At 74.0% G+C, this 56,839-nt stretch carries 48 protein-coding genes (1 of these 48 only partly in view); 25 read left to right on the plus strand and 23 right to left on the minus strand.

From position 1 onward, the window contains the following. Positions 1–81 precede the first annotated feature (81 nt). The gene (locus tag ACFVNO_RS09245) at positions 82–621 is read left to right on the plus strand and encodes a DinB family protein (RefSeq protein ID WP_355258052.1); all 540 of its coding nucleotides are present in this window, start codon (positions 82–84) and stop codon (positions 619–621) included. Positions 622–660: 39 nt separating this feature from the next. Here ACFVNO_RS09245 and ACFVNO_RS09250 read toward each other — a convergent pair whose 3' ends face one another. From ACFVNO_RS09250 to ACFVNO_RS09265, 4 genes are all read right to left on the minus strand, one after another. Beyond that, positions 661–1,554, minus strand: coding sequence for a bile acid:sodium symporter family protein (locus tag ACFVNO_RS09250; RefSeq protein ID WP_378890992.1), 894 nt, complete (start codon positions 1,552–1,554; stop codon positions 661–663). A 220-nt stretch (positions 1,555–1,774) separates the two neighbouring features. Next, positions 1,775–2,308 carry an ATP-binding protein gene (locus ACFVNO_RS09255; protein WP_220563017.1) on the minus strand — a complete coding sequence of 178 codons (534 nt, stop codon included), beginning with the start codon at positions 2,306–2,308 and terminating at the stop codon, positions 1,775–1,777. Positions 2,309–2,552: 244 nt separating this feature from the next. Further along, positions 2,553–4,079: a glycerol-3-phosphate dehydrogenase/oxidase gene (locus tag ACFVNO_RS09260; protein ID WP_378890997.1), complete on the minus strand. Its 1,527-nt coding sequence runs from the start codon at positions 4,077–4,079 to the stop codon at positions 2,553–2,555. A 46-nt stretch (positions 4,080–4,125) separates the two neighbouring features. Continuing rightward, positions 4,126–4,713, minus strand: a complete 588-nt coding sequence (locus ACFVNO_RS09265) for a TetR/AcrR family transcriptional regulator (protein WP_220563019.1) — start codon at positions 4,711–4,713, stop codon at positions 4,126–4,128. A 17-nt stretch (positions 4,714–4,730) separates the two neighbouring features. Here ACFVNO_RS09265 and ACFVNO_RS09270 point away from each other — a divergent pair, with 17 nt between their 5' ends. Then, positions 4,731–6,347, plus strand: coding sequence for an FAD-binding oxidoreductase (locus ACFVNO_RS09270; protein WP_378891001.1), 1,617 nt, complete (start codon positions 4,731–4,733; stop codon positions 6,345–6,347). Between the two features lie 54 nt (positions 6,348–6,401). Here the strand turns inward: ACFVNO_RS09270 and ACFVNO_RS09275 are convergent, their stop codons facing one another. Continuing rightward, positions 6,402–7,028 carry a hypothetical protein gene (locus tag ACFVNO_RS09275; RefSeq protein WP_378891004.1) on the minus strand — a complete coding sequence of 209 codons (627 nt, stop codon included), beginning with the start codon at positions 7,026–7,028 and terminating at the stop codon, positions 6,402–6,404. 508 nt (positions 7,029–7,536) lie between these two features. Between ACFVNO_RS09275 and ACFVNO_RS09280 the strand changes: the two genes are divergently transcribed. Next, positions 7,537–10,161: an ATP-binding protein gene (locus ACFVNO_RS09280; RefSeq protein WP_378891007.1), complete on the plus strand. Its 2,625-nt coding sequence runs from the start codon at positions 7,537–7,539 to the stop codon at positions 10,159–10,161. Further along, on the plus strand, positions 10,142–10,819 hold the full coding sequence (locus tag ACFVNO_RS09285; protein WP_355258068.1) for a response regulator transcription factor: 678 nt from the start codon (positions 10,142–10,144) through the stop codon (positions 10,817–10,819). Before ACFVNO_RS09280 ends, ACFVNO_RS09285 begins: the two co-directional genes overlap by 20 nt. 33 nt (positions 10,820–10,852) lie before the next feature. Here ACFVNO_RS09285 and ACFVNO_RS09290 read toward each other — a convergent pair whose 3' ends face one another. Together ACFVNO_RS09290 and ACFVNO_RS09295 are read right to left on the minus strand one after the other, a co-directional pair. After that, the gene (locus ACFVNO_RS09290) at positions 10,853–11,785 is read right to left on the minus strand and encodes an aminoglycoside phosphotransferase family protein (protein ID WP_355258071.1); all 933 of its coding nucleotides are present in this window, start codon (positions 11,783–11,785) and stop codon (positions 10,853–10,855) included. Between the two features lie 354 nt (positions 11,786–12,139). After that, a complete protein-coding gene (locus ACFVNO_RS09295; protein WP_220563025.1) occupies positions 12,140–12,817 on the minus strand; it encodes a sirohydrochlorin chelatase in 678 nt (225 codons plus the stop codon). An 815-nt stretch (positions 12,818–13,632) separates the two neighbouring features. Here ACFVNO_RS09295 and ACFVNO_RS09300 point away from each other — a divergent pair. From ACFVNO_RS09300 to ACFVNO_RS09310, 3 genes are all read left to right on the plus strand, one after another. Then, positions 13,633–14,448 carry an aminoglycoside adenylyltransferase domain-containing protein gene (locus tag ACFVNO_RS09300; RefSeq protein ID WP_355258075.1) on the plus strand — a complete coding sequence of 272 codons (816 nt, stop codon included), beginning with the start codon at positions 13,633–13,635 and terminating at the stop codon, positions 14,446–14,448. A gap of 55 nt (positions 14,449–14,503) precedes the next feature. Beyond that, entirely contained in the window at positions 14,504–15,055 is a 552-nt protein-coding gene (gene def, locus ACFVNO_RS09305) for a peptide deformylase (protein WP_355258078.1), read from the plus strand. Positions 15,056–15,242: 187 nt separating this feature from the next. After that, complete coding sequence (locus ACFVNO_RS09310) at positions 15,243–16,217, plus strand: hypothetical protein (RefSeq protein WP_355258081.1); 975 nt, start codon at positions 15,243–15,245, stop codon at positions 16,215–16,217. Here the strand turns inward: ACFVNO_RS09310 and ACFVNO_RS09315 are convergent. The 3 genes from ACFVNO_RS09315 to ACFVNO_RS09325 form a co-directional block, all read right to left on the minus strand. Beyond that, complete coding sequence (locus ACFVNO_RS09315; protein ID WP_355258084.1) at positions 16,204–17,379, minus strand: MFS transporter; 1,176 nt, start codon at positions 17,377–17,379, stop codon at positions 16,204–16,206. The two genes, ACFVNO_RS09310 and ACFVNO_RS09315, sit on opposite strands and share 14 nt — an antisense overlap. 9 nt (positions 17,380–17,388) lie before the next feature. Further along, entirely contained in the window at positions 17,389–18,180 is a 792-nt protein-coding gene (locus ACFVNO_RS09320) for an alpha/beta hydrolase (protein WP_220563030.1), read from the minus strand. Positions 18,181–18,276: 96 nt separating this feature from the next. Continuing rightward, positions 18,277–20,325 carry a type II CAAX prenyl endopeptidase Rce1 family protein gene (locus ACFVNO_RS09325; protein WP_378891016.1) on the minus strand — a complete coding sequence of 683 codons (2,049 nt, stop codon included), beginning with the start codon at positions 20,323–20,325 and terminating at the stop codon, positions 18,277–18,279. Positions 20,326–20,487: 162 nt separating this feature from the next. Between ACFVNO_RS09325 and ACFVNO_RS09330 the strand changes: the two genes are divergently transcribed. Further along, the gene (locus ACFVNO_RS09330) at positions 20,488–22,638 is read left to right on the plus strand and encodes an elongation factor G-like protein EF-G2 (RefSeq protein ID WP_355258091.1); all 2,151 of its coding nucleotides are present in this window, start codon (positions 20,488–20,490) and stop codon (positions 22,636–22,638) included. A gap of 3 nt (positions 22,639–22,641) precedes the next feature. Here ACFVNO_RS09330 and ACFVNO_RS09335 read toward each other — a convergent pair whose 3' ends face one another. Further along, complete coding sequence (locus ACFVNO_RS09335; RefSeq protein ID WP_220565324.1) at positions 22,642–23,364, minus strand: M48 family metallopeptidase; 723 nt, start codon at positions 23,362–23,364, stop codon at positions 22,642–22,644. A gap of 87 nt (positions 23,365–23,451) precedes the next feature. Beyond that, entirely contained in the window at positions 23,452–25,194 is a 1,743-nt protein-coding gene (locus ACFVNO_RS09340) for an amidohydrolase (protein ID WP_355258094.1), read from the minus strand. Positions 25,195–25,744: 550 nt separating this feature from the next. Here ACFVNO_RS09340 and ACFVNO_RS09345 point away from each other — a divergent pair. Beyond that, complete coding sequence (locus ACFVNO_RS09345) at positions 25,745–26,917, plus strand: acyltransferase family protein (RefSeq protein WP_378891021.1); 1,173 nt, start codon at positions 25,745–25,747, stop codon at positions 26,915–26,917. 96 nt (positions 26,918–27,013) lie between these two features. Here the strand turns inward: ACFVNO_RS09345 and ACFVNO_RS09350 are convergent, their stop codons facing one another. Continuing rightward, entirely contained in the window at positions 27,014–27,964 is a 951-nt protein-coding gene (locus ACFVNO_RS09350; RefSeq protein ID WP_355258100.1) for a CDP-alcohol phosphatidyltransferase family protein, read from the minus strand. A gap of 229 nt (positions 27,965–28,193) precedes the next feature. On the opposite strand from ACFVNO_RS09350, the gene ACFVNO_RS09355 reads away from it, so the two are divergent. Further along, positions 28,194–29,633 carry a GuaB1 family IMP dehydrogenase-related protein gene (locus tag ACFVNO_RS09355; protein WP_355258103.1) on the plus strand — a complete coding sequence of 480 codons (1,440 nt, stop codon included), beginning with the start codon at positions 28,194–28,196 and terminating at the stop codon, positions 29,631–29,633. 77 nt (positions 29,634–29,710) lie between these two features. Here ACFVNO_RS09355 and ACFVNO_RS09360 read toward each other — a convergent pair whose 3' ends face one another. Then, a complete protein-coding gene (locus ACFVNO_RS09360) occupies positions 29,711–30,487 on the minus strand; it encodes an endonuclease V (protein ID WP_355258106.1) in 777 nt (258 codons plus the stop codon). Between the two features lie 244 nt (positions 30,488–30,731). Here ACFVNO_RS09360 and ACFVNO_RS09365 point away from each other — a divergent pair, with 244 nt between their 5' ends. The 4 genes from ACFVNO_RS09365 to ACFVNO_RS09380 all read left to right on the plus strand — a co-directional run bounded on the left by ACFVNO_RS09365 (position 30,732) and on the right by ACFVNO_RS09380 (position 34,757). Next, positions 30,732–31,520, plus strand: a complete 789-nt coding sequence (locus ACFVNO_RS09365) for an ATP-binding cassette domain-containing protein (protein ID WP_378891026.1) — start codon at positions 30,732–30,734, stop codon at positions 31,518–31,520. Further along, on the plus strand, positions 31,510–33,618 hold the full coding sequence (locus ACFVNO_RS09370; RefSeq protein WP_355258112.1) for a YhgE/Pip domain-containing protein: 2,109 nt from the start codon (positions 31,510–31,512) through the stop codon (positions 33,616–33,618). The genes ACFVNO_RS09365 and ACFVNO_RS09370 overlap by 11 nt, the downstream gene beginning before the upstream one ends. Before the next feature lie 73 nt (positions 33,619–33,691). After that, complete coding sequence (locus ACFVNO_RS09375) at positions 33,692–34,327, plus strand: TetR/AcrR family transcriptional regulator (RefSeq protein WP_370634594.1); 636 nt, start codon at positions 33,692–33,694, stop codon at positions 34,325–34,327. A gap of 13 nt (positions 34,328–34,340) precedes the next feature. Continuing rightward, on the plus strand, positions 34,341–34,757 hold the full coding sequence (locus ACFVNO_RS09380; protein ID WP_220563039.1) for a DUF3592 domain-containing protein: 417 nt from the start codon (positions 34,341–34,343) through the stop codon (positions 34,755–34,757). On the opposite strand, the gene ACFVNO_RS09385 is transcribed toward ACFVNO_RS09380, so the two are convergent. Continuing rightward, on the minus strand, positions 34,754–35,830 hold the full coding sequence (locus tag ACFVNO_RS09385; RefSeq protein WP_355258116.1) for an antibiotic resistance protein VanZ: 1,077 nt from the start codon (positions 35,828–35,830) through the stop codon (positions 34,754–34,756). The genes ACFVNO_RS09380 and ACFVNO_RS09385 overlap by 4 nt on opposite strands. A gap of 524 nt (positions 35,831–36,354) precedes the next feature. Here ACFVNO_RS09385 and ACFVNO_RS09390 point away from each other — a divergent pair. The 7 genes from ACFVNO_RS09390 to ACFVNO_RS09420 all read left to right on the plus strand — a co-directional run bounded on the left by ACFVNO_RS09390 (position 36,355) and on the right by ACFVNO_RS09420 (position 44,004). Continuing rightward, positions 36,355–38,886, plus strand: coding sequence for a nitrate- and nitrite sensing domain-containing protein (locus tag ACFVNO_RS09390; RefSeq protein WP_355258119.1), 2,532 nt, complete (start codon positions 36,355–36,357; stop codon positions 38,884–38,886). 2 nt (positions 38,887–38,888) lie between these two features. Beyond that, the gene (locus ACFVNO_RS09395) at positions 38,889–39,335 is read left to right on the plus strand and encodes a roadblock/LC7 domain-containing protein (RefSeq protein ID WP_220563042.1); all 447 of its coding nucleotides are present in this window, start codon (positions 38,889–38,891) and stop codon (positions 39,333–39,335) included. A 9-nt stretch (positions 39,336–39,344) separates the two neighbouring features. Then, entirely contained in the window at positions 39,345–39,794 is a 450-nt protein-coding gene (locus ACFVNO_RS09400) for a DUF742 domain-containing protein (RefSeq protein ID WP_220563043.1), read from the plus strand. Beyond that, entirely contained in the window at positions 39,775–40,356 is a 582-nt protein-coding gene (locus ACFVNO_RS09405; RefSeq protein ID WP_220563044.1) for an ATP/GTP-binding protein, read from the plus strand. The genes ACFVNO_RS09400 and ACFVNO_RS09405 overlap by 20 nt, the downstream gene beginning before the upstream one ends. Positions 40,357–40,610: 254 nt before the next feature. After that, a complete protein-coding gene (locus tag ACFVNO_RS09410) occupies positions 40,611–41,594 on the plus strand; it encodes an oxygenase MpaB family protein (protein WP_355258124.1) in 984 nt (327 codons plus the stop codon). Positions 41,595–41,650: 56 nt separating this feature from the next. Further along, positions 41,651–42,628, plus strand: a complete 978-nt coding sequence (locus tag ACFVNO_RS09415) for an oxygenase MpaB family protein (protein WP_355258127.1) — start codon at positions 41,651–41,653, stop codon at positions 42,626–42,628. Beyond that, complete coding sequence (locus ACFVNO_RS09420) at positions 42,625–44,004, plus strand: MFS transporter (protein WP_355258130.1); 1,380 nt, start codon at positions 42,625–42,627, stop codon at positions 44,002–44,004. Before ACFVNO_RS09415 ends, ACFVNO_RS09420 begins: the two co-directional genes overlap by 4 nt. Positions 44,005–44,046: 42 nt before the next feature. On the opposite strand, the gene ACFVNO_RS09425 is transcribed toward ACFVNO_RS09420, so the two are convergent. Further along, positions 44,047–44,958, minus strand: coding sequence for an NADP-dependent oxidoreductase (locus tag ACFVNO_RS09425; RefSeq protein WP_355258133.1), 912 nt, complete (start codon positions 44,956–44,958; stop codon positions 44,047–44,049). A gap of 15 nt (positions 44,959–44,973) precedes the next feature. Continuing rightward, entirely contained in the window at positions 44,974–46,374 is a 1,401-nt protein-coding gene (locus ACFVNO_RS09430; protein WP_378891040.1) for a DHA2 family efflux MFS transporter permease subunit, read from the minus strand. Positions 46,375–46,489: 115 nt separating this feature from the next. On the opposite strand from ACFVNO_RS09430, the gene ACFVNO_RS09435 reads away from it, so the two are divergent. Then, the gene (locus tag ACFVNO_RS09435; protein ID WP_378891043.1) at positions 46,490–47,146 is read left to right on the plus strand and encodes a TetR/AcrR family transcriptional regulator; all 657 of its coding nucleotides are present in this window, start codon (positions 46,490–46,492) and stop codon (positions 47,144–47,146) included. Here the strand turns inward: ACFVNO_RS09435 and ACFVNO_RS09440 are convergent. The 4 genes from ACFVNO_RS09440 to ACFVNO_RS09455 form a co-directional block, all read right to left on the minus strand. Beyond that, positions 47,143–47,895 (minus strand): SDR family NAD(P)-dependent oxidoreductase, encoded by a 753-nt coding sequence (locus ACFVNO_RS09440; protein WP_378891046.1) that lies wholly within the window; start codon positions 47,893–47,895, stop codon positions 47,143–47,145. The genes ACFVNO_RS09435 and ACFVNO_RS09440 overlap by 4 nt on opposite strands. A 37-nt stretch (positions 47,896–47,932) precedes the next feature. Continuing rightward, entirely contained in the window at positions 47,933–49,303 is a 1,371-nt protein-coding gene (locus ACFVNO_RS09445) for an FAD-binding oxidoreductase (protein ID WP_355258142.1), read from the minus strand. A 12-nt stretch (positions 49,304–49,315) separates the two neighbouring features. Further along, positions 49,316–50,254: a decaprenyl-phosphate phosphoribosyltransferase gene (locus tag ACFVNO_RS09450; RefSeq protein WP_378891050.1), complete on the minus strand. Its 939-nt coding sequence runs from the start codon at positions 50,252–50,254 to the stop codon at positions 49,316–49,318. A 72-nt stretch (positions 50,255–50,326) separates the two neighbouring features. Beyond that, the gene (locus tag ACFVNO_RS09455; protein WP_378891053.1) at positions 50,327–51,250 is read right to left on the minus strand and encodes a DUF3068 domain-containing protein; all 924 of its coding nucleotides are present in this window, start codon (positions 51,248–51,250) and stop codon (positions 50,327–50,329) included. Positions 51,251–51,421: 171 nt separating this feature from the next. On the opposite strand from ACFVNO_RS09455, the gene ACFVNO_RS09460 reads away from it, so the two are divergent. Beyond that, positions 51,422–52,747 carry an acyltransferase gene (locus tag ACFVNO_RS09460; RefSeq protein ID WP_355258151.1) on the plus strand — a complete coding sequence of 442 codons (1,326 nt, stop codon included), beginning with the start codon at positions 51,422–51,424 and terminating at the stop codon, positions 52,745–52,747. A 4-nt stretch (positions 52,748–52,751) separates the two neighbouring features. On the opposite strand, the gene ACFVNO_RS09465 is transcribed toward ACFVNO_RS09460, so the two are convergent. Further along, entirely contained in the window at positions 52,752–54,821 is a 2,070-nt protein-coding gene (locus ACFVNO_RS09465) for a hypothetical protein (RefSeq protein ID WP_378891056.1), read from the minus strand. A gap of 150 nt (positions 54,822–54,971) precedes the next feature. On the opposite strand from ACFVNO_RS09465, the gene ACFVNO_RS09470 reads away from it, so the two are divergent. Then, complete coding sequence (locus ACFVNO_RS09470) at positions 54,972–55,700, plus strand: methyltransferase domain-containing protein (protein ID WP_355258157.1); 729 nt, start codon at positions 54,972–54,974, stop codon at positions 55,698–55,700. Next, positions 55,697–56,455 (plus strand): class I SAM-dependent methyltransferase, encoded by a 759-nt coding sequence (locus ACFVNO_RS09475; RefSeq protein ID WP_355258160.1) that lies wholly within the window; start codon positions 55,697–55,699, stop codon positions 56,453–56,455. Before ACFVNO_RS09470 ends, ACFVNO_RS09475 begins: the two co-directional genes overlap by 4 nt. Here ACFVNO_RS09475 and ACFVNO_RS09480 read toward each other — a convergent pair. Beyond that, on the minus strand, positions 56,429–56,839 hold the end of the coding sequence (locus tag ACFVNO_RS09480) for a hemolysin family protein (protein WP_378891061.1). It continues 876 nt past the right edge of the window; 411 of the gene's 1,287 nt are visible here — the last part of the coding sequence; its start codon lies off the right edge, out of view; its stop codon occupies positions 56,429–56,431. The two genes, ACFVNO_RS09475 and ACFVNO_RS09480, sit on opposite strands and share 27 nt — an antisense overlap.

A 56,839-nucleotide genomic window follows, 5' to 3' on the forward strand; every position in this document is an offset into this window, starting at 1 on the left:
AGCGCACCGGACACTACAGCGTGCACCCGGAAACGGCCGTCGGCGGGCCGGAGTGTCCCCGTCCCGCGGGATGCTGGCGGCATGGAGCACATCCCGCCGGAGAACCTGTCACAGCCCATGTCCGCCGACCGCCCTCCCCTGCCCTCGGCCGGCGACGAGAGGGAGGTGCTCACCGCCCACCTGGACTGGCACCGCGCCACCTTCGAGGCCAAGTGCGCGGGGCTCACCGCCGGGCAGCTGTCGCTGCGGGCGGTCCCGCCCTCCACGCTGTCCCTGCACGGGCTGCTCCGCCATCTGGCGGGGGTGGAGCGGTGGTGGTTCCGGATCCGCTTCGCGGGCGAGGACCTGCCGCTGCTGTACTACTCCGACGACGACCCCGACCAGGACTTCGACGACCTGGCGGGCGACCCGGCACAGGCGCTGGCCCGGTGGCGGGAGGAGGTCGCGCACGCCCGGCGGATCACCGCGGGCTCCCCGCTGGACGCGCTGGGGGCCGACGCCGACCGGGGCGGCCCCACCCAGCTGCGGGTGGGCCTGGTCAAGCTGATCGCGGAGTACGCCCGCCACAACGGGCACGCCGACCTGCTGCGCGAGCGCATCGACGGGTCGACCGGGTACTGAGGGCCCTTCCGGGGGCGGCCGGGCCGCCCCCGGTCCGGGTCAGGCGGACTCCTGTTCCGCCGCGGCGTCCTCGCGGGCCGCGCGCCGGGCGAGCAGGGCCCCGGTGGCGGCGGCGGTGAAGAACATCAGCACGCCGTAGACCGCCGAGGGGACGGCGATCTCGCTGCTGTCGAGCAGCGCCGGGCTGAGCGCGATGGCCAGGGACAGCGTGGTGTTGTGCAGGCCGATCTCCATGCAGGAGGCGATGGACTCGGGGCGGCCGGTGCCGACCAGGCGCGGGGCCCAGTAGCCGATGGTGAGGCTGGCGATGTTGAACAGCAGCACCAGCAGGCCCACCGCCACGATGTAGTCGCCGATGTTCTCCCGCTCCTGGTAGATGGCCACCGCCACGACGCCCAGCAGCACGAACACCGAGGCGATCTTGACCGGCTTCTCCAGGCTCCGCGCGACCGGCTCCGCCTTGGCCCGGACGAGCATGCCGATGCCGACGGGGACGAGGATGATCGCGAAGACCTGGAGGATCTTGTCGAACTGCAGGCCCAGGGTGTCGCCGCCGCTCATGAAGTAGGCCAGCGACAGGTTGGTGATCAGGGGCAGCGTGAACAGCGCGGTGAGGGAGTTGAGCGCTGTCAGCGAGATGTTGAGCGCGACGTTGCCGCGGAACAGGTGGCTGAACAGGCTCGCGGTGGTGCCGCCGGGCGAGGCGGCCAGCAGCATCATGCCGACCGCGAGGGCGGGCGGCGGGCTGAAGAGCAGCACGAGGCCGAAGCAGACCAGCGGCAGCAGGACGATCTGGCAGCCGAGGATGAGGGCGACGGTGCCGGGGATGCGGGCCAGCCGGGTGAAGTCGGGGACCGTCAGGCTCAGTCCCAGGCCCAGCATGATGATGGCGAGCGCGGCGGGGAGCGCGATCGTGGCGATGGTGGAGTCCAAGGGGGCCGGCTCCTCGTGGTCGGGCCGCCGGGGGTGCGGCTCGGTGGACGGGGGTCGCGGACCGCGTTCGGTGACGGTGCGGCGCAGCACCGGACGGACACCCGGATTCGCGCCTTCCGGTGAGATGCGTCACATCCGACCTACTGGCCGGTATGCTCCCACGCCGCCCTCGGACATGACAAGACCCCGGTCGGGGCCGGGGTCGGGTGCGCGGGCGGGGTCAGGCGGCGGGCCAGGAGCTGCCGGTCATGTCGTAGGCGAGGTGGAACCAGACCTTGCGGATGCTGGGATGGCCGTTGTCGCCCCAGGTGGTGGCGAAGCTGTCGACCAGTGCCAGGCCGCGGCCGTTCTCGGCGGTGAGCCGGTCGGCGGTGGGGGCCACCGGGGCCAGCGGGCCGTCGTGCGGGGTGCCGTTGTCGCGGCAGACCAGGGTCAGCCCGGTGGGGGTGCGCGTCACCCGCAGCACGAAGGTCTGGCCCTCCTCCCCCGACCTGCTGTGCTTGATCGCGTTGGTCGCCAGCTCCGTGCCCAGGAGCGCGAACAGGTAGCGGAAGTCGCTGTCGCGGGCGGCCGCGCAGGTGTCCAGGAAGGCGCGCGCCAGCGGGATGTTCGCGGCGCGGCCCGGGAACTCCCAGTGCCGTTTGACGAAGGGCACCGGGCGGCCGTTGAAGTAGTGCCGGTACTCGTCCGGGACCCCCGCCAGGACGGTGTCCTCGGCCTCGGCCAGGGCGGGCACGGAAACGAGTGAGGGCATGGCTGACTCCTTGGGCGGGCGGCTCAGTGGGCAGGCGAACCGTGAGAGGGGGCGGCTGCGGGAGCGTCCGGGGCACCGCGGGGGACGGGCGGCGCGGGACCGGTATGACCATACGCGATCCGGCCCCTGTGGGACAGGGGATGTCGGTGTGGCGCGTTCCTCTGCCGCCCTCCCGTGCCGCCCCGCGGGAGGGTGCCGCGGCCGGCCCGGCGCCCTCGCCGCCGGACCGGCCGTTCCCCCGGCCTCAGGCCCCGGCCGCAAGCGCCTCCTCGGCCGCCGGCCGCGCGGCCGCGCGGTCGGCGTCGACCAGCGCGATCCGGGTGCGCCGTTCCAGCAGGTCGTCCGCGTCCAGCGCGCCCTCGTGGCGCACCCCGAACCGCAGTTCGGCCCCGGTGATCCCGGCGGCGACCGGCTCCAGCAGGGCGGGGTCGCCCCCGGCCTCGGCCAGCACCGCGGGCGCCTCGGTCCCGTAGCGGGCGACCAGGCGGCGCGGCGCCTCCACGGCGTCCAGCTCCTCCCGGGGGGCGGCGCCGACCAGCGGCAGGGTCCGGGTCCGGCAGGGACCGGCGGGCAGCCGGTGCCGGGACACCGCGGCGTCCACGGCCTCCTGCGCCATCGCCCGGTAGGTGGTGAGCTTGCCGCCGACCACCGTGACCGCGCCGTTGGGGGCGACCGTCACCGAGTGCTCGCGGGACAGGTCGGCGCTGTCGGCGTCGCCGTGCAGCAGCGGGCGCAGCCCGGCGAACGCCCCCAGCACGTCCGACCGGCGGATCGGCGTCCGCAGCGCCCGGTTGGCCTGGCGCAGCAGGAAGTCCACGTCCTCCTCGGGGACCTCGGGCACGTGCGGGGCGGGGCCGTCGACGGCCTCGTCGGTCAGGCCCAGGAGGATCCGCCCGTCCGGCTGGGGCAGGGCGAAGACGAACCGGCCCGGGGCCCCCTCCACCGGAACGGTGAGCGCCACCCTGGGGTGCCCCAGGACTGCGCCGTCCAGCACCAGGTGGCTGCCCCGGCTGGGGCTGAGCCGGATTCCCGGGTCGAGCAGGTCGGCGTGGACCCCGGTGGCGTTGATGACGGCGCGCGGGCGCACCGGCAGCGGGCGGCCGGTCTCCTCGTCGCGCAGTACCGCGCCGTCGACCGTGACGGTCTCGGCCGAGCAGCGCGTGATGATCCGTGCGCCCAGCCCGGCGGCGGTGCGGGCCAGGGCCAGCACCAGGCGGGCGTCGTCGACGAGCTGGCCGTCGAAGGTCAGGACTCCGCCGAGCAGCCCCTCGGCCTCCACCCCGGGCAGGAGCCTGCGGGTGCGGGCGGCGTCCAGCAGCCGGGGGCGGGGCAGCACCGAGGCGGGGGTCCCGGCCAGGCGGCGCAGCACGTCGCCCATGCCCATCCCGGCCCGGGCCAGCAGCCCGCCGGGCAGCCCGCCCAGGTCCCGGTGGACGGGGACGACCATGGGCAGCGGGCGCACCAGGTGGGGGGCGGTGGTCCGCATGAGGAGGTCGCGTTCGCGGGCGCTCTCGTAGGCGATGCCGACCCGCCCCTTGGCGAGGTAGCGCAGGCCGCCGTGGACCAGCTTGGAGCTCCACCGGCTGGTGCCGAAGGCCAGGTCCCGGCGTTCGACGAGCACGGTGGACAGTCCCCGGGAGGCGGCGTCCAGGGCGGCGCCCGCGCCGGTCACCCCGCCGCCGACGACGAGGACGTCGATCCCCGCCCCGGCCTCCAGGGCGGCGAGGTCGGCGGACCGGCGGGCGGCGTTCAGGGAGGTGCTGCTGCTCATGGGAGAGCGGTCCTTTCCGGGGGATGTGGAACGGCGTGCGCGGGGGTCAGGGCGCCAGGTAGCCGTCGACGAGGGTGGCCAGCTCGTCGACGAGCGCCTCCTCGTCGAGGAGGTCGGCGAACAGGTGGCGCGAGGTCACGGTGTTCTGTGCGGTGACCATGACCAGGCGGGCCAGCACCGCCGGGTCCCCGGCGCGGACCGACCCCTCGGCCTGCCCCTGGGCGATCACGGGTTCGAGGATCTCCAGGGCGGCCCGGTGGCTCGTGCCCAGGCGCTGGAACGTGTAGGTGGTCATGAGCTCGGGCTCGGTGTCGACGATGCGGGTGAACAGCGGGTGGCGCAGCATCGCCCGGGCCACCCCGGCCGCGTGCAGCACCAGCCGGACCCGGACGCTCTCCTCGGCGAGGTCGTGCTCGGCGGCCATCTCCTCCTCCAGGAGGATCCGCCGCAGCTCCCGGGTGAGCAGGTCCGCGACCAGCGCGGTGACGTCGGGCCAGCGGCGGTAGACGGTCGGCCGGCTGACCCCGGCGCGACGGGCGACGTCGGTCAGCGTGGTGCGGCGCACCCCGAAGTCCACGACACAGGCGCGGGCCGCGTCGAGAATGCTGTCTTCAACGTTACGTTTTGACGCCATATGTAAAACTGTAGAGCATGGCTGACGACACCACACCCCGCACCGCCCCCGAGATGAGCTGGTTCGCCTGGGGGGACCCCGCCAGGGCCCGGGAGCTGGACCCCGGACTGCGCGACCTCATCGCCCAGGTGCTGCGCGCCCGGCTCGACGAGCGTCCCCCCGTCCCCGAGGAGGCGGTGGAGCTGGCGCCCTCCGCCCTCACCGAACGGGCCCGCGCCGCGCTGGCCGCGGTCGTGGGCGGGGAGCACGTCCGCACCGACGACGCGGCCCGGCTGCGCCACGCGGGCGGCAAGAGCACCCCCGACCTGCTGCTGCGCCGGTCGGGAGCGGCCGACCCCGCGCCCGACGCCGTGCTCTACCCCGCCGGCCACGACGAGGTGCAGAGGCTGCTGGAGGTCTGCTCCGCCGAGCGGATCGCCGTGGTGCCCTTCGGCGGCGGCACCAGCGTCGTCGGCGGGCTGACCCCGCTGCGCGGCCGCTTCGGCTCCGTCGTCGCCCTGGACCTGCGCCGCCTGGACCGGCTGGTCTCCCTGGACGCCACCTCGATGACCGCCGTCCTGGAGGCGGGCGTGCGCGGACCGGCGGCCGAGGAGCTGCTGGCCCGGCACGGGCTGATGCTCGGCCACCTGCCGCAGAGCCACGAGTACGCGACCATCGGCGGGTACGCCGCCACCCGCTCCAGCGGCCAGGCGTCCTCCGGGTACGGCCGGTTCGAGGACATGGTGGTGTCGCTGCGCGCGGCGACCCCGCGCGGCACCCTGGAGGCGGGCGGCGCCCCGGCGTCGGCGGCCGGGCCCGACCTGCGCCGGCTGCTGCTCGGCTCGGAGGGCACGCTGGGCGTGATCACGGAGGTCGGCGTACGGGTGCGCCCCCTCCCCGGAACGGTCCTGGACGAGGCGTGGTCGTTCCCCGACTTCGCCACGGGGGTGGACGCCCTGCGCGCCCTGGCCCAGTCCGACACCCGGCCCACCATGGCGCGGATCCTGGACGAGTCCGAGACGTTCGTGGGCGCCGCCCTGGGCGGGCACGAGGCGCGGCCGGGCTGCCAGGCCGTGCTCGGGTTCGAGGGCACCGCCGCCGAGGTGGCCGACCGCTCCGCGGCGGTGCGCGAGGTGCTGTCGCGGGCGGGCGGCACCCCGCTGGGCGCGGGGCCGGTGGCGCACTGGCGGGAGAACCGCTTCTCCTCCCCCTACCTGCGCGACACCCTGCTGTCGGCGGGCGTGCTCGCCGAGACCCTGGAGACCGCGGCGAGCTGGACCGACCTGCTGCCGCTGTACTCCGCCGTCACCGGCGCCCTGACCGCGGCGCTGGAGGGGGACGAGGGCGGGGTCGTGGTGATGTGCCACGTGTCGCACACCTACCCGACCGGGGCGTCCCTGTACTTCACGGTGGCGACGGCGGCGGGCGGGGACCCCCTGGCGCGCTGGGAGGGCGCCAAGCGCGCCGCCTCCGACGCGATCGTCGCGAACGGGGGGACCATCACCCACCACCACGCGGTGGGCACCGACCACCGGCCGTGGATGGCCGCGGAGATCGGCCCGCTGGGCGCGGAGGTGCTGCGGGCGGTCAAGGCGGCGCTGGACCCGGAGGGCGTGCTCAACCCGGGCAAGCTCATCCCGGACGCGCGGGACTGACCGGGCGCGGGTGCGCGGGGACCGCCCGCGCGCCCGCGCCCCGGCGGCGTTCCGTCACGCCCTCTCCGAGGTGCGCGAGAGCTGGCGGCGGAGCTGCCCGGAGAAGTCCTCCATGAACTCCATCGCCTCGGCGTCGTCGACGTCCCCGGGGACGGTGTAGTGGACGTACACCTGCACGTTGACGTCCTGGAAGGCGGCGACCGCCGACCGGTCGCCGTCGTAGTCGTGGAGGGTCACGATCCCGCCGTCGCCCGCCGGGGTGCGCGCCCACTCCAGGACGTCCTCGTCGTCGCGGCCGCGGTCCAGGTCGCCGATCCGGTCCTCCATCTCCTGGACGGTGTCCTCGAAGTACTCCCGGGAGCGCTCGTGGTCGAACAGGGAGGCGTTGACGACCAGCCCCCACTCCTCGCCGTCGTCGGAGACGTAACAGCTCAGCTGGCCGATGTAGCCGGCCTCCTCCAGTTCGGCGTCGTCGGAGTACCACTCCTGCTCGTCCATGGTGACGAACTCGCCCTCGGCCCGGGCGCCGTCGGCGCCGGGGACGGTGTCGACCACCTGCGCGGGCAGCACGTCGCGGCAGGAGGCCAGCTCGGCGTAGGGGCGGCCGCCCGCCGACTCCCACACCGCGAAGCCCAGGAGTCCGGCCACCAGCACCCCCGCGACGGCGCCGGCCGCGATCACCACCCCCTTGCGGGAGCGGCGCGGCGGCGGTCCGGGGGGCGGCCCGCCGGGCGGGCCCGGGGGCGGTCCGCCGGGCGGGAGGCCGGGCGGGAGGCCGCCGCCGGCACCGGGCGGCGGGCCGTGGCCGGGGACACCGGGGACCCCGAGCGGGCCCGGGAAGGCCGGACCGCCGGGCGGGCCGGGGAAGGAGCGGTCGTCGGGGGGATACGTCATCGGTTCCGCGGCGCCGTTCCGGGCGGATCGGCGCCGCACCTCCTCACCGGGGGTTTCGTCGTTGGCGGGGGCGGCGGGGACCGCCTCCCAGGGGGATACCCGCCCCCGGCGGGAACGCATCCCGCCGGGGCGGCGGGTCCGGGCGGTCCCGGGCGCGGGGGCGCGCACATGACACGGCGTTCCGTGCGGTGCACGAAGCGCTGTCACAGGTTTTCACGGATCGTGCGCCTCCCCCGCCCCACAGGGCCCGGTTTTCCGACCGATACCGGCCACGGAGCGTTCCCGCGGCACGACAATGGATGCCGTGGGACGAGGAAAACTCCGTATCTATCTGGGCTCGGCACCCGGGGTCGGCACCACGCACGGCGCGCTGGCCGAGGCCTGCCGCCGGGCCGCCGACGGCGTCCACGTGGTGGTCACGGCGGTCGACACGCACCGGCGGGAGCGCACGGCGGAGCTGCTCTCCCGGCTGGAGTCGGTCCCGCTCCACCCCTCGGGGTCGGTCGACACCGCGGCGGTGATATCCCGGGCGCCCCGGCTGGCGGTGGTGGACGACCTGGCCGGACCCAACCCGCCCGGCTCCCCCAACCCGACCCGCTGGCAGGACGTCGAGGAGCTGCTGGAGGCGGGCATCGACGTGCTGTCCACCGTGGGCATCCACCACCTGGAGTCGCTCAACGACGTCGTCCACCAGATCACCGGCGTCCGCCCCGACCGCACCGTCCCCGACCACGTGGTGCGCCGGGCCGCCGAGGTCGAACTGGTCGACGTCACCCCCCAGGAGCTGCGCCGCCGGATGGCGCACGGCGACATCCACCCGGCCGAGCGGGTGGACGCCGCGCTGGCCGACTACTACCGCGAGGGCAACCTGGCCGCCCTGCGCGAGCTGGCGCTGCTGTGGACCGCCGACCAGGTGGAGGCGGGACTGGCCCGCTACCGGGGCGAGCACGAGATCCGCCGCACCTGGGAGGCGCGCGAGCGGGTCGTCGTCGCGCTGACGGGCGGGCCCGAGGGCGAGACCCTGATCCGCCGCGCCGCCCGGGTGGCGGCCCGCTCCCGGGGCGGCCACCCCCAGCCCAGCCACCTGCTGGCCGTGCACGTGGTCCCCCCGCAGGGGATCTCCCGGGCGCCCGGCGACGACCTGCTGCGGCAGCGGCGGCTGCTCGCCGAGCTGGGCGGCACCTACCACCAGGTGGTCGCCAACGACGTGCCCACAGGGCTGCTGGAGTTCGCCCGCGGAGTGCACGCCACCCAGATCGTGCTGGGCTCGTCGCGGCGACGCGCCTGGCAGTACATGTTCGGGCCGGGCGTGGGAGCCATCGTCGCCCGCGAGTCCGGCGACATCGACGTGCACATCGTCACGCACGAGGAGGTGGGCAGCGGGCGCTGGCCGCTGCCGCCGCCGGGGCGCGGGCTGGGCGAGCACCGCAGGCTGGCGGGCTGGTCGCTGGCCCTGCTGGCGCCCACCCTGATGTCCCTGGTGCTGGCGCTGCCGCCGTTCACCGACAGCGGCCCGGCCTCCGACGCGATGCTGCTGCTCCTGATCACCGTGTCCACGGCGGCCGTCGGCGGCCTGCGCCCGGCGCTGGTCTCGGCGCTGTGGAGCGCGATCCTGCTCACCGCGCTGCTGTCGCCGCTGCACGGGCGGCCCTCGGTGTCGGTGGACAACATGCTGGCGCTGGTGGCGTTCACCCTGGTCGGCACGCTGGTGGCGATCGTGGTGGAGATGGCGGCCCGCCGGTCGGCGCAGGCGGCGCGGGCCCGGGCCGAGGCCGACGCGGTGACGCTGCTGGCCGGCAGCGTCCTGTCCGGCAACGAGCCCCTGCACGCGCTGCTGCGGCGCATCCGGGAGACCTTCGGGCAGCGGTCGGCGACCCTGCTGGAACGGGTCGACGCCTCCGCCGGGGAGGGGGGCGACGACGAGGGCGGGCCGCTGGACGGCGAACGGTGGCGGCCGGTGCACAGGGTCGGGACCCCGGCGGCCGACTCCCCCGAGGAGGCGGACGTGCTGGTGTCGATCTCCGACACCCTGGCGCTGGCGCTGCGCGGCCGGGTGCTGCCCGCGGCCGACCGGGGGGTGCTGCGGGCGTTCGCGGCGCACATCGGGATCGCCCTGGAGCACCAGCGGCTGGAGTGGGACGCGGCCGAGGCCCGGCGCCAGGCGGCGGGCAACCGGATACGCACCGCCCTGCTGGCCGCGGTCTCCCACGACCTGCGCACTCCGCTGACCTCGATCAAGGCGAGCCTGTCGAGCCTGCGCGCCACCGACATCACGCTGACCGAGGAGGACCGGGAGGCGCTGCTGGAGACCGTGGAGGAGTCCACCGACCGCCTCAACCGGCTCATCGACAACCTGCTCGACATGAGCCGGGTGCACACCGACAGCGTGCGCCCCAAGCTGGGCCCGGTGGGCCTGGAGGAGGTCGTCCCGATCACACTGCTGGGGCTGCCGCACGACGCCGTCACCGTGGACGTCCCCGACTGCCTGCCCCGGGTGGTGGCCGACGCCGGGCTGCTGGAGCGGGCGGTCGCCAACGTGGTCTCCAACGCGGTGCGCCACAACCCCGACCCGCGCATCCCGGTCCTGGTGGCGGCCAGCACCCACGGCGACGAGGTGCAGCTGCGGGTGGTGGACCGCGGTCCCGGGGTGTCGGACGAGGGCAAGCAGCGGATGTTCGAGGCGTTCCAGCGCCTGGGCGACGCGCCGCAGGGCACGGGGGTGGGCCTGGGACTGGCGGTGGCCCGTGGTTTCGTTGAGGCGATGCACGGCACCCTCACCCCCGAGGACACCCCCGGCGGCGGGCTGACGATGGTGTTCACCCTGAGAGCGGTGGACCCGGACGGGGACGGGGCCGCGACCGGTACCGGCGGCACGGACGACGAGAGCACGAGGGGGGCCGATGCGGGTCCTGGTCGTTGACGACGACATCCAGATCATCCGGGCCATGACGATCAACCTGCGGGCGCGCGGGCACGACGTGGACACCGCCGCCGACGGGGCCGCCGCGCTGCGGCTGGCCGCCGACCACAACCCCGACGTGGTCCTGCTCGACCTGGGGCTGCCCGACATGGAGGGGCTGGAGGTCATCCGGCGGCTGCGCGGCTGGTCGCAGGTCCCGATCATCGTGCTGTCGGCGCGGCACTCGGCCGGGGAGAAGGTGCGCTGCCTGGACTCGGGCGCCGACGACTACGTGACCAAGCCGTTCGGGATGGACGAGCTGCTGGCCCGGATGCGGGCGGCCGAGCGGCGGTCGGTGCGCGCGGAGGAGGCCCCGGTGGTGCGCACCGACTCCTTCAGCGTGGACCTGGGCGCCAAGCGTGTGGTGCGCGGCGGCGAGGAGGTGCGGCTCACCCCCACCGAGTGGCACATCCTGGAGATCCTGGCCCGCAACGCCGGTCAGCTGGTGAGCCAGCGCCGCCTGCTGCACGACGTGTGGGGGCCCGCCTACCAGAGCGAGACGAACTACCTGCGGGTGTACATGGCTCAGCTGCGGCGCAAGCTGGAGCCCGACCCGGGCCGGCCCCGGTACCTCATCACGGAGGCGGGCCGGGGGTACCGGTTCGAGAACACGACCTGACCCCGGGCCGGCCGGGGCCCGCCCCGGCCCCGATCAGCGGGCGGGGGCGGGGTCCCCCGCGGCCAGCCCCATGAGCAGGTCGAACTCGTCGGCGCCGAGGTGCCCCCGGTTGATCTTGGAGACGGCCAGGCAGGGGGCGAAGGCGCGCACCCAGAGCATCATGCGCTCGGCGTCGACGTCCATCACGCGGGACAGGACGGACACCCGTCGCTCCACCTCCCCGCTGTCGCCGGCCTTCCACATCGCCCAGTCCACCGCGTCCACGGCGCCGTCGCCCAGGCAGCCGCGCGGGTCCAGCGCGACCAGGCCGCGCTCTCCCCCGTCGATGACGTTGCCGGGGTGGAGGTCTCCGTGCAGGGGGACACCCCCCTCGCGGCCGTTGGCGAGGTCGCGGGCCAGGGCGCGGGCGCGGTGCATGACCGACGCCGGGACGACCTCGCCGGCCGGTCCCTCGGAGCGTTCGCGCTCCCACAGGTCGAAGACGAACTGCACCCGGGAGGTGAGCGGCGGCAGCTCCTGGCGCCGTTCGCGGGACACCTCGGCCGCGTGCAGGTCGGCGATGAGCGCCCCGACCGTCTCCATCTCCGGGACCTCTCCCCGGGCGGCGACGGTGTCGCCCTCCACGCGCTCCATGAACACCGCGCCGTGGCGCGGGTCCAGCCCCCAGACCTGCGGCACCCTCCCGGTCGGCTCCCACAGGCGCAGCAGCCCGGCCTCGGCGACCGCCAGACCGCTGTCCGGGGAGAGCTTGACCACTCCCCTGCGCCCGTCGGCGCCCAGGACGTGCAGGACCACGGAGGTGCGGCCGTGGGGCGCCGCGCCCTCGACGGTGAGCCGCCACTCGGTGGCGAGCTCGTCCACGACGGCGGGCAGTCCGGCCAGCCATTCGCCCACGTGCACGCCGAAGCGCCGTTCCAGACGACGGCGCTGCCGGTCGTCGACGAACTGCGTAGTGACGTCGTTCATACATCCACCTTCGGTCCGCTCACGTCGCTGCCTGCCGGGGTCGAGCCTCCGACGCGCGGGCGTGTCCGGGGCTCCGGGCCGTTCACCGGGTCGTACGCGCCCCCGCGTCCCGGCCGCGGGGTCGGGGAGGGGACGCGTTCCGGGCGGTCGCGCGCTCCGTGGGCGCGGGCGCGGTCCGGGCCGTGCCGCGGGTGCGGGGAGTTCCCGCCCTCAAGGCCCATACCCAGACCCGTCGGAGGGGTAACGGCCCGCGGCCGTCCCCTCGCCGGGGCGTTCTCCCGTTCCGCCGACGCCGTCGCCCTCGGGGGTCATCATGTCACCTCGGGTGAGGTCCGCGCGGTCGTTCCGGACATCTCACACGAGCCGCCCCTTCGCGGCCCGGTGCTGGGCCAGCAGGGTGTCCACGACCAGTTCCGACGGCCACAGCGGCGTGGTGATGGCGGTGACGTCCAGCCCCCGCAGCAGGTCGAAGTCGGGCCCGTCGACGAGCCTCCAGGCGGCGACCGCCACGTTCTCGTGGCCGTCGCGGCGCAGCCGGTCGACCGCGTCGAACACCGACGGCGCCCAGGTGCGCAGGTAGCCGACCTGCACCGGGGAGCCCAGCCGGCGGCTGAGCATGCGGGCCACGTCCATCACGACCTGGCGCTCCTCGGTGCCGGTCGTGCCGTCGGCGGCCAGGACGACACCGTCCCCCCTCCCCCACCCGGAGTCGGACAGGCGGGCGGCCAGGTCGGCCACGATCGAGGGCACCGCGCCCAGGGGCGGGGTGCGGCAGGCGTCGGGCATCCCGCCGAGGCCGAGGCGGGAGAGCAGGTGGGCGCTGGCGACGTCGCCTCCGGCGACGAACGCCGGCACGACCACCTTGGGCCCGCGGACGGAGCGGAGTGCGGCGGCCACCTCGTCGGGGCTGCCGAAGGCGGCCGCGACGGGCGCCTCCCCCCGGCCGGCCACCGCCTCGGCCAGTCCGCACAGGGCCTCACGTCGTTGGGCGTCACGCGAGTCGTCGGCTACGAGAACCATCGTGGGGACCATGCGCGGCTCCTTCGTCGTCTTTTCGGATCGCTGCCGTTCTGCGAGGCTAAAGGGGCACGGTTTCATGGGGGTGGCCCCGTGTTACGCACAGGAAAACAGCGGACAATGGCTGTGATGGTTATCACCAGAGCATCTCTTGGTGAACCATAACAATCGCCGAAAAATTCGGGCGTGTCCACTTCTCGGGACAGTGGTCTACACCTCATCCGGAGCCCCGTCACCCCGGCGCCTCCCGGCGCACCGCGCACACTCCACCCCCTACCTGGTAGGACTTCCCGAAAGTCCGCGCCACGGGGGAGGCCGACCGGAGGAACGCGGGGGACACCGCCCCGGACGGCCCGCCCGAGGCAACGCCGGAATTTACCGGGAAGTTCTCTGGAGAAATTCCCGGCAAAGCAATTCCCATGCATTCGCCTCGTGCCGATGCACGTGCCGCAGAATGTGCGCGCCACACCTCCCGACATAACGCCCGAAATGACACCCGGTACCGATTCGCGGGCCGGTGCCCGAAAAGCGGCCGGAGGGACCCCCGCCCGCGCATCTGATAGCACGTCCCCCGCCGGTGCGTCAAGGGTGCACAGTCCCATCTTTCACCCTGGACCGCGCACCACTCACCCCGTGGGGGCAGGGTGCGAGTGCGGTGCCATCACTTGCCATCGCCCCGAAAGGGGACCCACACTTGAGAAGTGGAGCACTGATGTCACCGCAGGCCCGGGAGCCTCAACGGCCCCGCCCGGCACATCGGCCCCGGAGGTTCCCCCGACTCCGGGTCCCGTGCTCCGCCGGAGCACCGCATCGTCCAGACTGGAGTGAGCATGGCCGTCCACCCTCGGGTACGGACACTCGCGCAGACCTTCCTCGAACACGCCGACCGGGTCTCCCCCGGCCTGGTGGAGGGCCTCTACCTGACCGGTTCGGTGGCCCTGGGCGACTTCCGCCCGCACACCAGCGACGTCGACTTCGTCGTCGTCACCTCCCGGCGCCCCGGCGCGCGGGAGGGCGACCTGCTCCGCCAGGCGCACGCGCGCACCCGCGCCGACATCCCCCGCCCCCAGTTCAACGGCATCCACGTGACCTGGGACGACCTCACCCACGACCCCGCGCGGTGCGGCTCCGTCCCCTCCGTCATCGGAGGCCGGTTCCGCGACCGGGCCGCCGCCGACGTCAACCCGGTCACCTGGCACATCCTGGCCCGCCACGGCGTCACCCTGCGCGGCCCCCACCCGCTCGAACTCGACGTGTGGGACGAGCGCGAGAGCCTGCGCACCTGGTCGCTGGGCTCCCTGGACGAGCAGTGGCGCCGGTGGCGGGAGAAGGCCGGCCGCCTGGTCACCCCGCGCGGCCTCGCCGTCCTGGGGTCCCTGGCCCCCTCCTGGAGCGTGCTCAGCGTCAGCCGCCTGCACTTCACCCTCAAGACCGGCGAGATCACCTCCAAGTCCAGCGCCGGCGCCTACGCCCTGCACGCCTTCCCCGAGAGATGGCAGCGCATCGTCAACGAGTGCCTGCGCGTCCGCCGGGGCAGCGGCGCGCCCTCCCTGTACGAGAGCGCCCTGGCCCGCCGCCGGGCCGCCCTGGACTACATCGAGATGGTCCTGGACGACGCCCTGCGCCCCGGCCTGGCCGCCGCCTGAGGCCCCGTCGCGGGCGGCCGGAACGCCCGCGTGGCGCAGCGACTACCCTGTGGGCATGACCCTGCGCCCCATCGTCCGCTTCGGCGATCCCGTCCTCGTCACCCCGACCACGCCCGTCACCAAGTTCGACCGGCACACCGAAGCCCTGGTCAAGGACCTGCTGGACACCGTCGACGCCCCCGGCCGCGCCGGAGTGGCCGCCACCCAGATCGGGGTGGGCCTGCGGGTGTTCAGCTACAACGTCGAGGGGCGCATCGGCTACGTCATCAACCCCGAGCTGACCGAGCTCTCCGAGGAGACCCAGGACGGCGAGGAGGGCTGCCTGTCCATCCCCCGGCTCTGGTACCCCACGCAGCGGGCCATGCGCGCGGTCGTCACCGGCGTGGACCTGCGCAACGAGCCGGTCACCGTGTCCGGGGAGGGCCTCATGGCGCGCGCCCTCCAGCACGAGACCCAGCACCTGGACGGGGTGCTGTACATCGAGCGGCTCACCCCCGAGCTGCGCAAGCAGGCGCTGCGCGACATCCGGCGCTCAGACTGGTTCATGCCGCAGGAGGAGCCCCGGCCCGCGGGCCCGCTGCCCAGTGCCTTCGGCGGAATCGGCTGAACCCGGGGCGAAGGGGTCACTCCGGTCCTCCGGTACGGGTATCTTCGGACGCATCCCCGCACACTCCCCCACAGTCCCGTGAGTCAACGCACTAGGCATGTAACGCCACGATCTCATAGGGTCGGCTGAGCATCCTCCGCCACGGTGCCCCCCGCCCGGATGCCCCCTGACCTCTCTCGGAGCAGACATGACACCCACGCCCCGTTCACGGCGCGGTAGGCGCGCCGCGCTGTCGCTGGCGGCCGCCGTCGCCGCCCTCGCCGTCGCCCTGCCCGGAACGGCCCTCGCGGAGCCGGACGACGACGAGGTGGACATCGAGGAGCTGGAGCGGCGAGCCGAAGAGCTCGAAGAGACCTACCAGGGCGAACTGCTGCAGTTCACCGAGATCAAGGAGCGCGTCGAGAAGGCCGAGGAGGACCTCCAGGAGATCGAGGAGCGGCTCGAGGGCTCCCGGTCGGGGGTCTCGGCCATCGTCTCCACCCAGTACAAGACGAGCAGCAACGGCTTCGACCCCGCGTTCTCCGTGATCTTCTCCAGCGACCCCCAGGACGTGTACGGGGACGCCGCCACCCTCACCTACCTCGGCGAGAGCCAGGCCGAGCAGATCTCCGGCCTGATCGAGACCCGCGACGAGGCCCAGGAGGTCCGCGACGAGCTCGAGACCGAACTCGAGGACGCCGAGGAGCTCATCGAGGAGCTGGAGGAGAACAAGGAGGAGGTCGCGGAGAAGATCGAGGAGTACGAGGAGTCACAGGTGCCCGACCCGCCCGCGGGCGGCGGCACCGGCGACATCCCGCAGAGCGCCGTCGGCAGCGGGTGGGAGCAGACCACCCCCCGCATGGCCGCGATCCGCGACGAGATCATCCGCAACGTCGGCGTCCCGCTCCCGGTGGGCTGCTGGCGCGGCAGCGCCGACGACCACGGCGAGGGCCGGGCCTGCGACTTCATGGTCAGCTACGGCACCCACCCCTCCGCGGACAACCAGGCGTGGGGGCAGCGGATCGCCGACTACGCGATCAACAACGCCGACCGGCTCGGCGTGGAGTACGTGATCTGGGAGCAGCAGATCTGGCACTCGGGCAACCGCTCGTGGCGGTTCATGAACGACCGGGGCAGCATCACCCAGAACCACTACGACCACGTGCACATCACCGCCTACTGACCCGTGCCAGGGGCAGGACGGCCGCCAGCGCCACGGCCAGCACCGCGAAGGCGGGGCCGTAGCCCAGCGTCTGGATGAACAGGCCCAGGGCCATCGCCCCGGCCCCCGCCCCGGCGTCGTAGCCGATGTTCCACACCGCGCTGGCCCGACCCTGACCGGTCGGGCCGGCGCGGTTCAGCATGAGGGTGACGGTCTCGTTCTGGACCGCGCCGAACCCCAGGCCGAACAGGGCGGCCCCGGCCAGGACCCAGCCGGCCTGGCCCCACAGGCCCACCGCGATCAGGGCGGTGCCGCAGACGGCGGCCGCCATCCCGGGGAGCAGCAGCAGGGTGCGGCCGTAGCGGTCGTAGGAGGCCCCGGCGCTCCACCGGCCGACCACCACCGTCGCCGCGTAGGCCGCCAGGGTCGTGCCCACGAGCCAGGGGGTGTCGGCCAGGGGCACCGCGACGAAGGTGACGACGGCCCCGGCCGACGAGGCGGTCAGCAGCATGAGCACCAGCGGAGCGGCCAGGGAGGCGCCGCGGCCGGCGGCCGCCGGCGAGCGCGGCGCGGCGCTCAGCAGCGGGCGGTTGCGGCCGCCGTCGGCGAACCAGATGCCCGCCGACAGGGCGGCGCCGATCAGGGAGCACAGGCCGGTGAGCCAGAACGCGGTGTCGAAGCCGAGGTCGAGTGCCAGGGCGACGCCGCCCGGCAGGATGAGGACCTGCGGCAGGCCCACCGCCAGCCCGTAGTAGCCGGTGGCCCTGCCCACCTGCTCGGGCGGGACCAGCCGGGCGGCCAGCGCCGTCCCGGCGACGCTGGCCATGCCGAAGCCCACCCCGCGGACCGCGGAGATCGCGATGAGGGGGGCCAGGTCGGTGCTGAGGGCGAACAGCGGGGCGGGCAGGCCCATGATGAGCGAGCCGACGGGGAAGGCCCAGCGGTAGCCGCCGTGGTCGAGTATCCGGGGCATGGCCAGCTGGGTGAGGACGGTGGTGAGCATGAACGCCGCCGTGGTGCTCCCGGCGCCGAACTCCCCCGCCCCGCCCCGGACCGCCCACAGCGGCACCAGGGGCAGGACGGCGGCGAAGCCGCACAGTCCGACGGCGGTGGCGACGATGAGCAGGGCGAAGCCGCGGCCTCTGAGGCCCGGGGCCGCACCGACGGGAGATGAGGGGATCATCCTCCCTTTTTAGCCCATGTACTCCGTCTCGGGGAGGTGCTCCCGCAGCCAGGAGCGCAGCCGGAGCGCCAGCTCCGGGGACACGGCGGGCTCGGCGTGGCCCATGCCGGGGACGAGCCACAGCTCCTTGGGCTCGGCGGCGGCCTCGTAGATGGCGGTGGCGTGGGAGGTGGGGAAGTAGGTGTCGGCCTCGCCGTGCACGACCAGCAGCGGGGTGGGGGCGATGTCCCCGGCGATCTCGCGGGGTTCGGCGGGCCGGGTCTGCCAGCCGCGGTCGTCGACGCGGACCTTGCGGAAGCTGCGCAGGAAGAAGCGGCCCGCGGTGCGGCCGACGCCCAGGTGGATCAGACGCATCCTGCGGGTGCCGCGGTAGTACCAGCGGCTCGGCGCGCTGATGGAGACGGCGGCGACGACGCCCTTGTAGACCGCGGCGTGGCGCACGACGACGGCGGCGCCCATGGAGAAGCCGACCGTGGCGATGGAGGTGTAGCCCAGCCCCCGCAGGTGGGAGACGACGGCCTCCAGGTCGTGGATCTCGGCGTTGCCGACGGTGCTGTGCCCCCCGGAGCCGTGGTGGCCGCGGAAGTCGAAGGTCATGACGTCCGCGATGGAGCCGAGCGATTCGGCGATCGCCCGGGTGTGGGGGCTGCGGTAGCTGCCGGTGAAGCCGTTGGCGAGCACGACGGCGGCGGTGCGGCCGGGGGCGCCGCGCAGCAGCACGGAGTCGATGCCGACACCGTCGGCGGTGGTGAGCCAGTAGCGGTGGGAGGTCGGCTGCGGGTGGTCGATGGCGTCGGACACACTCCCATCGTGCCCGATCCGTCCCGTTCGGAAAACCCGCCCCGGGTGTGTCGGACACGACGCCCGGGCCCGGAACGGATGCTCCGGGCGGCTCGGTCAGCGGTCGCCGAAGCGCCGGTCGATGCGCTCGTCGGGGTAGAGCGGGCGGTTCCCGTCCCCGTCGGCGGGGTCGCCGCCGAGGAAGTCGCCGTCGTACCCGCCGAGGGTGTCGCCGCCCCACGCGGGACCGGCCGTGTGGGGGCCGGTGCCCGTACCGCCGAACGACGGCGCGCCCCCGGCGGAGGCGTCCCACGCGGGGGCACCCGCCTGCGGGCCACTGTGCGCACCGGCACCCGGGCCTGACACAGGAGCCCCGGGGGCACCCGACTGGAACTGCGGACCGCCGAACGAAGGCGAACCCTCGGCAGGCGTGCCCCACACCGGAGCCACGGGGTGAGGACCGGTGCCCGGCATCGGAGCACCCGCCCCGGGGGCGGCAGGACGGAACTGTGGACCGTCCGGCGCCGAAAAGCCCCCGGTGGAGGAGTCCCACGCAGGAGCACCCGACCGCGGACCACCGAACGACGGCGACCCCTCAGCGGGGGTACCCCATGCCGGAGCAGCGGGGCGGGGTCCGTCCGGCGACGGCGAGCCGCCGGTGGGGGCATCCCACGCGGGGGCACCCGGCTGCGGACCGCTGTGCGCACCGGCGCCCGGGCCCGACACAGGGGTCCCAGGAGCACCCGACTGGAACTGCGGACCACCGAGGGACGGCGAACCCCCAGCGGGCGTACCCCACGCGGGGGCGCCCTGCTGCTGGCCACCGAACGACGGCGAAGCCTCGGCAGGCGCACCCCACTCCGGAGCCGCAGGGCGAGGACCGGTGCCCGGACCACCGAACGACGGCGCACCCCCGGCGGAGGCGTCCCACGCGGAGGCACCCGACTGCGGACCACTGTGCGCACCAGCGCCCGGGCCCGACACAGGGGTCCCAGGAGCACCCGACTGGAACTGCGGACCGCCGAACGACGGCGAACCCCCAGCGGGCGTACCCCACGCGGGAGCAGGCGAGTGAGGACCGGTGACCGGCGTCGAGACATCGGCAACAGGAGCGCCCGGCTGGGACTGCGGGCCGCTGTGCGCACCGGTGCCGGGGCCCAGTGCGGGAGTCCCGGGGGCATCCGGCCGGAACTGCGGACCGCCGGACGACGGCAAGGCCCCGGCGGGGGCGGCCGGGTGGGGGCCGGTGCCCGGGGGCGGCGGGGCGAGGGGGGATTCGAGGGCCGGGCTCCCGTGCGGAGGGGTCGCGGGGGCGGAGCCGTCGTCCCCTCCCCCGTCCTCGTCCTCGTAGTCGTCGTAGGCGTACGACTCCTCGCGGAGCGCGGCCGGGGGGAAGGCCAGGGAGCGCAGGTTCAGCGCCACGTGGACCAGGACCGGCACCCAGAGGCTGCCCGTGCCCAGGTACAGCACCACGAAGAGGGTCCCCGACGCCCCCGCGCTGACCAGCCCCCACCAGCCCTGGTACAGGTAGGCCACCGCGAAGAGCAGCACCGACAGCACCGCGCCGAACCACAGGGGCACGCCCATGCTCGCCAGCAGGACGATGAACAGCCCCCGGTAGAGCAGCTCCGCGCACAGGCCGCCGGTCACCGCGGCGCCGACCGCGGCCAGGCGCTCGTTGCGCGTGTAGGGGATCAGCAGCCACCGGTCCCGCTCGGGTTCGGGCAGGGACGCCGGCCGGTCCGCGGCCGCGCGGCGGCCGCCGCGCTTGCGCCCCTTCGCCCCGCCCTGGGGCAGCCGGCCCCGCAGCCACGACGGCAGGCCGTTGACCAGCACCCACAGGGCGGCCAGGGCGAGCAGTCCGCCCAGGGCTCCGCCCACCACCGGCCCCAGCGCGTGCGGCAGCCGGAACCCGAGGTCGGCCGCGGCCAGCCCCGGGGAGGTGAACAGCACGGCCACCACCAGCACGCCCCACAGCGCGTGCACGCCCATGGTCACGGCGTGCACCCTGACCAGCGCGTTCGCGTCCGTGTCACGGCGGCGCGACAGCCAGGCGAAGGCCCGCCTGCCGAGATAGGGCTCGCCGAACGCCGCGAAGAAGAGCAGCAGGACCGTCAGCAGGGTCCCCGCGAGGCTGAACTGAGGAAGTGTCTCGGACCATGGCACGGGGCAATAGTAGGGGTCCGAAACGAGTCATAGAGCACATCCCGGTCATCGTCCCCTTGTGGTTATCCCGGCCAGGGGCGACCGTAGAGAGAGTGTCACAGGTCACATAGGGGTCGGTGGCCGGCCGGCCCCGGACGGATCCCGAAGGGCAGGGCAGTGGGGATGGTCGATCGAGCCGTAGACGTACCGAGGGCCGCAGGGCCCGCGCAGATCCGCAACATCGCTCTGGTCGGACCGGCCGGCGCCGGGAAGACGAGCCTGGTCGAGGCCCTCCTCTCCGCCGCCGGGACGATCCACCGGCCCGGCAGCGTGGAGGAGGGCACGACCGTCAGCGATCGTGACGAGGTCGAGATCCGCCAGAAGCGCTCGGTGCACCTGACCGTCAACCCGGTCATGGTCGGCGACGTCAAGGTGAACCTCCTGGACACCCCCGGCTACGCCGACTTCATCGGCGCCATGCGCGCCGGGCTGCGCGGCGCCGACGCCGCCCTGTTCGTCGTCTCCGCCCTGGAGGGCGTCGACGGCCGCACCCGGGTGCTGTGGGAGGAGTGCGCCGCGGTGGGCATGCCGCGCGCGGTCGCGGTCACCAAGGTGGACCACCCCCGCGCCGACTTCGAGGACGTGGTCGCCCAGTGCCGCGAGGCCTTCGGCGGCGGCGTCCACGCCGCCTACCTCCCGGCATTCGAGGGCTCCGGCGAGGACCGGCGGCTGGTCGGCCTGTGGGGCCTGGTCTCCGAGCGCTACCACGACTACGACTCCGCCGGGGGCGGCACCCCGCCGGAGAACCTGAGCGACCGGGCCGCGGCGCTGCGGGAGACCCTCGTGGAGGAGGTCATCACCGAGAGCGAGGACGAGGTCCTCATGGAGCGCTACATGGAGGGCGGCGCGCTCGACCCGGACCTGCTCATCGCCGACCTCCAGAAGGCCGTGGCCGCGGGCGGCTTCCACCCGGTGCTGGCGATCGGCACCACCACGGGCGTGGGCGTGCGCGAGCTCCTGCGCGAGCTGCCGGTCTCCTGCCCGGACCCGACCCGCCGCCCCTTCCCGGAGGTGGTGGACCCGCAGACCCGGCCGGTGCCCGGCCTGTCCTGCGACCCGGACGGACCGCTGGTGGCGGAGGTGCTGGCGACCGCCAGCGACCCGTACGTGGGCCGCACCAGCCTGGTCCGGGTGTTCTCGGGGACCCTGTCCCCTGACTCGGTGGTCCACCTGCACGGCCACGGCGTCCCGTCGGGGCTGACCGGCTCGGACGAGCTGGACACCTCGGGCCGCGACGAGCGGGTGGGCGGCCTGTCGGTGCCGGTGGGCCGGGACAACCACCCGGTGGGTGCGGTGGGCGCGGGCGACGTGTGCCTGGTGGCCAAGCTGCCCGACGCCCGCACCGGTGACACGCTCTCCTCGCCGGAGCGCCCGCTGCGGGTGGCGCCGTGGCGCTTCCCGGAGCCGCTGCTGCCGGTGGCGATCTCCGCCGCGTCCTCCGCCGACGAGGACAGGCTGTCGCACTCGGTGGCGCGGCTGGTGGCCGAGGACCCGTCGCTGCGGGTGGAGGTGAACCCGGAGACCCACCAGATGGTGCTGTGGACCCTGGGCGAGGCGCACCTGGACGCGGCGCTGGACCGGCTGGAGCACCGGTACGGGGTGCGGGTGGAGACCGGCGAGGTGCGCGTGCCGCTGCGCACCACGTTCTCCTGCCCGGCCGAGGGCATGGGCCGCAACGTCAAGCAGAGCGGCGGCCACGGCGAGTTCGGCATCTGCCGGATCAAGGTGGAGCCGCTGGAGTCCGGGGCGGGCCTGGAGTTCGTCGACAGGATCGTGGGCGGCGTGGTCCCGCGCCAGTACATCCCGTCCGTGGAGAAGGGCGTGCGCGCCCAGATGGCCGACGGCGTGGACGCCGGCTACCCGCTAGTGGACATCCGGGTGACCCTCTACGACGGCAAGGCCCACTCGGTGGACTCCTCCGACATGGCGTTCCAGAAGGCGGCCCGGCTGGCGCTCAAGGACGCGGCGGCCGCCGCGGAGCTGGCGATGCTGGAGCCGGTGGACTCGGTGGAGGTCGAGGTCGACGACGAGCTGTTGGGGACCGTGATGAGCGACCTGTCGGCGCGCCGCGGCCGGGTGGTGGGCTCCGAGCCGGCCCCGGGCGGCCGGGCGGTCATCCGGGCCGAGGTCCCCGAGCTGGAGATCACCCGCTACGCGGTGGAGCTGCGCTCGCTGTCGCACGGGACGGGCGTGTTCACCCGCCGCTACCTGCGCCACGAGCCGCTGCCGCCGCAGGTGGCGGCCAGGCTGCCCCGGCGGCGCGACGACGCCTGAGCGTCAGAACACCCGCCCGGGCCGGCCGCGGTCGGCCAGGGCGGCGAACCTGAACGTGTTCACGGGGTGGCCGGACAGGAGGTTGACCAGGAGCACGAAGAACCCGGCGTCGGTGTGGGCGCGGTCGGCGATGTCCTGGAAGTCGACGGAGCGGTACAGGTACTTGCCCGCGGCCATCACCCGGAAGCCCTGCACGCCCTCGGGGCAGAACGCGTAGGCGTGGTTGTCCGCCGTGTACTCCTGCGCCCGGCCCAGGCTGCTGCCCACCCCGGGGATGACGTTGGCGACGGAGATCCCGAACTGCCGCCAGAACGACGTGTGCCCGGCGGCGATGTGCCCGACCTCGTGCCCGATGAAGAACCGCAGCGCGTCCGGGTCGCCCAGCCGCACGCCCACCTCGAACAGGTCGCTGTTGACGGCGACGTAGCGCCGCGACCCGTGCCCTGAGGCGAAGGCGTTCAGCACCCCGTTGCCGGGCACCACGTACGCCTCGGGCACCTCCCGCATCCCGAACGCCCGCGCGGCCTCGACCACCATCCGGTGCGCCTCGGGGAACTGCTCCTCGGTGATCCGCACCCCGTTGACCCGCTGGCGCGCGTACAGCTGGCCGCGCACGAAGTACACCAGCGCGGGGATGCTGAGCAGCAGCAGCGGCTCGTTGGGGTCGCCGGAGTAGGCGCGACTGACCGCCCCCGCCACGGTGAACAGGGTCACTCCGACGCACATCACCAGCAGCGGGATCTCCCGCGGGTGCCGCAGGGGGCGGACGCTCCCGGGGTCTCCCCAGCTGCGGGGGAGGACCCCCACCCCGGGTCAGTAGCGGTGGTCGGGACCGGGCCGCTCCTCGTCCGGCCCGGGGGGCGGCGCGTGGTGGGCGCTGCCCTGGGGCGGCGGTCCGCCGAACGCCGGGCCCGCCGGGGGCCGGCGCGGCTCCTCGTCCTCGTCGAGGAACGCGGCCATGTCCGCGGAGAGGGTCGACTCCTCGACCTTCTCGTTGCGCCACTCCTCGCGCAGCTCCTCGTCCTGGGCCTGGAACACGGCGCCCATGTCGGCGTCGTGGGTGGAGTCGGCCGCCTTGGGCGGCGCGTCCCAGGAGGAGGCCAGGAAGGCGCTGTCGTAGGCGTCGTTGCCGTAGTCGCCGGCCTCCTGCGGCCCGGAGGGCGGCCCGGCCGGGTCGATCGCGGGCTCCTCGGGCGCCGGGCGCACGTCGGCGGCGGGCACGGGCACCGGCACCGGGGCGTCGTCGGGCGCGGGGCCGGGGAACACCGAGCCGGCGGGCGCGGGGGCGGGGGCGCCCTCGCGGTCGCTGCCCAGGTAGGACAGGGCTGCGACGGTGAGGGCGGCCAGCCCGGCCCGCAGGGCGGGCTCGCGCGCGGGGGCGAAGAACGGCGAGTGGTTGCTGGGCACGTTGCCGAGCTTCTCGTAGGGCGTGTCGCCGGGGGCGGCGTCCCACACGTCGTGCGGGGTGGCGCCGACGAACCAGAACACGTACGGGATGGGCTGCGGGTCGTCGGGCAGCCCGAAGTACCCGAAGTCCTCGGTGGCCGGGGACGGGTCGGGCAGGTGGATGACGTACTGGTCGCCGAAGTAGGCGCGGTGGGCGGCGGCGACCGCGGACACGGTCTCGGGGTCGTTGCGGGTGACCCCGGCGCCCTGGAAGCGCTCGATCTCGGGCTCGCGGGCGGCGCCGGAGGCGGCGGCCTCGGCGCGCACGATGCGCTCGATGGACTCCTCCAGCCGGGCGGCGACCGCGTCGTTGAGGGCCCGGGTGTTGATCTCCAGGTAGGCCTCGTCGGGGATGATGTTGGCCTTGGTCCCGGCCTGGATGCGGCCGACGGTGAGGACGGCCATCTCGCTGGGGCTGACCTCGCGGGACACCACGCCCTGGAGGCGGGTGACGATGTTGGCGGCGATCAGCACCGGGTCGACGGCGGTGTGCGGCTGGGAGGCGTGCCCGCCCTCGCCGTGCACCCGGATCCGGTAGGAGGCCGAGGAGCCGAGGATGACCCCCGCGCGGTGGGAGATGAGCCCGGCGGGCTGGGGGCCCAGGTGCTGGCCCAGGACGACGTCGGGGCGGCCGAAGCGCTCGAAGAGGCCGTCGGCCAGCATCCTCTGGGCGCCGTCGAGGGTCTCCTCACCGGGCTGGGCGACGATCATCACGGTGCCGGACCATTCCTCGCGGGTCTCCGAGAGGAGGTCGGCGGCTCCGACCAGGCAGGCGGTGTGGGCGTCGTGGCCGCAGGCGTGCATGACGGGGACCTCGGTCCCGGTCTCGTCCTCAGCGCGCAGGGTGCTGGCGTAGGGCAGCCCGGTCTTCTCCTCGACGGGGAGCGCGTCCATGTCGGCGCGGAGCATCACCGTGGGGCCGGGCCCGTTGCGGAGGATGCCGACGACGCCGGTGCCCCCGACGCCCTTGTGGACCTCGTAGCCGGTGCGGGTCAGCCATTCGGCGACGCCGCTGGCGGTGCGGTGCTCCGCGTGGGAGAGTTCCGGGTTCTTGTGGAGATCGACATAGAACCCCTCCACGAGGGGGAAGAGCTCGTCGAGGAGTCGCATGACCACTCCCCCGTGCTGGGCTGCACGGTTGGGGTCCACCGCGTGCGGCACGGTATTCCACCGCCTTCTTCAATACTCGACCGGGCCTGTCGCGCCCGGCGGGCGCCACCTGACGGCACAGCTTATCGGCGCGACCGTCACGCACCCACACTGACATGTTCGTCCCGGTCCGCACCACCGCCGGGGTCCCGAAGTGCGGCCAGGCGACTCGGATGGGTTAAGGTCTGCACACGGAACGGCGTCTTCGCACCCGAAACATGCTCACGTGTCACACGGGTCATTCCGCTCCCCGTTCGCACCAAGGAGCGGGCAGAGACCGGGAGAAGATTCCGCCGAAATCCGGAGAACCGCTGGCGCACCTTCTTACATCACAGTAGGGTAACGCAGCACGATCCGATTCATCCGATGTTCCGGTGCCCCCCTCGCGCGCCACGCGGCACCGCAACGCCCGAACGGCGTGGAACCCCCGCCCGAGTCCCGGAGCGGAACCCGTCGACGCACACGCCCCTGTGAAGTCCACCGACCCCGGAGTCCACTCGTGGCCTCATCCATGACCAGACCGGAAACCGACCGCACGAAGCCCGGGCCCGGCGCCGCCGCCCCGGCCGGCGCAAGCACGGCGGCCGGGGCGCCAGGCACGGCCCCGTACCGCGACGCCCGCCTGGACAACGCCAAGTTCCTCCTGATCGTGCTGGTCGTCGTCGGCCACGCGATCGAGCCGCTGCGCGACATCCCGGCCGTCAGTGCCCTGTACTACTGGATCTACTTCTTCCACATGCCCGCGTTCATCGTGATCAGCGGGTACCTGTCGAGGTCCTTCGACGGCTCCTCCAACCGCGTGGAGAAGCTGGTCCTGACCGTCGCCGTCCCCTACCTGATCTTCTGGACGATCCACCAGTCCATCTACACCGTCGAGCGGGGCGGCCTGGGCGACTCCCTGTCGCTGCTCAAGCCGACCTGGACCCTGTGGTTCCTCGTCGCCCTGTTCCTGTGGCGGCTGAGCGTGCCGGTGTGGAAGCGGCTGCGGGCGCCGGTCCTCATCGCGTTCGCGATCTCGCTGTTCGCCGCCACCACCAGCCTCAGCGACACCCTGTCCCTGGGCCGCGTGGTGAGCTTCCTGCCGTTCTTCGTGCTGGGCCTGAGCCTGCGCCGCGAGCACTTCCTGTGGCTCGACAGGCTGTGGCTGCGCCTGGCCTCGCTCGTCGTGCTGGGCACCACCGCCGTGCTGGCCGTGCCCATCTCCGACCGGCTCAGCAGCGACTGGCTGTTCTGGCGGGACAGCCTGACCGACCGCGACATCGACCCGCTGATGCCGAGCCTGGGCATCCGGCTGGCCTTCATGGGCCTGGCCCTGGCGATGACCGTCGCGTTCCTGGCGCTGACCCCCAAGAGGCGGACCTGGTTCACGGACCTGGGCGCCTACACCCTGTACGTCTTCCTGGGCCACTCGGTGGTGTTCATCCTCCTCAAGGCGTCGCCCTGGTACGACGTCATGGACAACCTCACCGGCGCGGCGATCACCGTCGGCGTGGGCCTGGCGGTGGCGCTGCTGCTGTGCACCCCGTGGGTGCGGGCGGCCATGCGCTGGGCGGTCGAGCCGCAGATGTCCTGGTTCCTCAAGCGCGAGGAGCCCACCCCGGCCCCGGCGGCCTCCCCGGCCCCCGCCGCGGACGGCGGCGGGCAGGGCGACGGGAACCGGGAGAAGCCGGTCGCGGGGGTCTGACCCCCGGTCCCCGGCACGGCGGACACGACGGGGAAGGGGCGGTGCGCCGGTGCGCACCGCCCCTTCCCCGTCCCCGGATCCGGCAGGACCCGCAGATCAGCTGCCGCCGACCCGCTCCTGCTGCGGGACCGCACCGGCGGCGATCAGCTCGCGGCGGCGCACCTCGAAGCGGCGGGTGTCCTTCCACAGGCGGGCGACCAGCACGACCTCGAAGAAGCCCAGCGCCAGCACGGAGAACACGGCGATCGGGATGATGAGGCTGTTCAGCGGGGTGAACAGGGAGACCAGCACCGTGACCGGGGCGACCACGCACAGGAACATCTCGTACTCGATACCGCTGAACAGGTGCGGGCGCACGCGGTGGCTCAGCAGGAAGTGGCGCACCCGGCCGTAGAGCCCGCTCGGCGCCGGGGCCTGCGCCGGGACGGCCGCACCGGGCACGGAGTCGCCCTCGTCGTCCTCGGGGCCTCCGCCGCCCAGGACCGAGGCGGCGTCGGCGCGCAGCGTGTCGGTGTCGCCGGCCAGCTCGGCCAGGGTCTGGTTCATCCCGCGGCGGGTCTTGGCGACCTGGGAGCCGTTGAGGTAGCGCAGCAGGTCGAAGAACACGATGACCGGGGCCGCGATCAGGTAGGCGACCTGGTCCGTCACCAGCCACTGGCCGATGAGCAGTGCCATGACGCAGCCGAAGAACCGGATGCGGTCGAACACGAAGTCGACCCAGCTGCCGAAGACCGTGCCGGTGCCCTTCAGGCGGGCGATCTTCCCGTCCATGCAGTCCAGCACGAAGCTGAGGTGGAACAGCAGGGCGCCCAGCACCATCCAGGCCCAGTCTGCGCCGATCCCCGACACCGGCATGACGAAGCTCACCGCGGACAGCAGGCCCAGGACCCCCGCCCCCAGGGTCAGCTGGTTGGGGGTGATGTCGGTGCGGTTGGCGGTCCACACCACCAGTCGACCTGCGAGCGGGTCGACCAGGAAGACCGTCCACCAGGCGTCCTTCGCCTTGTAGGTCTCTTCCTTCACCTGCGCGAACGTGAAACGCGGCATGCGTGTGTCTCCAGGGAAGCGCCGCCCCGCACCCGCACCCTGCGACAGCGGTCTGCCAGGGGCCGGGGGAGGGGCCGTGTCAGCGGGAATCGAGTCATCATGCCAGATGGGGGGTCGTCCGAGCCAATCGGTGACGGCATACTTGACTGGTAAGAGGGGGATCAACAGGCGGCCGTGTGCGCTGGCACCGGATGGTCCACCCCCTTCGGTCTCGACCGAGGTAGAGGCATTGCGTTTTCTCAACGACCAGGCGCCCCAGCAGGACCTGACCTACAGCGACGTGTTCATGGTCCCGAACCGGAGCGCCGTGGGCTCCCGGCTCAGCGTGGACCTGTCCTCGCCGGACGGCACCGGCACCACCATCCCGCTGGTGGTGGCGAACATGACGGCGGTCGCGGGCCGCCGGATGGCCGAGACCATCGCCCGGCGCGGCGGTGTCGCGGTCATCCCGCAGGACATCCCCATCGAGGTGGTCTCCGACGTCATCGCCTGGACCAAGCAGCGGCACCTGGTCCACGACACCGCGATCACCCTGAACCCGGGCAGCACCGTGGGCGAGGCCCTCAACCTGCTGCCCAAGCGGGCGCACAACGCGGTCATCGTCGTCGACGAGGCCCGCCGCCCGGTCGGCGTGGTCACCGACGCGGACTGCGCGGGCGTCGACCGCTTCTCCCAGCTGCGCGACGTCATGTCCACGGAGCTGGTGACCATCCCGGTCGACACCGAGCCCGAGGCGGCGTTCGCGATCCTGCACGACTCCCGGCACCGGCTGGCGCCGGTGGTGGACGGCGGCGGCGCCCTGGTGGGCGTGCTGACCCGCACGGGGGCGCTGCGCTCCACCCTGTACAAGCCGGCCGTGGACGACCGGGGCCGCCTGCGGGTGGCCGCGGCCGTCGGCATCAACGGCGACGTGGCGGGCAAGGCCGCCGACCTGCTGGCCGCCGGGGTGGACACCCTGGTGATCGACACCGCGCACGGCCACCAGGAGAAGATGCTGTCCGCGATCGCCAAGGTGCGGTCGCTGTCCCCGTCGGTGCCGATCGTGGCGGGCAACATCGTCACCGCGCAGGGCACCCGCGACCTCATCGAGGCCGGGGCCGACATCGTCAAGGTCGGTGTGGGCCCGGGCGCGATGTGCACCACCCGCATGATGACCGCGGTGGGCCGCCCCCAGTTCTCGGCGGTGCTGGAGTGCGCGGCGGCCGCGCGCGAGCTGGGCGGCCACGTGTGGGCGGACGGCGGCGTGCGCCACCCGCGCGACGTGGCCCTGGCGCTGGCGGCCGGCGCGTCCAACGTGATGATCGGCTCCTGGTTCGCGGGCACCTACGAGTCGCCGGGCGACGTCATGCGCGACGCCGAGGGCCGCCAGTACAAGGAGAGCTTCGGCATGGCGTCGGCGCGCGCGGTCCGGCTGCGCACCGCCGACGACTCGCCGTTCGAGCGGGCCCGCAAGGCGCTGTTCGAGGAGGGCATCTCCACCGGCCGCATGTACCTGGACCCCGAGCGCCCGGGTGTGGAGGACCTGATCGACCAGATCATCGCGGGTGTGCGCAGCTCCATGACCTACGCGGGCGCGAGCTCGCTGGAGGAGTTCCACGAGCACGCCGTGGTCGGCGTGCAGAGCTCGGCCGGCTACGCCGAGGGGCGCCCGGTGCCCACCAGCTGGTGACCCGCCGCCGCGGGTGAACCGACGGACCCCGGGGAGGCGCCGCGGCGCCTCCCCTCTCGCGTCCCCGGGGCCGGGCCCTACTCCCCCGACGCGGTGCGGGCGGCCAGGACCTCCTTGCGGTGCTCGCCGCACAGCCGGTCGGCGTGGCGGACCGGCTCGGGCACCCGGTACTTCGGCGACAGGCGCAGCACCAGGTCGGCGGCGCCGTCCAGGTCCACCCGGTGGCCGACGGAGACGTAGACGGGCTTGACCCCGGCGCGTGTGCGCAGGACCCGGCCGATCACCTCGGCGCCGCCGGCGGCCAGGGCCGCGGAGTCGGGGACGACCTCCGAGCGCCCGGCGACCATGGGCGTCCACGACCCGCGCTCCCGCCCCGGCTCCGAGTGCCTGCCGTAGAGCACCGACTTGGCCGAGCCGACGACCGGCAGGTCGAGCAGGACCCCCAGGTGGGAGGCCACCCCGAAGCGGCGCGGGTGGGCCAGGCCGAACCCGTCGCACAGGTACACGTCGGGCGTGGTCTCCAGCCGGCCGAGGGCCTCCAGCACGGGCGGCAGCTCCCGGAAGGAGAAGAGCCCGGAGATGTAGGGGAAGGACACCTCGGAGGCGATGGCGACCGACTCCACGACCTCCAGGGTGGCGGCGTCCAGGACCACGGCGGCCGCCGAGAGCGCCGAGTCGTCCTTGGCGTAGCTGACGTCGAGCCCGGCGACCGTGCGGACCGCCGACGCGTCCAGCGGCTCCGCGCGCACCCGGCCGGCCATGCGGCGCTGGAGCGCCACGGCCTCCTTGGGATCGCTCGGCCAGTTCTCCGGGTCGTCCAGGATCCGGCCGACCCGTTCGGCGATGTCCGACACCCGACGCCTCCCCTCGCTTCGACGCGGCCCGCCGGAGGCGGGCCCCTCCCCCATACAACCGCACCCGGGCCGGGATCCGGCACAGGGCGGGCCGCCCGTCAAATCCTCGTGTGTTCCCGCCGCCGCAGCGTGCGTCGCGTTGTGCGCGGAGTCACGGCGTCGGATGCTCGGAGCGGCGGGCCGGGGCGGTACGGTGAACCCGCCGGTTTTGCACTGACCGGTCAGTTCAAAAAGGAGGCGGAGAATGCGTCTGGCCACCGGGGCCCGGGTCGTGGCGGAGGACGTCGCGCTGGTCACCCGCGAGGGTCCCGTGTACACGGGCGTGGACTTCACCGCGCGGCCGGGCACCCTCACCGTGTTCCAGGCCGACTCCGGCGGCGGGCGCAGCGCCCTGCTGCTGACCCTCACCGGCCGGATGCGGCCCACCTCGGGGACCGTGTACGTGGACGGCCACGAGCTGCCCCGGCGGGCGCGCCGGGTGCGCCGGATCAGCGCGCTGGGGCTGATGACCGAGGTCAACTCCCTGGACGAGCGGCTGCGGGTGGGCGAGCACCTGTCCGAGGCGGCGCTGCTGCGGTTCCGTCCCGCCGCGCGGGGGCTGGCCGACTTCGCCCTGGAGGCCGCCGACCTGGAGGACCTGGACCGGCGCACCTTGGTCAAGGAGCTGGACGCGCTCCAGCGCCGCCGCCTGGGCGTGGCGCTGGCCCTGATGGCCGAGCCCCGGCTGCTGGCCGTGGACGACGTCGACGGCGGGCTGTCCGACGAGCACCAGGCACTGATGTGGCGCAGCCTCAAACGGCTGACCGACGCCGGGCTGACCGTGATCGCCACCTGCGCCGACGCCGACGCCCTGGCCGAGGTCGCCGACACCGACACCCAGGGGCCGCTGCCCATCGACCAGGGCGACCCCCCGGACGGGGACTCCGCGGACTCCGGGGAGGGCGGGGAGATGCGCCTGTCCGAGCTGTTCGCCGACCGCGGGACCGCCGCCGGCGCCGAGGGAGAGGACGGGGACGACCGCCGTGACCGATGAGACCACCCGCCCCCGGTTCCGCCCCTTCGCGGTCCCCCGCCTGGGACTGCTCACCGTGCGGTCCTTCCTCCGCTCCCCGCTGCCCACCGCGGCGCTGGCCGCCCTGCTGCTCATCCCCCTGCTCTACTCCGGCATGTACCTGTGGTCCTTCTGGGACCCCTTCGGCCGGATGGAGCACCTGCCCGTCGCCCTCGTCAACGAGGACCGCCCCGTCGTGGTGGACGGCGAGGAGGTGAACGCGGGCGAGGAGCTGGCCGACACCCTCGTCGAGCGCGGCGACCTCGACTGGCACCTCGTGGACGCGCGGGAGGCCGCCCGCGGGGTCACCGAGGGCGACTACTACGTGTCCCTGACCATCCCCGAGACCTTCAGCGCCGACCTGACCTCGCCCTCCCGCGACCGCGAGCAACCGGTGCAGGCGATGCTGATCGCCCACTACAACGACGCCAACAGCTTCGTCGTGCGCCAACTGGCGGGCTCGGCCTTCAAGGAGGTCCGCGACGCCGCCGAGCAGACCGCGATCAAGGGCTACCTCGACCAGATCTTCCTGGGCTTCAACGAGATCCACGGCAAGACCGAGGAGGCCGCCGAGGGCGCCGGGATGCTGTCGGAGGGCGCGGGCGACGCCTACGAGGGGTCCGGCGAGCTGTCGACCAACCTGGGCACCGCCCACGAGGGCATGGGCGAGCTGGACACCGGGCTGGGCGAGCTGTACGCGGGCTCGCGGACCCTGGCCACCGGCGCCTCGACCGCCTCGACCGAGGTGTCCGCGCAGGTCGAGAAGATCGACGAGCTCGCCGACGAGTGGCTGCCCCGGCTGGAGGAGGACGCCCCCGACATCCAGGAGCGGGCCGAGCTGGTCGCCGACCTCTCCGGCGGCCTGGCCGACCTCCTGCACGAGCTCCCCGAGGAGATCGACACCGCCGGGCTGGAGGAGCTGGACGGGCGGCTGGACGCCTACCTGCGGGAGCACCCGGAGCTGGAGACCGAGCAGCCCGACCTCTACCTGCTGCTGTGCGACCTCCAGGAGGGGATGGGCATCGCGCTGTCCACGGCGACGTTCGTGGAGGACAACCGCGAGGACATCGTCTCCGCCGCCGACGAGGCGGCCGACCTGAGCGAGAAGGCCGCCGAGCTGGCCGAGGACCTGCCCGGGTACATCGAGGACGCCGAGGACGCCCGCGAGAAGCTCGACGAGCTGGACGAGGGCCTGGAGGAGCTGGCCGAGGGCGCCGGGGAGCTGCGCGACGGCCTGAAGGAGGCGTCCACCGCCTCCGGCGAGCTCGACGAGGGCCTGGGGCTGCTCAGCGAGGGCTCCGGCGAACTCCACGAGGGGCTGGGCGAGCTGTCCGAGGGCTCCGACGAGCTGGCCGGCGGGCTGGAGGACGGGGTCGGGGAGATCCCCACCTACAGCGACGCGGGCCGGGAGAACGCGGGCGACATGATGAGCGCCCCGGTCCGGCTGAGCAGCGAGATCGACAACGAGGCCCCCGACTACGGCACCGGGTTCGCGCCGTTCTTCGTCCCGCTGTCCCTGTGGGTGGGCGCGATGGTGGTGTTCATGGTGCTGCCGGCGCTGTCCACGCGCGCCCTGGCCTCCTCCGCCCCCTCCTGGCGGGTGGCGCTGGCCGGGCGGATCGCCCCGATGCTGCTGGGGTTCGGGCAGGTGGCCGTCATGATGGCGGCGCTGCACCTGCTGCTGGGGCTGCAGTCCTGGAACTGGCCGGTGCTCATCGCGTTCCTGCTGCTGACCGCCGCGGCGTTCGCCGCCACGGTCCAGTACCTGAACGTGCGGTTCGGCGCGGCCGGGCGGGTGGTGGCGCTGGCGCTGCTGGTGCTCCAGCTGACCTCGGCCGGCGGCACCTACCCGATCGAGACCAGCCCGGCGTTCTTCCAGGCGATCGGCCCCTACCTGCCGCTGCACTGGGGGGTGACCGCCCTGCGCAACCTGACGGGCGGCGGCGACCTGGACCTGGTCTGGCCCGCGTTCGGGGTCATGGCCCTGTGGCTCGTCGTGCCCCTGCTGCTGACCTGGATGACCGTGGACCGCAAGAGGGTGTGGACGATGAGCGCCCTGTACCCCTCCCTGAAGCTCTGAACAGGGCCGAGGGGGCGATGCCCGCGGCGGCGCCGGAGGAGTTCCGGTGCCGTTCGGGGGCAGAATGGACCGGATGAGTGTGAGCACCCCCGACCGACCCGTGAGCAACCGCCGCGAAGCCACCCGCCGGCGGCTGTTCGAGGCCGCCGTGACCCTGATCTCCGAGCAGGGGTACGGCGCCACCACCGTCGACGAGATCGCCGAGCGCGCGGGCGTGGCCAAGGGCACCGTCTACTACAACTTCGGCGGCAAGAGCGAGCTCTACACGGCGCTGATGGAATGGGGCATCACCCGGCTGGCCGACACCCTCAAGGAGGCGGCCCCCGACCCGGACGCCGACCCGGCCGAGGCCCTGACGGCGGTCCTGCGGGCCGGGGTGGAGTTCATCGGAGCGCACGAGGCACTGGCCCGGCTGCTCATGGCCGAGGCCTGGCGGACCAACCGGACCTGGTACACCACGGTCCGCCAGATCCGCACGGAGGCGATCGGCGTCGTCACCGCGCGCCTGGACGCGCTGGCCGCCATCGGACGGCTCCGGCCGGACCTGGACACCGGGCTTGCGGGATCCGCGCTGTTCGGCATGGTGGTGACGGTGGCCCTCGACTGGCGGACCCTCCAGCCGGACCGGCCGGCGGAGGAGGTCCACGCCACCCTGACCCGGATGGTCCACGGCCTCCTGGGGACGTCCGACTCCCCCGCAGACCCCTGAGAGGACGCCTGACATGGCCTCGCTGTACCCGCTGCTGCCCCTGCTGTCCGGGCTGGTCATCCTGGCGGTGGTCACCCGTGACACCCGGCTGGAGCTGCGCCTGATCCGCCACGGGGTGCGCGCCAAGGGGCGGGTCATCGGCTACCGCGAGACCTCGACGGCCTCGCGGATGGTCGTGCAGTTCCGCACCGAGGACGGCCGGGAGGTGCACGCCGAGCACGAGAACACGGGATGGACGGCCTCGCGGGCGGGTGAGATCGTCACCGTCTCCTACGACCCCGAGACCCCGGAGCTGGCCCGCATCGTGTCGGCGCCCTGGCTGTCGCACTGGGTGCGCGGCATGTTCGCCGCCCTGGGCGCGATCCTGGTCGCCGCCGGGGTGCTGCTGGGCTACCTCGCCTGGGACCTCGACTGGGACCCGGGAAGCTAGATCCGGGCCGCGGCGGGTTCGCGGGGCTCGGAGTAGCGGACCAGGCGGGACGGCAACGAGCCGTCGGTGATCGCCCGGGTGCGCACGCGGGTGCCGCACAGCAGGTCGGCCAGGCCGACCCGGTCCGGACGGACCAGCGCCGAACTGGCGTGCACCACCACGACGGCGAGCGCGATCCACGGGTGGCCGAACGCGGTGAGCAGCGCCACCGGGGCGGTGAGCAGCGCGGTGCGCGCCAGCACCCGCGGGCGGGAGGCGGGGGCGGGGCGGGCGGGCTCGGTGAGCGCCAGCCGGACGGCGGCGCGGCCGGGGGTGCAGCGGTCCCTGCGCACCTGCGGCACGAACACCCCGAAGACGGCGGCGGTGCCCAGCAGCACGGCGGTGCGGACGTGCCCGTCGGGGTCGGAGCCGATCACGCCCACGGCGGTCATGGCGGCGGTCAGGGTGCCCGCCCCGTACCACCACAGGCCCAGGTCGAGCAGGGTGCCCAGGGTGCGGCGGGTGAGGTCGGGCGCGACCCGGTCGGGCACCGCGCCCGGCCAGCCGCGGGTGTCGCCCCAGGGCCACAGCGGCAGCAGGAACCGGGCGAGCAGCCAGCCGGCGGCGGTCCCCGCGGCGCCGAGCGCGACGAACAGCGGGGACGCCTCGGCGTAGGCGCAGGGGTACACGCCCAGCAGGCCGGTGCCGCGGACGGCGTCGGCGGCCAGGGCCAGGCCCGACCCCAGCAACAGGGTGACGACCGGGCCGCGGCGGAAGCGGTCGCGGGCCAGCCAGCCGACGGGCAGGAAGAGCGCGAAGGCCAGGACCGGTCCGTACCGGTCGGCGGGCCCCTGGCCCGCCCCGGGCGAGCACAGCCCGTCGACGGCGGCGGGCAGCGGCCAGACGGCGTAGGCGGCCAGGGCCAGGCCGGCCGCCAGCGCGGCGAGGCTGGCGCGGCCGGGGCGGCCGTACAGCCGGCCGTAGCGCCGGTGCTGTCCGCGCAGGTAGAAGGCGGCGGCGAGAAGGACGAGCAGGGGAACGGCGACGACGGCCACGTCCACGGCCCCCTGCCCGGTGCCGAACGGTCGGATCACGCGCACTGCCCTCCCTGCTCCCTGTCCAGGGCGCAACGGTAGTACGCCGGGCGGCTCTCCGGGTATCGAACGCCTCTTTGAACCGATATGGTCGCTTTCGAACGTCGTCACACGGAGCACTTCTTGCACTTCGCTCCGCAATATGTGACATTCGCCCTATAGGCCCCCAGGGGCCGCCCACCCCAATAGTCCCGACCCTCCAGGCGGACGTTCCGCCTCGTCATGGCAGACTGCCTCCACCACCCGGATATTTCGTCGTTTCTCTGCCGAGATACGATCCCCGACGCCGAAATGCCGCGTTTGTGGTTACCCTGCGGTAGGTCCCGTGTCGCGACACCCCCGAGCGCACGCGGCCCGCAGGGCGGGCGACCCCTCAAGGGCCCGCGGTGTCGAGGACAGGGCACCGGTCGGGACGGCGCCCCTGATACCGCACCCCGAGAAGACTTTCGACGCGGATCGACAGGAGAACCGTGCAGGCAGTACCCCCGAGACGCGGGCGGACGATCGCGTCCCGCATCCGCGCAATGGTCACGATCCCCACGGCGGCCCTGCTCGCCCTGTGGCTGATCCTCACCCTGGTGTTGGCCTTCGACGCCGGGATGAAGCTGATCCGGGCCTCGGCGACCGACGACATGGTCACCCCGGCCGCCGTGGGCCTGGTCGACGCCATGCGCGAGCGCGCGCGCAGCATCGCCTACATCGAGCACTCCGACGACCAGGAGCTGGCCGCCGAGCTGGCCGAGGCCCGGGAGAGCACGGACGCCTCGCTCGGTGTGGTCATCGGCGAGCTCATCGGGTTCGTCGACCTGGCCCCCGGCGACTCCGGCCACCACATCACCATGCTCCACGAGGAGTACGGGCGGATCGACGAGATCCGGGCCGGGGTGGACGACGGCTCCCTGTCCCGCGACGAGGTCCTGGAGTACTACAACGAGTTGGTCCTGCACGGTGCCGACACGTTCGACAGCCAGGCCCGCACCGGCAACGAGGCGGAGTCGGTCGACCCCGGCTTCAGCGCCGTGTACATGTTCCGCACCGTCGACCTGTTCGCCCGCGCCGACGCCCAGCTCGCGCAGGGCTTCGCCGACGACGAGCTCACCTGGGAGGACCAGCTCGCCTTCGCCGAGCTCGTCAGCTCCTACCGGCACCTGCTGGAGGCCAACGGTCCCTACATCTCGGGCCCCGGGCAGGCCGAGCGGCTCGAAGCGGTACTGGACAGCCCCGAGTTCGCGCGGCTCACCGAGATGGAGTCGCGGATCATCGAGCGGCGGATCGAGACCGAGTCCGTCACCGACCCGGTCACCCTCGCCGTCACCGACGTCGAGAACCTGTCCATGCCGGTGAACCGCGACGAGTGGGCCGCCGACCACGCGTACGTGCTGGGCGAGCTCACCGAGATCGGCGCGGACGAGGCGTTCTACGCCGCTAGCATCACCCGTGACCAGGCCCACCGGGCCGTGTTCGTCGCCGTCGGCGGCAGCCTGGGCGTCGCCGCCGTCTTCAGCGTCGCCTTCCTGCTGGCCCGCCGCTCCTCCCGGTCGCTCACCGCCCGCCTGCTGCGCCTGCGCAACGACGCCAACGACCTGGCCGAGCAGCGCCTGCCCGACCTCATGGACCGGCTGCACCGCGGCGAGCGGGTGGACACCGACGCGATGCTGCCGCTCATGGCGACCAGCGACGACGAGATCGGCGACGTGGCCCGCGCGTTCAACACCGCCCAGCGGGCCGCGGTCGACGAGGCCGTCCAGCAGACGGAGCTGCGCCAGGGCATCAACCGGGTGTTCCTCAACATCGCCCACCGCAGCCAGACCCTGGTCCACCGCCAGCTGCGCCTCCTGGACAAGATGGAGCGCGAGCAGGAGGACCCCGAGCAGCTCGCCCAGCTGTTCAAGCTCGACCACCTGGCCACCCGCTCCCGCCGCAACGCCGAGAACCTGCTGATCCTCGGCGGCGAGGCCCCCGGGCGGACCTGGCACCGGCCGATGCCGCTCATCGACGTGCTGCGCGGCGCCATCTCCGAGTCCGGCGACTACACCCGGGTCAAGCGCGAGCGCATCGCCCGCGTGCACCTCAACGGCCCGGCCGTCGCCGACGTCATCCACCTGGTCGCCGAGCTGGTCGACAACGCCGCCATGTTCTCGCCCCCGCACACCCAGGTGCGGCTGAGCAGCGACGACGTGCCCAACGGTGTGACGATCGAGATCGAGGACCGCGGCCTGGGCATGACCGAGGAGGAGCTGGCCTCCGCCAACCGGCTGCTGGCCGACCCGCCCGAGTTCGACGTCATGCGCCTCAACGAGAAGATGCGCCTGGGCCTGTTCGTGGTGTCCCGCCTGGCGCACCGGCACGGCATCAAGGTGCACCTGCGCCCGTCGCCGTACGGCGGCGTGCAGGCGATCGTCCTGCTGCCGCACGAGATCATCACCGGCGAGCGCTCCTCGCTGCCCGCCTCCGAGGAGCAGGACGGCGACATCTGGGAGGTGCGCGAGATCATCGACCACGCCCCCGGCCGCGCCCTGGAGTCCGGGCCCACCCCGGTCCTGGCCCCGGTGCCCGCGGACGCGGGGACCCCGTCCGCCGACGCGGCTGAGGACTCACAGGTTGGCGACGCCCCGTCCGCCGGCGCGGAGTCCGGGGACGGCGCGACCGGCGCCGAGGCGCCCCCCGCCACCGGCGGCACCGACGTCCTCGACGGCGCCGACGTCCTCGCCGGGGACCCCGGCCCCCGGCCGCCACTGCCCACCCGCCGGCCCGCCATCAGCGCGGTCCCCGGCCCCGGGCCGGCGGCGCCGGAGCGGGTCGAGGCCGGCGGCGGACGGCCCTCCCTCCCCAAACGCCGTCCCCAGGAGAACCTGGCCCCGCAACTGGCCGCCGACCCCGAGCCCCCTGCTCGGAACGGTGACGCGGCGGGGGCCCCGGCCCCCGGCGCGGGCGGCGTCGACGGCGCCGAGCGGCTGGCGCGCCTGCGCCGGAACATGACCGCGTTCCAGAAGGGGACCGATCGCGGTCGGCGCGAAGGCAAGCAGCAGACCCACGAGACCGACAAGGACGACTGACAGTGACGAGTACTCCCGAACGCATCGAGCGCGAAGGCTCGGGCAAGAAGGACATCGACTGGCTGCTGGACGAGTTGCTCGAGCGCGCGGTGGGCTCCCGGCACGCCATCGTCCTCTCCGCGGACGGCCTGCTGATCGGCCGCTCGCGCGAGCTGGCCAAGGAGGACGCCGAGCACCTGTCGGCGGTCGCCTCCGCCTTCCAGAGCCTGGCCCGGGGCACGGGCCGGCACTTCGACGGCGGCGACGTGCTCCAGACCGTGGTCGAGATGGAGCGCGCCTACCTCTTCGTCACCGGCGCGGGCCGGGGCGCCTGCCTGGCGGTCCTGGCCGAGGAGAGCGCCGACGTGGGCCTCATCGCCTACGAGATGAACGTCCTGGTCGAGCAGGTGGGCCGCTACCTCGACGCGGCACCCCGCCATGAGGGAGCGACCGGAGAAGCCACGCGATAGGGGGCGGCCATGCAAGCGCACGACGCATTCGATCCGGGCACGGATCCCCACGGCCCGCCGCACCGCGACGCGGTCGGCGGGTACGGGGACGCGGAGCCGGGCGGACCGGACGGCCCGGAGGCCGGGCCGCTGGTCCGTCCGTACGTGATCGCCCAGGGGCGCGACCACGCCGACACGGTCAAGCTGGACATGATCAGCGTGGTCATCGCGGCCAAGCGGGCCGAGGTCGACGAGATGGCCCTGGAGCCCGAGCAGATCCGGATCCTGGAGCTGTGCCGCCGCCCCCTGTCGGTCGCCGAGCTGTCCGCCCACCTGGACATCCCGGTGGCCGTCGTGAAGGTCCTGCTCAGCGACCTCCTCAACCGCGGGCTCGCCCTGGCCCGCGCCCCTTACACAGCGAAGAGCCCGGTCAGCCGGGACGTACTCCAGGCGGTTCTCGATGGCATCCAGCGACTCTGACCTCTCCCGGGACATCGTTCCGTCCGCACTGAAGATCCTGGTCGCGGGCGGCTTCGGGGCCGGCAAGACCACCCTGGTGGGCTCGGTGAGCGAGATCGCCCCGCTCAGCACCGAGGAGGTGATGACCGAGGCCAGCTACGGCGTGGACGACCTGTCGGGCGTGGAGTCCAAGACGACCACGACGGTGGCGCTGGACTTCGGCCGCATCACCATCAGCCCCAGCCTGGTGCTGTACCTGTTCGGCACGCCCGGCCAGGAGCGCTTCTGGTTCATGTGGGAGGAGCTGTCGGAGGGCGCCCTGGGCGCCATCGTCATCGCCGACACGCGCCGCCTGGAGACCTGCTTCGCCGCGGTGGACTTCTTCGAGCGGCGGGGGGTGCCGTTCGTCGTCGCGGTGAACTGCTTCGACGGCGCGCACCAGTACGAGGCGGAGGAGGTGCGGGCGGCGCTGACCCTGGACCCGGCGATCCCGGTGGTCCTGTGCGACGCTCGCGTGCGCTCCTCGGCCAAGCAGGTCCTGCTCACCCTGGTCACCCGGGTCGCCGAGCGCATGGCCGCCTGAGCCGGGGCGCACCCCTCTTCTCGGGGCGGGCGGGTCGCGGACCCGCCCGCCCCGCGTGTTGCGGGGGCCCGTACGGGGGGTTACGAACCGGACACGGTTAGGGTTCGGCGGAGTGGCCACCGCACCCGGAGTCCTTGTACAAAAGGACATTCCGGGTAAAGTGCGCTCCGTGGCACGTCACGGATGTGCCCCGCCCCGCCGACCATGGACCCGTCACGGGCGGGCCCGCAGAGGTGACTGGAGTTGACTCCCCCATGAAGCGGTTCGAGTGGCGCGACCGGATCCACGCCCTGGACGCCGAGGCCGACTGCGAGGAGATCGTGCGCATCCTGGCGACGCACGAGTTCCCGTGGGACATCGAGCAGGCGCTCGGTCTGGCCCTGTACCGGACCTACGCGGTGCCGAGCGTCGGGGAGCTGCTGGCGCACACACAGGAGTTCACCGAGCGCACCCAGCACCGCTACGACGACACCGCGCTCATCCTCAACGACATCATGGAGCACGGGTTCGGCCCGGGGCGGGGACGCGACGCCCTGCGGCGGATGAACCAGATGCACCGGTCCTACGACATCTCCAACGACGACTACCGCTACGTCCTGAGCACGTTCGTCGTCATGCCGGTGCGCTGGATCAACGAGTACGGGTACGGCTGGCGCCGGCTGTCCGACCACGAGATCGCCGCGAGCACCAACTACTACCGCAGGCTCGGCAGGCACATGGGGATCAAGGACATCCCCGAGACCTACGCGGAGTTCCACGAGCTGTTCGACTCCTACGAGAAGGAGCACTTCGCCTACACCGAGGGCGGCCGGGCCGTCTCCGACGCCACCCTCGGGCTGATGGTGGACTTCTACCCGGCCTGGCAGCGCCCGCTGGTGCGCCCCTTCACCAAGGCACTGCTGGACGACCGCCTCATCACGGCGTTCCGCTACCCCGAGCCGTCCGCCGCCTGGCGCTCCCTGGCCGCGGGCGCGCTGCGCCTGCGGGCGAGGGTGGTCCGGTTCATGCCGCCGCGCACCGAGCCGCGCTGGGCCCGGCAGAGCCCGAACGTCCGCAGCTACCCCGGCGGCTACGACCCCTCGCGCATCGGCACCTTCCCCCAGGGCTGCCCCGTGCCCCACGGCATGGCCACCGTGGAGGTGCCCGCCACCGGTGCGCGGGTCCCCGCGGACGGCCAGGCCCTGGCCCCCGAGGGGGCGACGCCCGCCGAGACCCCCGAGGCCACCGGTACCGACTGATCCCGCCGATCCCGCACGCGCCCCCCGCCTCTCCCCTAACCCCGAAGGAGCCGCTGATGAAGCGTTTCGATTTCCGCGACGAGATCCACCGCCTGGACGCCGAGGCCGACTGCGTGCGGATCATGCAGATCCTCAACGCCCACGAGTTCCCCTGGGACATGGGCCGGGCCCTGGGCATCGCCCTGTACCGGACCTACGCGGTGCCGAGCATCGGGGAGCTGCTGGGCAGGACGGACGAGTTCACCGGCAAGACCCAGAAGCGCTACGACGACACCGCGCTCATCCTCAACAGCATGATGCGGTACGGGTTCGAGCCCGGCCAGGGCCGCGACGCCCTGCGGCGGATGAACCAGATGCACCGGTCCTACGACATCTCCAACGACGACTACCGCTACGTGCTCAGCACGTTCGTCGTCATGCCGGTGCGCTGGATCAACGAGTACGGGTACGGCTGGCGCCGGCTGTCCGACCACGAGGTCTCGGCGATCGTCCACTACTACCGCAGGCTCGGCAGGTACATGGGCATCAAGGAGATCCCGGAGACCTACGAGGAGTTCCGGGACCTGCTCGACGCCTACGAGAAGGAGCACTTCGCCTACACCGAGGGCGGCCGCAGGGTCTCCGACGCCACCCTCGACCTCATGGTGACCTTCTACCCGCCGCGGGTGGCCGGGCTGGCCCGCCGGTTCTCCATGGCGATCCTGGACGAGTCGCTGATCGAGACGTTCCGCTACGAGCCGCCGTCCAAGGCCTGGCGCAGGTCGGCGGACATCGCGCTGAAGATCCGCGCCAAGGTCGTGCGCCGGATGAAGCCGCGCGAGGAGCCGTTCTGGGCCGACCAGAACCCGAACATCCGCAGCTACCCCGGCGGCTACGACGTCAACAGGATCGGCACGTTCCCGGCGGGCTGCCCGGTCGCCCACGACGTGGACCCGGTCGCGCACGAGGAGCTGTACGGGAAGAAGGACGGCGCCTCCGCCGAGCCCGCCGAGGCCCCCGCGACCGCCGAGGCCGGAGCGGACGGGCGCGCGTGACCGCCACCTCCGAGCCCGCGACCGCCGGGACCGCCGCGCCTCCGGCGGCGGGCCCCCTGCCCCGCTCGGTGCACGCCTGGTACGGCAGCGGTGCGGTGGCCACCGGCGTCTTCAACACGGTGCCCGGCCTGCTGCTGCTCATCTACCTCACCGACACGCTCGCGGTGAGCCCGGCGGTGGCCGGCCTGGTGGTGCTGCTGCCCAAGCTGGTGGACCTGGCGGTCAGCCCCTACATCGGGGTCTGGTCGGACCGGACCCGCTCCTCCTGGGGGCCGCGGCGGCCGTGGATGCTGGCCGGCGCGCTGACCCTGCCGCTGCTGTTCGCCGCGATGTTCGCCGGCCCGCCGCTCCAGGGGAACGGAGCGGCGGTGTACGTGGCGGCGGTGTTCGTCGCCGCGGCGCTGGCGTCGTCGGCCTTCCAGGTGCCGCACGCGGCGATGCCCGGGGAGATCACCTCGGACTACCACGAGCGGTCGACGTTCACCGCGTGGCGGACCGTGTTCGTGGGCCTGGCCCTGATGCTCGGCGGGGCGCTGGCCCCCGTCGTCCAGAACGCGCCCGCCGACGAGGTGGCCGGGTACCGGCTCATGGGCGCGCTGATGGGCGTCGTGCTGCTGGTGTCCATGCTGGGCACGGTGGTCGGCACCCGCCGGGCGCCGCGCACCGTGTTCCCGCACCGCACCGAGGGCATGGCCGCCCAGCTGCGGACGGCGCTCACGCACCGGCACTTCCGGGTGCTGTTCCCCGCCCAGCTGCTGATGTCCGTGGCCAGCGGCACGATGGTGGCGGGCGTGCCGTACGTGACCGCGAACGTCATGGGCGAGCCCGCCTACACGAGCATCCTCATGGTGTGCGTGCTGGTCCCGCTGATGGCCGCCGCTCCGCTGTGGCGGCGGGTCTCCGTGCGGGTGGACAAGCGCCGGGCCGCCGCCTACGCGGCCGCCGTGTTCTCCGCGGGCGGTCTGGGGCTGCTGTGCATCCCGCTGGGGGGCGTGCCGGTCGCGGTCGCCTCCTCGGTGCTGGTGGGCGTCGGCCTGTCGGGAACGATGCTGCTGCCGTGGTCGATGCTGGCCGACTGCCTGGCCGCCACCGACGACGGCCGCCGCCAGGGCGGCGTGCTGTCGGGCGTGTGGACGGCGGGCGAGGCGCTGGCCCAGTCGGTGGGCACCGGCCTGCTGTCGCTGTCGCTCGCGCTGAGCGGCTACGTGGAGTCGGGCGCGGGCGAGGTCGTCCGGCAGAGCGACGAGGCGCTTCGGGGCATGCTGATCGGCAGCACCCTGGTCCCGGCCGCGGTGATGCTGCTGTGCCTGGTGCCGCTGGCGTTCTACCGCCTCACCGAGGCCGACACCGCCCCGGCCGCCGGGACACCGGAGTGATCCGCGGGGCCCGCCGGAGCGCGGGCCCCGCCCGTGTCCCCCTCAGGGTGTGAGGACGACCGCCCCGCGCCCGTGCCCGGAGTCGAGGATCCGGTGCGCGCGGGCGGCCTCGGCCAGCGGCAGGACCTCGCGCAGCTCCACCGCGTACTCGCCGCGCTCGTACAGGCCGACCACCGAGGCCAGCCGCTCGGCCGAGCGGACCCCGTCGACGGCCGCCGTGCCGAACCGGGCCGGGGCGTCCGGGGAGACCATGCTCAGCACCCTCTCCGGCGCGCCGACGATCTCCAGGACCTGCCGTAGCGAGGCGTCGTCGCGGGCGTCGTACCCGGCGTCGACCCCGTCCGGCGCGACGGCCCTGACCTGCTCGACCATGGTGTCCCCGTAGGTGACCGGGACCGCGCCCAGTGAGCGCAGGTGGTCGTGGTGGCGCTCGGAGGCCGCGCCGATCACCCGTGCCGCACCCCGGAGCAGGGCCAGCCGCACGATCGCCGAGCCCAGGCCGCCGGCGGCGGAGTTGACGAACAGGGTGTCGCCGGGGCCCACCCCGAGCGCTTCCAGGACCATGACCGCCCCCTGGCCCCGGGCGGGCAGGGCCGCCGCCTCGGCCTCCGGCAGGGCGTCCGGCCGGGGGACGACCTGGTCGGCGCCGACGACGATGTGTTCGGCGTAGGCGCCGAAGGTGGAGAAGCCCAGGACCGGGGTCCCGGCCGCCGGTCCCGCGGTCCCCTCTCCGAGGGCGTCCACGGTTCCGGCGAACTGGTTCCCGGGGACCAGCGGCAGGTCGATCCGGTCGCGCCAGGGGAGCTCGCCCCGGCGGATCCGCGCGTCGAGGGGCAGCGCGCCGACGGCGGCCACGCGGACGCGGACCTGCCCGGGGCCGGGCTCGGGCAGGGGCAGGTCGACGGGGGTCAGGACCTCGGGGTCCCCGAAGCGGGTGATGGCGACGGCGTACACGGTGCCTCCGTGGGTTCAGGCGTCCCGGTCGGGACGGGTGGCGGGCAGCAGGAGCGCGGGGAGCAGGGCGGCGGCGGTCAGGGCGGCCATCCACCAGAAGGCCGCCTGGAAGGCGGGGACCGGGTCGGCGGAGGCCGCGCCGCCCGTCAGGACCAGGGCGAGCCCGGCGGTCCCGGCCGCCGCGCCGACCCGTTGCAGCACGTTGAGGGCGACGGTGGCGTGCGGGATCCGGTCGGCTTCCAGTCCCCGGTAGGCGGCGGCGAGCAGGGGCACCGAGGCGGTGCCCAGGCCCGCGCCGCGGACGAAGAGGGCGGCGCCGAGCCACCACTGCGGGGTGTCGGCGGTGGCGAGCGCGAAGGGGACCGTGGCCAGGGCCGCCACGGCCAGCCCCGCGACCACGAGGTGGCGGGGGGCGAGCCGGTCGGCGGGGCCGCCGACGCAGAGGACGGCCAGGGCCACCCCGGCGCCCATGGGGGCCAGCAGCAGTCCGGCGTCCAGGGGGTCGGCCCCGGAGACGCGCTGGTGGAAGAGCGGCAGCAGGAACATGCCGCCCCAGATGCACAGCCCGAAGACGAACATGAGCGCGGCCCCGTTCCGGAACGGGGAGTGTGCGAACAGCCGCAGGTCCAGGGCGGGCGGCGGCGCGCCCTCGCGGGGCCGCAGGGCGCTCAGCGCGAAGCCGGAGAGCAGCAGCGCGCCGAGCCCGGCCCACAGGGGACCGGCCCAGGTCGTCGGGGAGGACAGCCCGTGCAGCAGGGCGACCAGGCCGAGGGAGAGCAGGGCCAGGCCCAGGGGGTCGAGGCGTTCGGAGCGGTCGGGTCCGCCCCGGGGGATCCCGCGCACGGCGGACAGGACGGCGACCGCGACCAGGGGCAGGACCAGGGCGAACACCCAGCGGTGGCCCAGGGACTCCAGGACCGCTCCCCCGGCGACCGGGCCGAGCACGGGGGCGAGCTGGCCGGGCACGCTGATCAGGGCCATGGCCCGGCCCACGCGGCCGGGTCCGGCGGCCCGGGCGAGGATCGCCATGGTGAGCGGCAGGACCATGCCGCCGCCGAACCCGGTGAGGGCCCGCATCACGATGAGGGACTCCAGGGACCAGGCCGCGCAGGACAGGGCGGCGCCGGCCCCGAACAGGGTGAGCGCACCGATCCAGGCCGCGCGGGGGCCGAACCGGTCCAGGGCCCAGCCGACGACGGGGATGGCTGCGGTCATGGCCAGGAGGTTGGCGGTCACGACCCACTGCACCCGGGACACGGGCGCGTCGAAGGCGTCGGAGAGGTCGTCGACCGCGACGGTGACGACGGTGCTGTCGGCCAGGGCGGCGAAGGCTCCGGCCAGGAGGACGGCGGTGAGCCGGACCAGGGGTGCGTCGAGGCGCTCCCGGCCCCGCGTGCGAGGGACTTTCTCGGACATGGAAAGTAAACTACACCGTGCAGTGTAGATTTGTCGCCGTGCCGTATCCGACCGCCGGATCGGGGAATACGCTGCTGGAGAGCCCGCCGCGACCCGAACCGAACGGACCCACCCGATGACCGCCCAGCGCCCCGCTCCCCCGCCGACCTGCGGCCGTCCCGCCAAGCACGCGGCCATCCTCGACGCGGCCCGGCGGGTGTTCCTGCGCGAGGGCTACACCCGCGCGAGCATGGACGCGATCGCGGCCGGCGCCGAAGTCTCCAAGCGCACCGTCTACAACCACTTCGGCGACAAGGAGGGGCTGTTCTCCGCGATCGTCGAGCAGAGCAGCGCCGCGGTCGCCGAGGACTTCGCCGCGACGGCCGCCCGCCACCTGGCCGACCCCGCGGACGCCGAGGAGGCCCTGGTCGCCTTCGGCGACGCGTGGGCCTCCCCCGGGCTGCACCGCCCCGACCACGGGGCGCTGGTGCGGCTGCTCATCGCCGAGGCGCTGCACTTCCCCGACGCCGTCCGGGTGTGGCTGGACACCGGCCCCGGGCCGGTCCGCCGGGGCCTGGCCGCGCGGCTGCGCGCGATGGCCGACCGGGGCCTGCTCGACATCCCCGCCGGAGGGGAGGAGACGGCCGCCGAGCACTACGTGGCGCTGGTGCAGACCCCGGCGACCAACCGGTCGTTCTTCAACGCGGCCCCCCTGGAGGAGGCCGAGCGCCGGGCCCTGGTCCGCTCCGGCGTCACCGCGTTCCTGCGCATCTACGGCCCCGGCCGCTCCTAGCGGCCCAGGCGGCGCCAGATCGGGCGCGGCATCAGCCGCATGCCCGCGAAGACCGGGGCGAGCACGCGCGGCGCCCACACCGTGGTCGCCCCCGAGCGCAGCCCCGCCGACACGGCCTCGGCGACCTGGGCGGGGGTGGCCGGGAACGGCGCCGGGTCCACGTGCGCCGACATCCGGGTGGGCACGTAGCCGGGGCGCACCACCAGCACCCGCGCCCCGCTGCCGTGCAGGGAGTCGGCCAGCCCCTGAGCGAACCCGTCCAGGCCCGCCTTGGCCGAGCCGTACACGAAGTTGAACCTGCGCACCCGCACCCCGGCCACCGACGACAGCACCACCAGCGCTCCGTGTCCCTGCTCGCGCAGGCAGGCGGCGACCGCCAGCCCGGCGGAGACGTGCCCGGTGTAGTTGACCGCCGCCGCGCGGGCCGCGGCCGCCGGGTCGGCCTCGTAGTCGGCCTGGGTGCCGAGCACGCCGAACGCGTCCACGACCACGTCGAGGTCGCCCACCAGGGCCACCGCCCCGTCGACCGTGGCGGTGTGGGTGTCGGGGGCGGTCGCGTCGAACTCCAGCGAGTGGACCTTCGCGCCCAGGGCGGCCAGGGCGGCCGGGGGCTCGGCGACGCCGCCGCGGGCGGCCAGCACCACCTCGCGGGCGCCCTCGCGCACCAGACGTTCGACGATGGCCAGGCCGATCTCGCTGCGGCCGCCGAGCAGCAGTACGGTCCGCACCGTTCCCACCGAGTCGCGCATGTGCCTTGGATGTCCTTCCGGGTGACGAACGCGGATGTCAGAGCAGCCGCAGGCGGCGGGCCAGGTCGGAGACGAGCACCCCGTCGGGGTCGACCCGCTCCCGGACCTTGCGCCAGGCGGGCAGGTCGGGGTACATGGCGTGGACCGTCTCCGCGTCGGCGCGGCCGTCCTTGGCCAGGTAGAGGCGGCCGTCAGCGGCCAGTAGGAGCTCGTCGAAGCGGCGCAGCATGCGGCCCAGGCCCGGCAGCCCGGCGGGCAGGTCCACGGCCAGCGTCCACCCGGGCCGGGGGAACGACAAGTGGCCGCCGGTGCCCTCGCCCAGCCGTTTGAGCACGGTGAGGAACGACGGCGCGCCCGCCCGGGACAGCCCCTCCATGATCCGGACCAGGGTGTCCTCGGCCCCGAACGGCACCACGAACTGGTACTGCACCAGCCCGTGCGGCCCGTACAGCCGGTTCCAGCCGCGGACGGCGTCCAGCGGGTGGAAGAACCCGGCGATCGGCTGGGCCTCCCCGCGCCTGCGCCGGGGCGCCGCGCCCCGGTACACGGCGTTGAACGCGCCCACCGTCCAGGAGTTGAGCAGCCCCGGCGGCGCCCACGGCGGGGCGGCCAGCGGACTGCCCGCGCGGTGGCGCAGCGGGTCGCGGCGCAGGGCGGGCGGCAGGTCGCGCAGGCCGGCGTGGTCGGCGCGGGTCAGCACCCCGCGCCCCATCGCGCTCCCCTTGGCGAGCAGGTCCACCCAGCACACCGTGTACCGGTAGTCGGCGTCGGTGCGCGACATCAGGTCCAGGGTGGCGTCCAGGGAGTCGGTGCGGTCGGTGTCCACCCGCATGTAGGAGGTCTCCACCGGCAGCACGGCCAGGGTCGCCTCGGTGACGACCCCGGTCAGCCCCATCCCGCCCAGCGTCGCCCGGAACAGCTCGGCGTCCCCGCCGTCGGGGGTGAGGGTCAGCGCCTCCCCGGTGGGCGCCGCCAGGGTCAGGGAGCGCACGTGCGCGCCCAGGGAGGAGTCGGCGTGGTGGTTCTTGCCGTGCACGTCGGCGGCGATCGCCCCGCCCACGGTGACCTGCCGCGTCCCCGGGGTGACCGGCACGAAGTACCCGCGTTCGAGCAGGTGGGCGATGAGCCGGTCGAAGGACACCCCGGCCGGGACGGTGACCTCGCCGCGGTCGGCGTCCAACCGGATGGGGCCGGTCAGTTCGGTGCAGTCCAGGACGGTGCCGCCGGCCGCCTGGGCGGCGTCGCCGTAGGAGCGCCCCAGGCCGCGGGCGAGCACTCCGCGCGGCCCCGCCTCGGCCAGGGCCCGCGCGACCTGCGCGGCGGAGCGGGGGCGCACGACGCGGGCGGCGGTCGGCGCGGTACGGCCCCACCCGGTGAGGAGCACGGGGCGTTCCGGCTGCGAGGCCACGGAGGGTCCCCCTTAGAGGTAGATGCCCAGCCCCACCAGGAGGGCGAGGGAGACGAGGACGACCTGGAGGGGGTGGTCGCGCAGGGCGATCTCCTCCGGCTCCTCGCCCACGCCCCGGTCCACCAGCAGGTTGTAGCGCAGGACGAACATGATGAAGGGAACGATACTGCCCACGTGGAACAGGTTCTGCGCGCCGCCGTCCTGCTCCAGCGCCCACAGGCAGTAAGTGACGATCATCGCCGCCGACGCCATGGTGCGGGTCTGGGACAGGTACGTGGGGGTGTAGGCGCGCAGGGTGGCCCGGACCGGTCCGCCCGCGTCCCCCTTGTGCAGGGCGCGCAGCTCGGCCTCGCGCTTGCCGACCACGACCAGCAGCGCCGCCAGGGACACCACGATGACGAACCAGGAGGTCAGCGGGACGCCGACGGCGACGCCCCCGGCGACGGCGCGCAGCACGTGGCAGGCGGCGACCGCGACCAGGTCGCAGATCGCGATGTCCTTGAGGTAGCGCGTGTAGGCGAGGGTGAGCAGGACGTACCCGGCGAGGACGCCGGTGAGCAGCGGCTCGCCCAGGGCGAGGGAGGCCGCCGGGGCCAGGGCGCACAGGGCGATCCCCGCGGCCACCGCCAGGGGTGCCGGGACCAGCCCGGCGGCGATGGGGCGGTGGCGCTTGCGCGCGTGGGCGCGGTCGCGCTCGACGTCGCGGACGTCGTTGAGCAGGTAGGTGCCGCTCGCCGCCGCGGAGAACAGCGCGAAGACCGCCGCGCACAGCAGCAGGGCGCGCGGTTCGGAGAGCGCCCCGGCCGCCGCCGGGGCGGCCAGGACCAGCAGGTTCTTCAGCCACTGGCGCGGGCGGCAGGCCCGCAGCAGGGCGAAGGGCAGGGTGTCGCGCAGACGGCGGTCACCGGACGGGGTCCCCCCGGTCCCGGTCCCCGGCACCACCGACGTCATCCGCTCACCCTCCCGGCCGCTCGGACGGACCCGCCCCGCCGGCCGCGGCGGGGACGGGGTCCGACGGGTCCTTCAGTTGTGGTGGGCACGGGGTCGGCCGGTGAGGTACAGGACGACTCCGATCCCGATGAAGCCGACGCCGACGATGAGGGCGGCGAGCGGGATCGTGGTGTGGATCAGCGGCAGCATGGTGCGGCCCTGCTCGGAGTTCTCCAGGGCGGTCCGGACGGAGGCGTCGTCGAAGACCAGCTCGGCGTCGAGCAGGGTCAGGACCTCCTCGCCGTCCACGACGACGACGCGGTTCTGGTGCTCGCTGACCTTGATCGGGGAGCCGGTGACCGGGTCGATCCAGTAGGTGCGGGTGATGGAGAAGACCTCGTCGCCGGTCACGTCGCCCTCGCCCTCCAGCCCGGCGACCGAGCGCGGCAGGGTGCGCTCGCCGATGACCTCGCCGTCGACGACCTGCTCGAAGCGGTAGACCTCGACGCCCTCGATCTCCTCGACGGCCTGGAACTCCATCGGGACCGGCTCCTTGACGGTGGTCTCGAAGAAGTCGTAGTCGCGCTGCTCGGTGAAGAAGGGGAACTTCCACGCCTGGCCGCTCTGGACGGTGGCCTCCTCGTTGACCATCGCGTCGCAGCAGTCGACGGCCTCGCCGGTGACCCGGTCGTGGCCGGCGCGGCGGCTGGTGGAGGTGATGCCGAAGTCGGTGTCGGCGTCCCGCAGCCAGGTGAACTGGTCCCAGACCACGATCTCGTCGGTGCTGGAGGCCACGTCGGCCCGGATGGTGACGCTGGCCTCCAGCGTGGCGTTCTCGACGAGCTCGACCTCCTCGATGTTGAAGTAGGTCGCCCCCTCGGCGACGTTGGTGTACTCGACGTAGTAGGTCAGGGGGGTCTTCATCAGGGAGCTGGACACCCACGTGCGCATGAGGGGTGCAACGGCGAGGAAGAAGACTCCAAACCCGATGAGAACGACCGCTATGGCACGGCGCATTTGCCCTCCTGGGCGATGTGAGTCTGGATCTGTAACGGGCTTCAGTGGAACTAGCTTCAGTTCCGGGTAGAGTACTGCCCAGTAGTGAACGACGTCACCAGGGCGTGTCTGAATTTTTATAACACGTTCTAGTGGACCGTGTTCCGGCTCCTCCCCGTCCTGGAAGGCCCCATGGCGCCCATTCCCTCCGCGCCCGAGGACCCCACCGGCACCCCCTCCGGCGGCGCGCGCACCTCCTCCGCGGTCCCCGACCCCGCCCGGCTCCTGCCGCAGGTCGACGGCCGCCACGAGACCCTCGACGGCATCCGCGCCGTGGCCGCCCTCATGGTCCTGGTCTTCCACGTCGCCACCGAGACCGGCGACTCGCTGGCCCCCGGCGTCCTGGGCGGTGTGCTGTCGGCGTTCGACCTCGCGGTGCCGCTGTTCTTCACGCTGTCCGGGGTGCTGCTGTACCGCCCCTGGGCGCGGGCCGTCCTGGACGGGACGCCCTCCCCCTCCTCCCGCACCTACCTGTGGCGGCGGGTCGTGCGCGTGTTCCCCGCCTACTGGGTGGTGGCCCTGGCCGCGCTGCTGCTGTACTCGCGCGAGCACCTGGACTCGCCGCGGTACTGGCTGGAGGCCATGACCCTCACCTTCCCGTTCAACACCGACCCCTCGTGGGTGGGCACCGGCCCCTACGGCCTGGGGCAGATGTGGAGCCTGTCCGTCGAGGTGAGCTTCTACCTGCTGCTGCCGGTGTTCGCCCTGCTGCTGTCGCTGTGGGCCCGGCGCGGCCGGACCCCCGACGCCCGGGGCCGCCGCCTGCTGTGGGGCCTGGGGGTCATGGCGGCGCTGGGGTTCGCGGCGCTGCTGCCGCAGTTCCTGCCCGAGCCGCGCCACTACATGCACGCCTGGCTGCCGCGCACGCTGGGCATGTTCGCCGCCGGCATGGCGCTGGCCGTGCTGTCGGAGTGGGCCTGGCGCGAGTCCGGCCCCGACGGCCCGGTGCGGCGCTTCTGCCGCACCGTCGCCTCCGCCCCGGGGGTCTGCTGGGCGGCGGCGGGCGGGTTCTTCGCCCTGGCCGCCACCGACGCCACCGGTGGCCGGTTCATCGGCGCGGGCGACCTGTGGAGCTCGGCGTTCTCCTCCGCGGCCGACATCGGCTTCGCGTTCCTGATCATCGCCCCCGCAGCGCTCGCGCCCCGGCCGGCGGGCCCGCCCGCACCGCTGCGCTCGGCCGAGGCCTGGCGCGGGGGCCGGTGGATGGAGGCGCTGCTGCGGCACCGGGTGTGCCAGTACCTGGCCAAGGTGTCCTACGGGGTGTTCCTGTGGCAGTTCCTGGCGCTGTACCTGTGGCGCGACTTCACCGGGCAGGAGATCTTCACCGGCGCGTTCTGGCTGGACATGGTGCCGGTGACGCTCGCGACGGTGCTGCTGGCCGCCGCCACGTACCGCTGGGTGGAGGAGCCGTCCCGGCGCTGGTCGCGCCGGTTCTTCCGGGAGCGGCGCCGGGCCTGAGGGCTCACTCCCCCTCCGCGGCCTCCCCGGCGTCCCCGTCCTCGGCGCCGTCCCCGGGCTCGGCGGGCTCCTCCTGGGAGAGCGGGATCGGGTGGCCGCCCTCCGCGTCCGGGGCCAGCCCGCCGATGGCCACCGCCGTCATGCACAGCTCGTCGCCCTCGGTGAGCAGGGAGAGGCGGTCCCCCTGCTGGGGCACCGGCAGGTGCCAGAAGCCGCCTTCGGGGGCGGCCGGCAGGACCGCCTCGATCCAGCCGCCGCCCACCGACACCACCAGCTGCGTGTCCGCGTCCGCGGTGTAGGCGACCGTCGCCACCTGCTGGGGGCCGCCCTGCGCCAGCGCGGGCCAGGACACCGCGCCCTCCAGCGTCCCCAGGCACTCGTCCTCGGGCCCGGGCAGGAACGTGCTGCTGAACAGGGTGTGCTCGCCCGGGACCAGGGTCCCCTCGTCGTCGAACACGTACGCGGCGGCGCCCTGCTCCGGGTGCGCGAACCGGTCCCCGTCCTGCTCCGGGGCCATCGGCGGCAGCACGTAGGAGGTGAGCCGCCGGTCGCCGTTCCAGTCCAGGACCACGTCCTCCGGGACCGGCCGCGGGTAGAACGCGCCCTCCTCCGGCAGGTCCGCCATGGAGGCGCGCACGTTGTCCATGTACTCGCGCAGCCGGTCGCCGTTGAGCGTCCCGGCGTAGGTGTAGGTGGAGTACAGGGCGCCCGCGGCGTAGCCGGCCGTCAGCACCGCGGCCGCGACCGCCCGGTTGCGCCGGGCCCGGCGGCCCGGGGCCGCGCGCGTGGCGAGCGGGACCCCGGCCGTGGAGACCGACTCCCGGGCGCGCTGCTCGCGCACCACGAGGAACGCCAGCGCCAGGCACAGGGCGAAGACCAGCGCCGCGTCGGCCACGTACCGGGGGTCGGCCCCGGCCAGGCCGTGCCCGCGGCCGCGCGCGATCACGGTCGGGATCGCGTCCACGAAGACCAGGTAGCCCAGCAGCAGCGCCCACGCCCGCCAGGCGCGCCCGCGCAGCCACAGGCTGCTCAGGACGACGGCGAGCCACATGACGCCCGCGCCCAGCACCACGAACCCGCGCGGTTCGATCAGGCCGCCCGCCGGGGTGATGATCGCCCACTCGAAGGGGCCGCCCAGCGCGCCCACCGGGAACACCTGCCCCAGCATGCGCCGCAGCAGCTCGCCGGCCGCCTCGGCCTCGGGCACCCCGGCGCCCTCGGTGCCGCTGCCGGTGTTCTGGCTGACCAGGTACAGGACCAGGTAGCCCAGGGTCATGGCGACCATCGCGGCCCAGAACGCGCGGTGAGCGCGGAACGCCCGCACCGCCCCCGCGAAGAGGCTCCCGGGGTACAGGAACGCGACGGCGAACACGAACAGCAGCGAGGGCAGGAACAGCGCCTTCACCGAGAAGAACATGCCGAAGACCACCGCGGCCGTCGTCCACCAGCCGTACCGGGGGTCGCCGGTGCGCACGTAGCGGACCGTCCACAGCAGGGACAGCAGGATGGCCAGCTGGAACGGCACCGCGTTCAGCGCCGCCGCCCACCAGCCGAGCACCGGGATGGTCAGCGGGGCCAGCGCGTAGACCGTGAACGGGATCAGCAGCGCCCAGCGGCGGCCGAACAGCTCCCACAGCAGCCGCAGGAACACCAGCAGCGCCAGGGCCTGGAGTCCCAGCATCACCCCGGCGCTCACCCACCAGTTGTACGGCCAGAAGGCCGTCTGGAGGTAGACCAGGAACATCGCCCCGGGCATGAAGTGGCCCTTGTGCAGGGAGAACAGGTAGTCCGGGGTGAGGTCGGTGGCGTAGGCGGCGCCGAAGAACAGGAAGTCGTCCTCGACGAAGTAGGACGCGTTCAGGACGAAGACCTTGGCGGCCAGCGCCACCACCAGGACGGCCATCGCCGCGCGGAACACGTTGTCCCGGGAGACCTCCCGCAGCGCGCGCAGGGACTCGGCCGCCATCGCGCCGATGCCGGGGCCCTCGTCCTCGGGCTCCTCGACCGGGCGGCGTACCCTGACCTCGACCTCCGGTTCCCGATCCGGACCGGTCGTGGGGGTGGTGGACGGCATCGGTACTCTCCCCGCCGCTGGTTGGCCAAGCCGGAAAACGGATGCCAGAATACAACAGGTTCCAGTTTCGGCATCGCTGTTGACACTGGTCTTTCCACTCGGGATGCTCCGAACGGGAACTTGATTCAGAACGCCCCTGGAGGTGATGTGGTGGGACTCGAACAGGTCCGCCGCGACTGGACCCGGCTGGGGGCCACCGAACCCCTGTGGGCGGTGTGCGTCGACCCCGCCAAGCGCGACGGCGGCTGGGACGACGACGAGTTCCTCGCCTCCGGCCGCGCCGCCGTCGACCCCGCGGTGGCCCGCCTGGACGAGCTGGGGCTGCGGCCCGAGGGCGGCCGGGTGCTCGACTTCGGCTGCGGCGCGGGACGGCTGTCCAACGCGCTGGCCGCGCACTTCGACCGGGTCGTGGGCGTCGACATCTCCGCGCCCATGCTGGAGGAGGCCCGGCGGCTGGACCGCTCCGGCGGGCGCATCGAGTTCGTCCTCAACGAGCGGCCCGACCTGTCGATGTTCGGGGACGGCTCCTTCGACCTCGTCTACACCGACCTGGTGCTCCAGCACCTGCCCCCGGAGCTGGCCGAGGGGTACGTGCGCGAGTTCGCCCGGGTCGTGCGCCCGGGCGGGGCCATGGTGCTGGGCGTCCCCGAGGGCGAGCGCCGCACCTTCAAGGGGCTGGTGTTCCGGTACGCGCCCTGGCCCCTGGTGGCCTGGGCCCAGCGGACGCTGCTGCGCTACCCCGCCCCGATGCGCATGCACACCCTGCGCACCGAGCGCCTGGCCGAGCTGCTCCCCCAGGCACGCATCGCCGCCTCCGACGAGTACTGGGGCGGCGACCACTGGCGGCACCTGCGCCACTACGTGGCGGTGGGGGGATGACCACCGCCACCCGCCCCGACGGCACGGTGCCGTTCCGCGCCACCCTGGGCCGGTCGGTCGCGCTGTTCTCGGCGTTCCGCAGGGAGCAGACCGACCCCGCGTTCTTCTACGGCACCCTCGCCCGCGACACCGTCGCCCAGCTGCGCTCGTACACGCCGCTGGACGGCCGGCTGGTGGTGGACGTGGGCGGCGGGCCCGGGTACTTCGCCGACGCCCTGCGCGAGGCGGGCGCCCGCTGCCTGTGCATCGACTCCGACGCCCACGAGATGACCCTGCACGGGCGCTCCGCGGACGCGTTCGCCCTCCAGGGCAGCGCGCTGGACCTGCCGCTGCGCACCGGGTCGGTGGACGTGTGCTTCTCCTCCAACGTGCTGGAACACGTCCCGGACCGGGTGCGCATGGCCGACGAGATGGTGCGGGTGACCCGGCCCGGCGGGCTGGTGTACCTGTCGTACACGCTGTGGTTCTCGCCCTGGGGCGGGCACGAGACCTCGCCCTGGCACTACCTGGGCGGCCGGTACGCCGCCGAGCGGTTCGCCCGCCGCAACGGGCGCAGGCCCAAGAACGACTTCGGCCGCACCATGTACGCGGCCCACGCGGGCGAGATGCTGCGGTGGGCGCGCCGCCGCGCCGACGTCGAGCCCGTGGACCTGCGGCCCCGCTACCTGCCGACCTGGGTCAAGCCGGTCGTGCGCGTGCCGGGGCTGCGCGAGGTCGTCACCTGGAACCTACTGCTGGTGCTGCGCAAGCGTTGAGGGCGCCAGCACCAGGCTGCTGATCACCCGGCCGTCGGCCGCGTCCACCGTCGCGCTCCACCCGCCCAGCTCGACCCGCTCCCCCGGCCCGCCGGGGATGTGGCCGAGCAGGACCAGCACCATCCCGGCGACCGTGACGTAGGAGCCCTCGGGCGGGTCGGCGACCTCCACCCCCAGCAGGGGCAGGTCGTGCACCGGGTAGGCGCCCGGGACGCGCAGCGCGCCCCCGTCCAGCCGGGCGACCCCGGGGTCCCGCTCGTCGGTCTCGTCGGCGATGTCGCCGACGATCTCCTCCAGCAGGTCCTCCAGCGAGACGATCCCGCTGACGTCCCCGGCCTCGCCGATGACCACGGCCAGCCGGCGGCGGTCGGCGGTCATCCGCCG

The organism is Nocardiopsis sp. NPDC057823, from assembly GCF_042797335.1.
Lineage (GTDB): Bacteria > Actinomycetota > Actinomycetes > Streptosporangiales > Streptosporangiaceae > Nocardiopsis > Nocardiopsis changdeensis.

Excerpts from the sequence above, each read along its gene's own strand:
- ACFVNO_RS09375 (WP_370634594.1), top strand. The coding sequence starts at position 33,692 with ATGAGTGTGAGCACCCCCGACCGACCCGTGAGCAACCGCCGCGAAGCC.
- ACFVNO_RS09280 (WP_378891007.1), top strand. The coding sequence starts at position 7,537 with ATGGATGCCGTGGGACGAGGAAAACTCCGTATCTATCTGGGCTCGGCA.
- ACFVNO_RS09430 (WP_378891040.1), bottom strand. The coding sequence starts at position 46,374 with ATGTCCGAGAAAGTCCCTCGCACGCGGGGCCGGGAGCGCCTCGACGCA.
- ACFVNO_RS09380 (WP_220563039.1), top strand. The coding sequence starts at position 34,341 with ATGGCCTCGCTGTACCCGCTGCTGCCCCTGCTGTCCGGGCTGGTCATC.
- ACFVNO_RS09315 (WP_355258084.1), bottom strand. The coding sequence starts at position 17,379 with ATGATCCCCTCATCTCCCGTCGGTGCGGCCCCGGGCCTCAGAGGCCGC.
- ACFVNO_RS09245 (WP_355258052.1), top strand. The coding sequence starts at position 82 with ATGGAGCACATCCCGCCGGAGAACCTGTCACAGCCCATGTCCGCCGAC.
- ACFVNO_RS09260 (WP_378890997.1), bottom strand. The coding sequence starts at position 4,079 with ATGAGCAGCAGCACCTCCCTGAACGCCGCCCGCCGGTCCGCCGACCTC.
- ACFVNO_RS09300 (WP_355258075.1), top strand. The coding sequence starts at position 13,633 with ATGGCCGTCCACCCTCGGGTACGGACACTCGCGCAGACCTTCCTCGAA.
- ACFVNO_RS09410 (WP_355258124.1), top strand. The coding sequence starts at position 40,611 with ATGAAGCGGTTCGAGTGGCGCGACCGGATCCACGCCCTGGACGCCGAG.
- ACFVNO_RS09350 (WP_355258100.1), bottom strand. The coding sequence starts at position 27,964 with ATGCCGCGTTTCACGTTCGCGCAGGTGAAGGAAGAGACCTACAAGGCG.
- ACFVNO_RS09340 (WP_355258094.1), bottom strand. The coding sequence starts at position 25,194 with ATGCGACTCCTCGACGAGCTCTTCCCCCTCGTGGAGGGGTTCTATGTC.
- ACFVNO_RS09270 (WP_378891001.1), top strand. The coding sequence starts at position 4,731 with ATGGCTGACGACACCACACCCCGCACCGCCCCCGAGATGAGCTGGTTC.
- def (WP_355258078.1), top strand. The coding sequence starts at position 14,504 with ATGACCCTGCGCCCCATCGTCCGCTTCGGCGATCCCGTCCTCGTCACC.
- ACFVNO_RS09435 (WP_378891043.1), top strand. The coding sequence starts at position 46,490 with ATGACCGCCCAGCGCCCCGCTCCCCCGCCGACCTGCGGCCGTCCCGCC.
- ACFVNO_RS09365 (WP_378891026.1), top strand. The coding sequence starts at position 30,732 with ATGCGTCTGGCCACCGGGGCCCGGGTCGTGGCGGAGGACGTCGCGCTG.
- ACFVNO_RS09285 (WP_355258068.1), top strand. The coding sequence starts at position 10,142 with ATGCGGGTCCTGGTCGTTGACGACGACATCCAGATCATCCGGGCCATG.
- ACFVNO_RS09335 (WP_220565324.1), bottom strand. The coding sequence starts at position 23,364 with ATGTGCGTCGGAGTGACCCTGTTCACCGTGGCGGGGGCGGTCAGTCGC.
- ACFVNO_RS09450 (WP_378891050.1), bottom strand. The coding sequence starts at position 50,254 with ATGACGTCGGTGGTGCCGGGGACCGGGACCGGGGGGACCCCGTCCGGT.
- ACFVNO_RS09475 (WP_355258160.1), top strand. The coding sequence starts at position 55,697 with ATGACCACCGCCACCCGCCCCGACGGCACGGTGCCGTTCCGCGCCACC.
- ACFVNO_RS09440 (WP_378891046.1), bottom strand. The coding sequence starts at position 47,895 with ATGCGCGACTCGGTGGGAACGGTGCGGACCGTACTGCTGCTCGGCGGC.
- ACFVNO_RS09415 (WP_355258127.1), top strand. The coding sequence starts at position 41,651 with ATGAAGCGTTTCGATTTCCGCGACGAGATCCACCGCCTGGACGCCGAG.
- ACFVNO_RS09400 (WP_220563043.1), top strand. The coding sequence starts at position 39,345 with ATGCAAGCGCACGACGCATTCGATCCGGGCACGGATCCCCACGGCCCG.
- ACFVNO_RS09345 (WP_378891021.1), top strand. The coding sequence starts at position 25,745 with ATGACCAGACCGGAAACCGACCGCACGAAGCCCGGGCCCGGCGCCGCC.
- ACFVNO_RS09290 (WP_355258071.1), bottom strand. The coding sequence starts at position 11,785 with ATGAACGACGTCACTACGCAGTTCGTCGACGACCGGCAGCGCCGTCGT.
- ACFVNO_RS09455 (WP_378891053.1), bottom strand. The coding sequence starts at position 51,250 with ATGCGCCGTGCCATAGCGGTCGTTCTCATCGGGTTTGGAGTCTTCTTC.
- ACFVNO_RS09265 (WP_220563019.1), bottom strand. The coding sequence starts at position 4,713 with ATGGCGTCAAAACGTAACGTTGAAGACAGCATTCTCGACGCGGCCCGC.
- ACFVNO_RS09255 (WP_220563017.1), bottom strand. The coding sequence starts at position 2,308 with ATGCCCTCACTCGTTTCCGTGCCCGCCCTGGCCGAGGCCGAGGACACC.
- ACFVNO_RS09460 (WP_355258151.1), top strand. The coding sequence starts at position 51,422 with ATGGCGCCCATTCCCTCCGCGCCCGAGGACCCCACCGGCACCCCCTCC.
- ACFVNO_RS09330 (WP_355258091.1), top strand. The coding sequence starts at position 20,488 with ATGGTCGATCGAGCCGTAGACGTACCGAGGGCCGCAGGGCCCGCGCAG.
- ACFVNO_RS09390 (WP_355258119.1), top strand. The coding sequence starts at position 36,355 with ATGGTCACGATCCCCACGGCGGCCCTGCTCGCCCTGTGGCTGATCCTC.
- ACFVNO_RS09295 (WP_220563025.1), bottom strand. The coding sequence starts at position 12,817 with ATGGTCCCCACGATGGTTCTCGTAGCCGACGACTCGCGTGACGCCCAA.
- ACFVNO_RS09465 (WP_378891056.1), bottom strand. The coding sequence starts at position 54,821 with ATGCCGTCCACCACCCCCACGACCGGTCCGGATCGGGAACCGGAGGTC.
- ACFVNO_RS09405 (WP_220563044.1), top strand. The coding sequence starts at position 39,775 with ATGGCATCCAGCGACTCTGACCTCTCCCGGGACATCGTTCCGTCCGCA.
- ACFVNO_RS09310 (WP_355258081.1), top strand. The coding sequence starts at position 15,243 with ATGACACCCACGCCCCGTTCACGGCGCGGTAGGCGCGCCGCGCTGTCG.